The following is a 56,158-nucleotide window of genomic DNA, read 5'->3' on the forward strand; positions in this document are numbered from 1 at the left end:
GGTGAACTGGTCGACGACCGTCTTCGCCAGGACGGCCAGATAACCCATGATGGCACCGGTGATCGTGCCCAGGAGCAGGGCGCGACGACGCAGGCGCTGCCGTGAGGCGAACCAGGCGAGGGCGATCATCACCGCCGCACCGATGGCCAGGGCGATGATCCACCGGTTCAATGGTGGGGTCGTGGTGCCCGGTAGTGGACGTCCCCACACCACCAGCACACCGACGGCAGCGGTGAGGATGCCGGCCCATGCCATCTCCTGACGCGATACGTGGCGACCGTCGAAACGTGCGGCGAGCGGCAGGGTGAACATGAGGGAGAGGACGAGAACAGGTTGGACGACCAGCAATGTTCCGAATCCCAGGGCGATCACCTGGAAGCCATAGGCGGCCAGCGCACATGCCACACCGGCCCACCAGCGGCGACGGGTGATCGCGGCGAGGACCGGGAGACGGTAGGACGTGTCGGGATCACCCGAGGTCTGCTCGGCGACCTGGTGACGGAGGATGGTTCCCCAGGCGACGGTCAGTGCTGACAGCAGGGCGAAGACGACAGCCAGGAGGTTGCTGTGCATCATCGAGACTTCAGAGTAGTCGACCGGAGTCGAATCATCGCTGCTCTTGACCCTCACGTCGCGTGAGGGTCAAGCGTCCGCAGATATGACCACGAACAACAACGAGAACAAGAACACCACCATCACCGTCCTGGACACCGCCCAGTCGTTCCGCGAGCTCGTCACCGCCCCGGTCGCCGACCGGCCGGACCTCGTCCGCCGCATGTGGGAGCCGATGGCCGGCATGTTCCGCTTCTTCCCCGGGGGAGCCCAGGCCGTCGACATCGCCGAGATGGACCGGCACAGCGTGTCCTTCGACTGGAGCGGCGACACCACAGCGTCCTACGTCGACCGCATCCACCACGCGATCGACCTCATGGCGGACGTCTTCGCCGCGGAACTCTACGGTGAGGTCGGCTACACCCACTTCATCGACCCGGTCGCGCTGGAGGACGGGGACGGCACTGGCCCGGGGGCGGACCGAGGAGATCTTCGCCACGGTCACCGATGCCCTCGACACGACCGGAATGCAGAACTTCACCGCCTGGATCCACGGGGACGCCAGCGCCAGACTGTTCGGCGTCGACCCCGTCGGGGTACCGACCGGCGCCGGCTATGCGGTCGGTGCCCGGATCGTCCGGAACTACCTGGCGGCGACGGGGACCACGGCGGCCCAGAACGTGCGAACCCCCGCCGACCGCATCATCGCGGTGGCGATGAGGGACGACGGGGGACGGTAGGACGGTGAGTCTCACCAGGTGTCGAGGGTCCTGTGGAACTACTCGCTGAAGAACTCCTCGATGGCGTCCAGCATCAGCATCGCGCTGTAGAAGTCGATGCGGAAGGTCTCGGCACCGAACTCGAAGACGCGGTCCGTCTCGACGGCGTAGGTGCCCTTCGCGGCCGGCTGGTTCTCCAGCTGGTCGGCGACGGAATTGCCCGGGTCGGCGTTGGTGGCGAAGACGGTCTTGCCGGTCAGGCCCTTGTCCAGGTTCTCTGCGGTGACCTGGACGACGTCGGTGCGTCCGGCGTAGTCACCGTCGGTGCGTGCAACTCCCTCGCCGGGAACGTCGAGGTCCCAGCCCAGCTCGGTGAGGATACGGCCCTGGGCGGATGCCTCGGTCATGAAGTTCACGTTGCCGTCCGCGGTGGGCAGGACGAACTGCACCGGCTGCTCCGGCTCCTCGATGTTGCCGGTGACCTCCTCGGCGCGGTCCTGGAACTCCTGGATCGCGGCCTCGGCCTCGTCCTCGTGACCGGTGATCTCACCGAGCTGGGTGGTCACCTCGGTCCAGTCCTTGTCGGAGTAGTCGATGACGACGGTCGGGGCGACGTCCTGCAGACGCTCGACCAACGGGACGGCAGTGTCCGCACCGAAGGCGGAGACCACGATGAGGTCCGGGTCCTGGCCCACGATCTTCTCGAAGTCCGGCTCCAGCTGGCCGATCTCCTCGACACCGCGCTCATCGGCGATCTCGGCCCACTGCTTGAAGAAGCCCTTGTCGTCGGAGGTCGGGCCGGGGGTCGCCGCGCCGGAGGCGATCACCGGGGCGTCGATGGCCAGCAGGCTGCCGGTCAGGGTGGCGGCGGTGGAGACGATGCGCTCGGGCTGCTCCGGGATCTCGACCTCTTCGGTCTCGTCGGTCGGGTTGCCGTTGGACACGGCGATGGAGTCGACGGTGCGCGGGAAGTCGCCGGAGCTGGAGCTTCCGGAGCCGTTCGACGAGGAGTCGTCGGAGTCGTCGCTGCAGGCGGCGAGGCCGACGGCGAGGCCGGCGGCGGCGATGACGCCGATGACGCGGCGTGCCAGGGTGGGTCGGTGATGCACGGTCTCTCCCTTGAAATGGTTGGGTCGAGGTAATCCTAACCTGATGTAGTGTGCCAATGGAACAGGACTACCCAGGAAAAGCAATGCTAACCTAGCGGCTGCCCCGCGGCAGTGACACCGCCGCATACCGTCATGAAGGGAATCCACTGTGCCACGAATCAGCCGAGACGCCGACGTTTACCCGATCACCATGCGTGAACTGGAGGTTCTGCGTGTCGAGGACGTCAGCCCCGGCATGCGACGGGTCGTCTTCGGCGGGGCGGGGCTGCTACCGCACACCCGCGACGGTGAAGACATCCCCGGTATTGTCTCGGACGGCTTCGACGACGATATGCGGGTCATCTTCCCGCACCCGACCACCGGCGAGCGGCCGTACCCACCGTCATTGGGGGACGGACGCCTCGACTGGAACGCGGAGGTCAACGACCTCTTCCGGACCTACACGGTGCGCTCCTGGTACCCGGAGGCCGGCGAGTTCGGCGAACTGACCGTCGACTTCGCCCGGCACGGCGCCGGCCTGGCCGAGGACTGGTCGGCCACCGCGGCCGCGGGCGACAAGGTGTACGCCGCCGGGCCGAAGAACTGCGCTTCGCTGCCGGTGCACACCGACCGGCTGGTACTGGTCGGCGACGAGACCGCTCTGCCGGCGATGGGTCGCTGTCTGGAGGAGGTCCCGGAAGGTCACCCGGTCACCGCGGTCATCGAGGTCGCCGACCGCGCCGATATTCAGGACGATCTGTCGCAGGTCGCCTGTGCGTCGACCCTGGACCTGCGCTGGGTCGTGCGCGCCGAGGGCGGGGACTTCACCGAGGAGATCCTCACGGTCGATCTGGCGGGGGAGCAGGACACCAAGGGCACCGCGTTCGTGTGGGCGGCCGGGGAGTCCGGCCGGTTGAAGAAGGTGCGCCGGTGGATCAAGGACGCCGGGGTGCCGCGCGAGCATGTGCAGGTCACCGGGTACTGGCGCAAGGCGGCCGTTCCGGCTGGTGCCGCTGATGCTGGGGTGGAGGGTGCTGAGCCCGCGGCAGGGACGGACGGCGCTGGTGCTGGTGTTGGCGCTGGTGCGCCAGCGTCCTCGAGCATGTCGCCGCTGATGGCACTGCACGAGATGTCGGAGATCACCCCGGGCCTGGCGCTGATGACCGCGGCGAACCTCGGCATCTTCGAGGCGGTGGACGACGCAGCCGACGCTGACGCAGCCGGTGCCGCCCCGGTCGCCGCCGTGGCGGAGGCAGTGTCGGTCGCCCCGGAGCTGCTGGTCCGTTTCCTGCGCTACCTGGAGACCATGGACCTGGTCGAGCTGGTTCTCGGCGACGGGTCGGGCAACGGGCCGGCTGACAGCGCCGGTGTCGCCGGGGTTCGGTTGACCATGCTCGGCGGGGAACTGGCCGACCCGGACGGCCTGATTGCCCGGATGGCCGGGCCATCGGCGGTCAAGGTGCTGTCCTGGCTGCACCTGGAGGAGGGGCTGCGCACCGGCCGTCCGGTGACCATCGGTGCCACCGGGCAGGACTGGACGGCGCTGCGGGCGTCCGACCCGAGGATCGTCGAGGACTTGTCCGACGGTGAAGCCACCCGCGCCCAGTGGGTCGCGCCCGCCCTGGCGTCCGGTCTGGAACAGCTCACCGAGATGGTCGGTGAGGTGTCGAGCATCGCGGTGGCCGGTGCCGCCGAGGGTACCGCTGCCGCGGTGTACGCCGATGAACTGCTGCGCCACGACGCGTCCCTGCAGGCTGTCGTCCTGGACCTCGACGGCAACCACGGATCCGACCCGCAGCGACTCCTCAAGGAGATCGGCGAGGGTCGACGGGACCGGTGTGAGGTGCGTGCCTGGACACCCGGTGCCGATGCTGGTGCTGCAGCCGAGACTGCCGGGACTGTCGAGACTGCCGACTCTGTCGATGTTGTCATCCTGATCGACCCCTTCGCGACCGTCACGGCACCTGAGCTCCCTGCCCTGTTCGCCGCCGCCGGACGCACCGGACGGGCGGTGATCGTGGTCAGCCAACTGCTCGCCGAGAGTGGCGACGACGACCACGACTACGAGGAGGACCTCACCCGGCTGTTGACCACCGGTGGGGCCGTGCCGACGAAGCGAGACCTGGCGAGGGCCATCGCCGACGGTGGCCTGCAGGGGGTCGGCAGCCGACCGGTCGGCTGGGGCAGTCACGTGGTCGTCGCCGTGGGGTCCTGACGGCAACCGGCAGCCCCTGACTGCCCCGGTAGTCCCCGGCAACCCCTGACAACCCCCGGGGCGGGTCCAGCACAAGCCCGGTCTACCCTGGGCCGACCCTGCTCAGGTAGTCTGAGAAATCGCGCATGCGAGAGACCGCGAACCCCGGTGCCACCGGGTAAAGGTGGAGCAAGGAGAGCAAGGAACAGTGGCCCTGATCGTCCAGAAGTACGGCGGATCGTCGTTGGAGAGCGCCGAGCGCATCCGACGCGTCGCACAGCGGATCGTGGAGACCAAGAAGCAGGGCAATGACGTGGTCGTCGTCTGCTCCGCAATGGGCGACACCACCGATGAACTGCTCGACCTCGCCAACGAGGTCAACCCGGTGCCCCCGGGACGTGAGATGGACATGCTGCTCACCGCCGGTGAGCGCATCTCCAACGCCCTGGTCGCCATGGCCATCGCCTCCTTCGGTGCCGAGGCCCAGTCCTTCACCGGCTCCCAGGCGGGCGTGATCACCACCGAGCGGCACGGCAACGCCCGTATCGTCGACGTCACCCCGGGCCGGGTCCGCGAGGCACTCGACCAGGGGAAGATCTGCCTGGTCGCCGGCTTCCAGGGCATCAACCGGGAGACGAAGGACGTCACGACCCTCGGCCGTGGCGGCTCCGACACCACCGCGGTCGCGCTGGCAGCCGCCCTCAACGCCGATGTCTGCGAGATCTACTCCGACGTCGACGGCGTCTACACCGCCGACCCGCGCATCGTCCCCAACGCCCAGCGTCTGGACCACATCTCCTTCGACGAGATGCTGGAGATGGCCGCCGTCGGTGCCAAGATCCTGATGCTGCGCTGCGTGGAGTACGCCCGCGCATTCAACGTCCCGCTCCGAGTCCGATCGTCATTCAGCAACGAGCCCGGCACCCTGGTGTCCGGGTCAATGGAGGATATTCCCGTGGAAGAAGCAGTCCTGACCGGTGTCGCCCACGACCGTTCCGAGGCGAAGGTGACCGTCCTGGGCATCCCTGACAAGCCCGGCGAAGCCGCCCGCGTGTTCCGTGCCCTGGCGGACGCCGAGATCAACATCGACATGGTGTTGCAGAACGTCTCCTCGGTGGCCGACAACCTCACCGACATCACCTTCACCTGCCCGCGGGAGGACGGACCCCGTGCCGTCGAACTGCTCAAGGGACTGCAGGGTGGCGAGGAGCACCAGAAGTTCGGCAAGCTGCTCTACGACGACCAGGTCGGCAAGGTGTCCCTGGTCGGCGCCGGCATGAAGTCCCACCCCGGTGTGACCGCAGATTTCTGTGAGGCACTGCGCGACGCCGGCATCAACATCGAGCTGATCTCCACCTCCGAGATCCGTATCTCCGTGCTGCTCCGCGACACCGATCTCGACGCCGCCGTCGCCGCCCTGCACGAGCGTTTCCAGCTCGGCGGCGACGAGGTGGCCACGGTGCACGCCGGCACCGGCCGCTAGTTTCACCACGCACTACACAGGTTCACCAGAAAGGTTCACCGATGACCACTCTCGCCATCGTCGGCGCCACCGGCCAGGTCGGCCGCGTCATGCGCGACATCCTCGAGACCCGTGACCTCCCGCTGGAGAAGGTCCGTTTCTTCGCCTCCGCCCGCTCCGCCGGCTCCGAGATCGAGTTCCGCGGCGGGAAGGTCGTCGTGGAGGACGTCGCCGCGACCCCCACCGAGGAGCTCAAGGGCATCGACATCGCCCTGTTCTCCGCCGGTGGCGCGACCTCGAAGGAGCACGCCCCCCGCTTCGCCGAGGCCGGTGCCACGGTCGTCGACAACTCCAGTGCCTGGCGTAAGGACCCGGAGGTCCCGCTGATCGTCTCCGAGGTGAACCCGGAGGACGCGAAGAACACCCCGAAGGGCATCATCGCCAACCCGAACTGCACCACCATGGCGGCGATGCCGGTGCTCGGTGCGCTGAACGCCGAGGCAGGGCTGAAGCGTCTGCACGTCTCCAGCTACCAGGCGGTCTCCGGTTCCGGCCTGGCCGGGGTCAAGACCCTGGCCGACCAGGTCCGGGCGAACCTCGAGGTGCTGGAGCAGCTGGTCACCGATGGTTCGGCGCTGACCGCCGGGGACCTGGGGCCCTACGTGGAGCCGATCGCCTTCAACGCCCTGCCGTTGGCCGGCAACCTCGTCGACGACGGATCGTTGGAGACCGATGAGGAGCAGAAGCTGCGCAATGAGTCGCGCAAGATTCTGCACCTGCCGGAGCTGCCTGTGGCCGGAACCTGCGTGCGGGTGCCGGTGTTCACCGGTCACACGATGACCATCCACGCCGAGTTCGACTCTGAGATCATCCCGGAGCGTGCCGAGGAGATCCTCGCCGGTGCGCCGGGTGTGCAGGTCACTGCCGTGCCCACGCCGCTCGCTGCGGCTGGCGTGGACGAGTCCCTGGTGGGACGCATCCGCCAGGACCAGTCGATCGAGGACAACCGGGGCCTGGTGCTGGTGGTCTCCGGCGACAACCTGCGTAAGGGTGCTGCACTGAACACCATCCAGATCGCCGAGCTGCTGGCGTAGTTTTCCGACCACCCCCTGGTTCCGCCGCCGCTGTCACTGACAGTGGCGGCGTTCTTCTGTCGCTGCGGTCGGATCATCGCCACCGCCATGTCGTCCCCTCGATCCGTAGGCTGGGGAAAGAACTGGTAATTCAGCGGATCTGAAAGGGCAGGAACATGACCAAGATCATTCTCACCGGGGTTGATTCGAGCCGGACGGCGTTGCTTGCGGCGGAGAAGGCCGCTGACCTCGCGGCGAGCTACGGGGGTGCTCTGCACATCTGCTCGGCCTACAGCAAGGCCAGTGAGGACGCGCTCGAATCGGCCCGGTCCAGCAGTGCGAGCCGAGTCACGTCGGAGTCGCTCGACAAGCTGACCGCAGGTCTGTCGAAGGCGGCACAGGATGTCGCGGAGTCCGTCGCCGATGTGTTGCGTGAGTCATACCCGGAGCTGACCATCGAGGTGAGTGCGGCGGCGGGCAGCCCGGCCGATGTGCTGCTGGCAAAGGCAACGGAGCTGGGCGCGGACGTCATCGTCGTGGGGAACAAGCGTGTCCAGGGGGTGTCCCGGATCCTCGGCAGTGTCGCCCGCAAGGTCGCTGCCGAGGCCACGTGTGACCTCTACATCGCCCACACCACCCAGCGCTGACGGCGAACGACTGACGGCAAACGACCCGGGCCCTCGTGCGGATCCGGGGGTCGAACCCCGCTATGCCTCAGGCAGGTCCGCCCAGTGCTCGCGGACCAGCTCGAGGACCAGGCGGGTGAACTCAGGGGTCAGCCCCGGGGTGCCGGACCGGACCATGGTCAGTCCCAGCTCGGCGGCAGTGTCCGCGGCCTCATTGTCGAGGTCCCACATGACTTCCATGTGATCGGTGAGGAAACCCACCGGGCACAGGACGATCCCGCGGCGGTCGGCATCCGTGCCGGCACGGACACCGCTGGTCTCCTCAAGGTGATCGCAGATGTCCGGTTCCAGCCACGGGATGTGTGGCGGGCCGGAACGGGACTGCCAGACGAGCTCCACAGCGGGATCTTCGCCGTCGGCAGCGGCGAAGGAAGTGCCCGCGCGGATCGCCTCGGCCGCGGCACGCACCTGCCCGGAGTAGCTCTGGCCACTGTCGGCGGCGGAGGCTTCGTCGGCGGACACCGGAATCGAGTGGGCGGTGAACAGCAGGCGGGCGTCGTCCTGCAGCTCGGTGGGTAGCGCTGCGCGGGCCCTGTCCACCAGACGGGAGAATCCGGCGTGGAACAGGTCTCGGCCGTGGAACGGCGGGATCTTCGTCATCGTCGGCGGTGTGATGCCGGCGTCCCGGCAGGACTGCAGTGCCCGCTGGATGTCCTCGCGGTACTGGAGGTCACCGGAGTAACCGCCCCACGCGGAGGTGGCTAGCACGACGACGTCGGTGACCCCGTCGGCGACCATCTGCTTGGTGGTGTCCTCGACATACGGCTCCCAGTTACGGTTGCCGAAGTAGACCGGAAGATCCTCACCGGAGATACCGCGGGCGGCGATCTCCGCGCCGAGGTTGTCGATCATCTCCAGGTTCTGGTCGTTGATCGGGCTCTTGCCCCCGAAGCGGTAGTAGTGCTCGCCGACCTCGGCGAGTCGTTCCCGGGGGATGCCCCGTCCACGGGTCACGTTCTCGAGGAAGGGGACGACGTCGTCCTCTTTCTCGGGCCCACCGAAAGACAGGACGAGCAGTGCTCTACCAGTTGCAGACATGCAGAACAGTCTACCCCCAGCGCATGCTGGAGGACGTGCCGTGCTGGGCATCCGGGGGCCCGGGGGCAACCCCCGGGTCGTCACTTCCGGTGAGTCCTGCAGTCCCCCCGGAACCTCCAGCACTTCCGGGACTCCCGGCGGCCAGCAGGTCGGCGCGGGCACGGGCGACGCGGGAGCGGATCGTCCCGACCCGCACGCCGCAGATGTCCGCGGCCTCTGCGTAGGTGTGGCCCAGGATCTGGGTGAGAATCAAAGCCTCCCGGCGCTCCTGGGCGAGGTTGTCGAGCAAAGTGCGGGCGTCGACGAGCTCGGCCCACGTCTGTCCGCCGGTGGTGTCGGGGGAGACGGTGTCACGGGTGGCGTCCTCCCACTGTTCGGCGGACTTGCGGGGCCGGGCCATGTCATGACGCACGCTGTCGACCCAGGTGTGCCGGGCCAGCGCAAGGATCCAGGTACGGGCCGAGGACCGGGCGGCGAACCGGGGCAGTGCCTTGATGACCCGCAGGTAGGTTTCCTGGGTGAGGTCGTCGGCCCGGTCGGTGTCGGCGAGGTGGGCGAGCAGTCGCCACACGTCCCCGTGGGTGGCCTCGATGAAGTCGGTCAGGGCCTTGCGGTCACCTGATGCCGCGCGCAAGGCGAGGTCGGTGACGTCCGCGTCCCCCGGACGGGAGGCGCCGGCGGAGCGGCCCCGTGACGGCTCGCTGGGCGCCCCGGCCGTGCCGGCAGAACCGGTGGAGCTGGAGGCGTCGCTGGAGGACACGGGGAAAGGAAAGCGCACACCCCCGAATCTAGCACTCTTCCGTGCGGTCAGGATGACTCCTTGGCCCGCTCACCACCGGAGAGCGGCACGGTGTGGTCCCACTGCGTGGCATGCAGCGCCCGCCCCAGGACGTAGGAGCCGGCAGCCTGGACGACCAGCAGTGCAAGAACCGCGACGATGGCCCTGACCAGGTATCCCCAGACGAATCCTTCGGTTGACCAGGAGTTCACCAGGTCAGCCATCACCAGCATGGGAATGCCCATGCCGAGGGCGGGGCCCAGCATGTTCACCTGGCTCAGTGCGTCGGGCGCCAGGTACATGGCGACGGCGGAGACGAGGATGAAGATCGCACCGGTCAGGGCGAGGATGCCGGCGATGATTGCCGGGACCCAGCCGATCTCGGAGAATTCCTGGACCTCCGTATCGGCGGCGAGGAGGGTGAGGGTGGAAGTGTTGGTGACCATGGTTTCTGCTACCTCCTGCCACGGGTGATGATGCGGGCGAATGCCATGGTGCTGATCGCACCTCCGAATCCGGCGAGCATGACGACGTCATAGGTGATCGCGGACCGGACGAACAGGCAGTAGACGAGGAACCCGGCGATGACGGTGAGGAAGATCATGTCGGCCAGGACGGCCCGTCGGGCGTCGTTGCGCGTCGACACCGCACGCCACAGCACGAGCGACATGGCGACCGCGACGATGGCACCGGCCATCCCGGCGAAGATCCAGAGCAGTTGGGTGGGTGTCATTTCTTCCCGTCCTCTGTTGTGGTGTGCGTGGTGTCCGTGCTGGCCGGGGGTTCCTGGGGGGCAGCGTCCTTCGTACTTTCCGCGCCTTTCGCGCCCTTCGCACCCTTCGGGTTCAACGGTGGTACCGCTGTCCCCCCGGCGGATTTGCCGCGGCTCTTGCGGTCGCCACTGAGGTTGAGGTTCGGGTGGGGGAGCCGGGAGCGAACCTCCAGGGCGTTGACCAGGGAGGCGATCGGGGCGGTTCGGCGACCGGACATCGACCGGCTGGACGACGCGTCGGTCGTCGCGGTGGGCGGGGCAGCACCGTCGGCGAGGGCACTGACTCCGCCGTCGGCTTGCGGGGCGACACGGGCCGGGTCGATGCCGGAAGCCTCGTCGTCCTCCTCGTCCTCGTCCTCGAGCGTGAGCGGGGGAGGACTGAGCTCCTCGGCGAGCTTCCGGCGACGCCGCTCCTCCTCCTCCTCCTGGGCCAGACGGCGGCGTTCGTCGGCAGCTTTGCGGGCGTGTTCCCGGGCGATCTTCTCCCGCTGCTCGCGGTTGAGGTCGTCGAGGTCATTCTCGTCCAGGGCGTCCTCCTGCCGCATGATCGCGGCGACAAACGCGGCGGCGTGCGGGGTGGAGTCGACCTTCTCGATGTCGAAGGTGCCATCGGCACTGGCGCGACCACCACGGTTGCCTCGGTAACCACGGGGACCGGGGACGCCGCGCTCGACGAGGTGTTCCACGTCGAACTCGATCTTCTTCTTACGGACGGAGGGCACCAACTTGGCCTCCATCTGTGCGAGCCCGTGCAGCAGTTCCTGCGGGTCGGCACCGTACATGGCGTGGACCGCCACGAAGCGCTGGACACGGGTCAGCCCGTGGGTGCGGAACTCCGAGGTGGCGACGGACGCGGCGTCCATCAGGTTGCGCTTACCGGCGGCAGCGTCCTCGTCCACCTCCTTGGGGCCGGTGACACCCAGGGCGAGGGTGCCCGGGGTGATGGTGATCGAGGTGATGAAGGCGGCGATGTCACGCTCGCGGGTGAGCCGCAGCGGATAGTAGACGATCACCGGGGCGATGTGACGACCGGTGGTGAACGTATCGGAGGCCATGATCAGCGACTCTTTGATGATCTGACCGACCAGCCAGACGCAGTAGACGATGATGTGCCAGATTCGTTTGAGTGCGTATGTGAGCTTCATCTACTGCTCCGCTTCGCTCGTCGAGTGGGCCAGACCGTACTGCTCGGACGGCAGGACGACTCCGATGCCGTCCTCCGGATCACCCAGGACGGCATGGACGTAGGGGGTGGTGTCGGTCAGGGACCTGGCCGCATCATCGGTGATGTCGCTGATCGGGCCGATGAACAGGAACATTCCCAGGCTGAGGACCATCATCGCGGCGCTGGGCAGGGTCGTCGAGCCGCGGACCGCGAGGCTGGGGTCCATGTCCTGTTTGTCCATCGGCTTGCCCCAGAAGCACTTGCGCCAGACGTGCAGCATGCTGAGCAGCGCGCCGATCGAGGCGATGATGATGGCACCGACTCCGACCCACACGGTGGGCCCTGCGTCACGGACCATGGCGAAGATCAGCATGAGCTTGCCCCAGAGTCCGGAGAACGGCGGGAATCCGATCAGCGACAGTGCGCCGGCGGCGAAGACGGTGGAGACCAGGGGGTCGCGTCGCATCAGGCCGGAGAGTCGGCGCAGGCGTCCGGTGCCGTAGGTCTCCTCGATGGCTCCCGAGGCCATGATCAGTGCTGCGGCGGTGATCATGTGGTGCAGCATGTAGAACACCGCGGCCGAGAGCATGAGATCGGAGTTGCCCGACAGGAACGCCAGGCCGACCAGGATGAACGGGATGCCGTTGACCATCTGGTAGGACATCACCCCGCGCATCGTGGTCTCGCCGAGGGCGGCGTAGCCACCGATGAGCATGCCGATGACGGCGAAGACGAGGATGGCCACCGCCCAGCGCTGGTCGCCCTCGAAGATGGTCATGAAGATCCGCAGGATGGCGTAGACGCCGACTTTGGTGTGCAGACCGGAGAACAGGGCCATCACCGAGGGCGAGGTTGCCCCGTAGGCCCGTGGCAGCCAGGTGTGCACCGGCGCGGCACCGGCCTTGACCGCCAGGGCGATCAGCACGACACCGAGTCCCAGCCAGAGCTGCCACTGGGTGCCGTGGATGCCCTCGGCGAAGCCACCGGCCTCGGCGCTGCCGCGGGGGCCGGCTGCCCCGGCGAGCGAGGCGATGTTGGTCGTGCCGACGACACCGTAGACCAGGGCGACTCCGGAGAGCAGGGTCAGGGAGGTCACCAGGTTGACCAGGATGAAGGTGCGGCCGGCTGCCAGTCGTGCCCAGGTGCCGGACATGGCCAGCAGGCCGAAGGAGGGCATCAGCATGACCTCGATGAACACGAAGAGGTTGAACAGGTCGGCGGTGAGGAAGGAACCCCACACGCCGGCGAGCAGCATCAGCGTCATCGCCGGGTAGAACCGGGCCTTGGACTCGCCGACGGTCTCGGCGAACCAGGTGGCGGTCAGCGCGACGATGGAGGTGGTGACGATCATGACGGCGGAGAGCGTGTCCGCGACCAGGGGAATGGAGACACCGCCGACGAAGTCACCGATGTTGTGCGCGACGACCGTGGTCTCGCCACCGCCGCTGACCTGCAGCAGCAGGAGGACACCTGCGACGATGCCGAAGACCGGCACAGCCAGTCCCAGCAGTCGGCGGAGGAAAGCCCATGGCAGCGCGGCGGCGAGGCCGGAGGCCAGCAGTGGGACGACGACGAACAGGGCGAGCAACGCACCGAGGGCGTCGGGGTCGTTGAGGAAGCTCATCAGTAGTCCTCCTCTCGTTCACGTCGGCGCTGGGCCTGGGGCGAATCTTCGTCGATGTGCAGGGCGGAGCGTCCCACGGTGTCGAGGGCGCGGAACTCGCGGCGGGCGCGTTCGACGTCCTCGGCCGAGCGGGTGTCGTCGTCACGGCCCAGGGCGGCCATGGCCAGCATGACGGCCGTGGCGGCCATCGAGATGACGATGGCGGTCAGGACGAATGCCTGGGGGAGCGGGTCGGCGGCGTCCGCCGCCGCAGTGCGGTCGGCCAGTGGGTCACCCCGCCAGGCGCCGATGCCGGTGGCCAGCAGGAGCAGGTTCACCCCGTGGCTCATCAGTGTGGTTCCGATGATCACGCGGACCATTCCGCGTTGCATCACCATGTACACACCTGCTGCGACCAGCAGTGCGATGATAGCCGCGATCATCATCGGTCCTCACCGTCCTTCCCTGAGTTCTGTGCTGCTGTGGTCGAGCTCGTTCCCGGCTTGGCTTCCGGGCCGTCTGCCGGGCCTGTGCCCGAGGAGCCGGTGGTGGCGGCGATGGGTGTCTTCGACGTCGCCTTCTCGACGGGGCTGGCTTTCAGCGGTTTCCCGGGTTCAGCGCCCGGCCGTCCCCGCCCGCCGAGGGTGTTGAGGACGATGACCACGATGCCGATCACTGCCATGTACACGCCGCCGTCGAAGAAGAGCGATGAGCTGAAGTGCTCACTGCCGATGTAGAAGTGGATCGGGGCGAGGAAGCTGCCCTCGGCGAAACCGACGAGGCCGGTCACCACGGCGAGGATGATGCCGCCGCCGACGAGCTGGTAGCCCAGGTTCTTGCCACCGATCGTGCGGGCGGCGGGCTGGACCAGGTACCAGAACACGAGGCCGAGGGCGAGCATCAGGGCGGCGAGGAAGCCACCGCCAGGGGCCTGGTGGCCGCGGTAGAAGGTCACGAGCGAGTACATGATCAACACGGCGAGCATCGGCCAGATGATCTGTCGTCCCAGGATCGAGTTCAGGTGGGTGCTCCGCAGGTACTTGGAGTAGAAGGGTGCGAGCTCCGGGACCTTGTGCACGTCGGGGAACTTGGTGGACCCCTCCTTGCGGAAGAGTTCCGAGGTCGAGCCGGGGCCGTAGCCGGGCACCGGCGACTTCGGCACCGAGCTGACGATCGCGGCGATGACCAGGCCGGCCATGCCGAGCACCGACAGCTCGCCGAGGGTATCCAGTGCGCGGAACTCCACGAGGATCGTCGCCACGATGTTGTTGGCCTCGGAAACCTCCGGGGACTCGGTGATGTACCACTCAGCCAGCTCAGGCCGCGGGTGGCGGCCGACGAGCAGCCAGACACCCACGAAGACGACCAGGCCGACCATGGCGGCGAGGGTGACGGCGAACTTCGTGCGGTTCTCGCCTTCCTTGAGGAACAGGCGGGGCTGGTTCCGGACGACCAGCATGAGGAACACGGTGACGATGAACTCGACCATCAGGTTGGTCAGCGCGACATCCGGGGCACCGAGTGTCAGCATGATCCAGGAGACACCGACACCGGCGACGCCGACGAGGATCACCGAACCCATGCGGGAGCGGGTGGAGATGATCGCCATGGTCACCAGGAACATGATCAGCAGGCCAGGGATGTCGCTGATCTGGTCGATGCCGTGTTCACGCGGGGGGAGCTCGCCGATGAACTGCAGGCCACCGGGCCCGAAGAAGGCGGCGATGGTGAGCACCAGGATCATCGCGAAGATCCACAGCAGGTGCGCGTTGGGGCTCAGGGTGTTGCCCAGTCGGCTGACCAGGCGGCCCCACCGGCTGGCCAGGCGCAGTGTGAATGCGATCAACTCGTTGCCGGTGAAGGGGAAGAGCCGGTGGTCCTCCAACCAGTCGGCCATGGGCTGACGTCGGGTCAGCAGCAGGCAGCCGACGACCACGACGGCGATGGTGATGAACAGTGGCAACCCGAACCCGTGCCACAGGGCCAGGTGGGTGTGCGACTCCCCGGCCCCGGTGGAAGCCACCACGGCGTCGATCGGGCCATCGAAGAATCCGAGGACGGCGACGAACGGCAGGGACACCAGGCCGGGCAGGACCGCGGGCAGCCAGAAGGACACCGGGGCCTCGGTGACCTCGCCACCGTCGAGCCGGGCGTTGTCCTCGGGGGCGGCGGAACCGGTGTCGATGAAGGCGCCAATGATGTACTTCGCCGAGTACATGAAGGTCGCCAGCGAGCCGAAGCTGGCGGCGATGAGGAGGACGACCTCGGCCCCGGTGGCCAGCTGGGAGTCGGTGAACGCCTCGAGCATGCCTTCCTTGGAGACGAAGCCGAGCAGCGGCGGCAGGCCGGCCATGCTGGCCGCGGCGATTGCGGCACCGGCGAAGGTCCACGGCATGCGACGCCAGATCGACCCCAGTTCGCGGATGTCACGGGTGCCGGTCTGGTGGTCGATGACACCGATGATCATGAACAGGGAGGACTTGAACAGTGCGTGGGCGGCGGTGTGGACGATGGCGGCGGCGATGGCCAACGGGGTGCCGATACCGATGGTCGCCACGATCCAGCCCAGCTGGGAGACGGTGGAGTAGGCGGTCAGCCGCTTCAGGTCGGTCTGCTGGAAAGCGAACACTGCGGCCATCACGGCGGTGGACATGCCGACGATGATCAGCAGCAGGTTCCAGACCAGGACGTCGGAGAAGATCCCGCTGAAGCGCAGCAGCAGGTAGATACCGGCCTTGACCACCGCGGCAGCGTGCAGGAAAGCGGAGACCGGGGAGGCGGCGGCCATGGCCTCGGGCAGCCAGACGTGGAACGGCAACTGGGCTGCCTTGGAGAAGCCAGCGATCGCGACGAGGACGGCGACGATGGCAGTCAGTGTGGTGTTCTGCGACCAGACGTCGCTGGCGAGGATCTCGGAGAGATTGGTCGTCCCGGTGTGGACGACGGCGATGCCGAGGGCTACGAGCAGGCTCAACCCGCCGGTGAAGGTGAGGATCAGGGTCCGCACCGCACCGGGTTCACCGGTGTGCCCGGCCCGGGCGATGAGGAAGAACGACGCCAGGGAGACAAGCTCCCAGCCGATGAACAGCAGGGCGACGTCGTCGGAGAGGAAGAGCAGGACGACCGAGAACATGAACGCCGTCATCAGGACGTAGAAGTTCATGATGTGCTCGCCATGGTGCAGGTAGCGCGCGGAGTAGGTGAACACCGCCGTACCGATGACCAGGGCGAGCAGTGTGAAGAACAGGCCCAGCGGGTCCATGCGCAGGGCGAATTCGATGTCGCCGCCGCCGGGGACGATCCCTTCGAGCCAGGTCGCGGAGAATGTCGCGTCCCGCCCGTCGATGATGCTGCCGGCATCGGCGAGGATGTAACCGGCGAGGGCGGCGAACACGGCGGCCAGGATCCAGCCGGTGTTGCGGTCGAAGAGTTTGACCAGTATCGGAGTCAGCAGAAGCGCGACCGCCAGCACAACGGGAATCACGATCAGGGTCACGGGATCACCAACACCTCACTTTTTTTTTGGGAATGGTCCTCGGAGAGGGGATGGTGAACGTGATTCATGCACCGACGACCTCATACAACGTGCTCCACTTTAACAGGAGAGGCGGACACGATGACGTGCCGGGTTGGCGCCCTTTGCTGGGGCCCTAGTGATGCACGTGACGATGCCCTGCGGGGGTGTGCCAGATCTTCGGGATGCCGTCGAACCGAGTCAGTGCAGGCTAAGTTTATGCTCATGACTGTTTCACCCGTGTCCCCTGAATCCTCTGTCGCCTCTAATGCTCCGCCCGAGAGTCCCCGCCGTCCCCGCAGTCCCCGCCGTGCAGCTCTCCTGGTTGTCGGCGTGATGGGCGTCGTTCCCCTGGCCACAACCATGGTGGTCACCGTGCCCACTGCCGCAGCGTCCCCCGTCGTCCCGGACAATCTCCCGGTGTTCCCGGACGTCACCCAGGACCCGGAGATCACCGTCACCACTGCCGACGGTACCCCGGTCACCGCGGACACCGTGGTGCACCGCGGCGACGTCCTGTACGTCCACGGCACCGGTTTCTCGCCGGAGGCCAACCGCGGCGGCTTCCCCATGCCGGTGCCGCCTGGCGTGCCGAACGGGGTGTTCGTGCTGTACGGGGCCTTCCCGGACGGCTGGCGGGCCAGCGAGGGTGCACCGGAGGAGGCCCGTACTCACCCGCATGACCGGATGGCCTGGGTGATGCCGGATGCCTCGCTCAACGCCGTCCCTGACGTCCCGATCGACATGCGGCGCACCATCGCCCGTGAGGCACAGACGATGAACCAGGACGGTTCCTTCACCGCGGAACTGGTCGTCGACCCGCCGGAGGAGACCGCCGGTGACAACTTCGGTGTCTACGTCTACGCAGGTGGCGGCTCCGTCAACGCCGCCGAGGAGATCTACGTTCCGCTGGCATTCTCCGAGGAGTCGGGGCCGAACACCCCGCCCCCGTCGGCCCCGGACCTGTCCGTCGATGCCTCGGTGGTTGCCGCGGCTGCTGATGCCGCCGGCGGAAAGCTCAACGCGAAGGACGGCGCCCTGGACCTCGACGGCGACACGGTGAGTTTCACCCGTGACACCGACGCCGAGGATGCGGCGGGCGACGGTACCGTGCGCTACCGCGGTGCGGTCCACGTCACCGCCCGCTTCTCTCTGGTGGATGTGGCGGTGAAGGTCCCCCGGATCGAGCGCCGGGGCGACCGGAACGTCCTGACTGCGTCGGTGTCCACCCCCTACAATGCGGCGACGGACACCATGCGTCGGGTGGAGATCGGGCAGTTGCCGGACGGTGTCGTCGTGGCTGACGGCACGGTGGCGCCGGGGTGGTACCCGGTCACCGCAGGGATCGACGGAGCTCCGGATGCGGTGTCGGACGCAACCTCGGTCACCGTGGGGCACATCCGGCTGGGCTGATCGGCGGCGTCCTCGTCACTGTCACTCCCGCTCCCGGGTGGTTTTCCGTGTCCAGAACCACCCGGGAGCGGGAGTGACAGTGACAGCGACACCCCAACACCCCACGCTGCCCCCATTAACCCCACCGGTCGTTGAACACGAGAAAACCCTCCGGCCTGCTGGTGCAGGCCGGAGGGTTCCTCTGGCTGTCGGGGTAGCGGGATTTGAACCCACGACCTCTTCGTCCCGAACGAAGCGCGCTGCCAAGCTGCGCCATACCCCGGTCTGGAACGGCACGGTTTCCCTTACGGGTTGCTCCGTGTCGCAACAGATAAGGACTATAGACGGCCACTGGTGTCGCTGGCAAAACGCCTGCGCAACAAGGCCTCTAGTCGGCCGGGCACTCCACGATGTGCAGCAGCGTCGCCGACGGGCGGCAGAAGGTGCGGAAGGGGACGTACTTCGAGGTGCCCAGGCCGTTCGTCACGTGCAACCACATACGCTCCGACCAGCGGGACAGGCCGAACACGCGTGCCCGGTCGATACCGCAGTTCGTCACGATGGCCTTCCCGCCGGGCAGGCAGAGCTGCCCGCCGTGGGTGTGGCCGGACATCATCAGCTGGTACCCGTCGGCGGCGAACTCGTCGAGGACGCGGGGCTCAGGGGAGTGGGACAGGCCCAGCGCCAGGTCGGCGTCGGGGTTCGGTGGCCCGCCGAGGCTGTCGTAGTCGTCGCGGTCGAGGTGCGGGTCTTCCACACCTCCGACAGCCAGACGGAACTTCCCGACGGTGAAGTCCACCCGCCGGTGTGTGGCGTCCTCCCAGCCGTGTTCGATGAACGCCGCACGCATCCCCTTCCACGGCAGCTCGACATCGCTGGGTTCGTTGCGCTTGCCGAGCAGGTAGTTGAAGGGATTGACCGGGTGCGGTGCGTAGTAGTCGTTGCTGCCGAAGATGAAGACGCCGGGGCGGCGCAGCAACGGTCCCAACGCCTTGAGCACCGAGGGCACGGCCTGCTCCTCACCGAGGTTGTCACCGGTGTTGACCACCAGGTCGGGGTTCAGTGCGGCGAGGGAGGCCACCCATGCCTGCTTGGTCTTCTGGTGGGCCAGCATGTGCAGGTCGGAGACGTGCAGGATGGTGAACCCCTCCCGGTCCCGGTCGGACAGGGTGCCGGGCTCCAGGACCGGGACGGTCACTTCGTGCAGTCGGAAGGCGCGGGTTTCCGCGAACGCGGCCGCGGCGATGCCCAGGCCGACCGCACCGACCGCACCGACGGCGTTGGCGATGGTGCGCATCAGGCCGGTGGCTCGGCCGGTTCGGGTGGACGGGGCTGCGTTGTCAGTGGATGCGCGAGTATTCACCGTCGCCAGTGTACTGGCGTGGCAGCGACGGCCTCGTCGTCCTCGCCGTCCTCGCCGTCCTAGTTGAACTCGTCGAGGGTCATGTCCCAGCCCTCGCTGTTCCAGTTGCCCTGATTGCTCGAGTCACTGGAGCTGCCGGAGTTGTTCGAGCTACTGGAATTGTTCGAATCGCCCGAGCCGCCCCCGGTGGCCTGGCGGTACCGCGCCGGGTTCCCCCGGTCGTAGTCGCGGTTGTAGCGGGGCAGACCCGGGCCGCCGTAGTCCCCGACGATGCTGTCCATGGTGTTGAAGAAAGCGCGGGCCGGCTCATTGCCGCCGAACAGGTTGCCGTCGCCGCACTGGCGCAGCGGGGAGCTGCACAGCGGGGAGGTCTGGGAGCCGTCATTGAAGGCGTAGGTCGCGCCGGCCAATCCCGGGGTGAAGCCGAGGAAGGCGGCCGAGAGGCTGGCCTCGGTGGTTCCGGTCTTCGCCGCGACCGGTCCACGCCAGCCGGCGGAGCGGGCGGCTGCGGCGGCGGTGCCGTCGGCGACGTCACCACCCATACCGTTGGCCAGGGCGTCGGCGACCCCGCGGTCGATGGCCTGTTCACAGTCCGGGGTGTCCAGGGCGACATCCTCCCCGGCGCTGTCGGTCACCGACAGCACCGGCGAGGGCTCGCACCAGCGGCCGCTGTCGGCCAGGGTGGCGGAGACATTCGCCAGTTCGACCGGGTTGACCTGCAGCGGGCCCAGGACGAAGGAGCCGAGGTTGGCATCGGTGATGAAGTCGGCGATCGAGGTTTCCCCGTCGTGGCTGCCCTCGGCGGCATAGGACCGCAGGCCCATCTTCACGGCGATCTCCGTCATCCGTTCCGTGCCCAGCTGTTCGGCCATTCGGACGAAGGGGGTGTTGGGACTGGTGGCCAGGGCCTCGCGCAGGGTCATCTGGCCCTTGAACTCGCCAGCGTTCTCCACGCAGTACCGGTCGGGCGGGCATCCTGGCGCTCCACCGCTGCCCATTCCGGAGACGTCGAGCCGACGCGGGACGTCCAGCATGGTGTCCAGGCCCATGCCCTTCTCCATGGCAGCTGCGGCGGCGAAGATCTTGAACACACTGCCCGCACCGTTGCCCTCGGGGGAGTGGGTCAGTGGCAGGACGGTCTGGCCCGCCTCGGCGTCGAGCCCGTAGCGGCGGGAGGACGCCATCGCCACGACCTCGTGTCCGTCATCGGTGGGGGCGATGTAGTTGCTGGTGAGCGAGACGCCCGGGGCGGCGGGGTCGGCTTCGTTGCGCACTGCGGTGGCCGCGGCGTCCTGCGCCACCGGATCCAGTGCGGTGCGCACGGTGTAGCCACCGCGGGCGAGTTCCTCGGTGTCCAGGTCGTGGTCGGCGAGGTAGGACAGGACGTAGTCGCAGTAGAAACCGGCGTTGCCCGCGCCGATGCACCCGTTGGGTGCGGAGTTCGGGGAGTCGCCGACACCGAGGGGCTCCTCGCCCAGCCGGGCGCGCTCCTCCGGGCCGAGGTCACCGGTGTCGACCATCGCGTCCAGCACGGTGTCACGACGGTCGAGCACCCCGTCCGGATTGCTGTACGGGTTGAGCAGCGAGGTCGACTGCACCATACCGGCGAGCATGGCGGACTGGGGGACGGTGAGTTCGGCGGCGGAGGTTCCGAAGTAGGTCCGGGCGGCGGCCTCGATGCCGTAGGCGCCGTTACCGAAGGGGACGAGGTTGAGGTAGCGGGTGAGGATCTCGTCCTTGGAGTAGGTCTCCTCCAGGTTGATGGCCATCTTCATCTCACGCAGTTTGCGGGCGACGGAGGTCTCGGTCGCTGCGGCGCGCTCGTCGTCGTCGGCGGCGTCGATGAGCAGCAGGTAGTTCTTGATGTACTGCTGGTCGAGTGTGGAGGCGCCCTGCTCCACCCCACCACTGGAGAGGTTGGCGGCCATGGCGCGCAGGGTGCCGCGGACGTCGACACCGTCGTGCTCGTAGAAACGACGGTCCTCGATCGCCACGATGGCCTGCTTCATGGGCTCGGCGATCTCGTCGGATTCCACGAGGTAACGGCGTTGGTCGTACAGCCGGGCCAGGACGCCGCCGTCGCGGTCGGTGATGGTGGTGACCTGTGGCAGCGACTGGTTCTCGTCAATGTCGGCCAGGTCGTCGTCGATGGTTTCGGAGCCGGCGGTGACGGCCACGCCGACGCCGCCGACCAGCGGGACGATGGCGACAGCCGTCAGCGCGCCGATGACGATGACGGCGAGCATGAGGTAGGCCGCGTTCTTGAGATAGCTCACACCACAACAGTATCCGATGGGGTGGTGTTCGACGGGGTGGTAGGAGGGTCGTGCCGTGGCCGGGTGATGTGAGCGTCTGGTGGGGAGCCCTACGGGGAACGGGGGTGATGTTCGGGGGTGGTATGTTCGGGAGGGGGACAAAGGCGGGTGATTTTGGCGACTGAATGTTATTGGACGCCAATGGCGGGGGCGGTGCGCGTCGGGGCTCAGTTGCTTCAGGGCAAGGAAGCACTTGTGAATCACTTGTTTATAACTGTGTAATGACCTGCAATTACAGCCATCTTGCTGCGCGGATTCGGGTAAGTGGTGTAGTGGGCGGCGGGGGGAGTGGTGGTCTATCTGGCCGGGTGCCGCACGGAGGGAGGGCGGGGGGGGAGTGTCGCATCTAGGTGATGTGGCCCACACTTCCGCGAAATGTGTGCGATTCGACACTTCTAAATCTGTGTGAATACACTTAGCCGCAGTTTCCGGTGATCGCTTCTGAGAGTTATCGCCACAGGCGCCGTGGTTCAATCCCCGGCACCCCTCGATAGTGAAAAGGACATCATGACCGCATCTCTCCGAACCCCAGTGGATATGACCGAGGTTTCGGCGTCCCGTGCCGCAGCGACCCGCACCGCAGGCCGCACGACGGGCCGCGGCGAGGCTGCCAACGACGTCCGTAGCGGCAGCCAGGGAGTAATCCACCGCACCGCCGCCCAGATCACCACCCGCGAGTCCTTCAACAACCGTGGTGAGTGGATCACCCAGGCGCACTGCCGCGATGTCGACCCCGAGGAGCTCTTCGTCAAGGGGGCAGCCCAGCGCAAGGCCGTGGCGATCTGCCGTCACTGCCCGGTCGTCCTGCAGTGCCGCGCCGATGCCCTGGACAACCGCGTCGAATTCGGGGTGTGGGGCGGGATGACCGAGCGTCAGCGCCGTGCCCTGCTCCGCCAGCACCCGGAGATCGACAGCTGGGCCGACTTCTTTGCCGGTCAGCTTGAGGCTTCCCAGTCCGCCTAGTCCCCATTAGCAGGACAAGCAGGACCAGCAGGACAAGCAGCAGAAACGCCTCCGACGCCAGTGGGGTCGGAGGCGTTTCCCTATACTCGGTCCCATGACTCAATGGGAATACGCCACCGTGCCACTTCTGACCCACGCCACCAAGCAGATCCTCGACGGCTGGGGTGAGGACGGGTGGGAACTCGTCTCCGTTCTCCCCGGCCCCACCGGTGAGCAGCACGTCGCCTACCTGAAGCGGGAGAAGTAACGCATGACCAGCACCAGCGTGACCGCACGTCTCGCCGAACTCGGCCTCGAGCTGCCGGCCGTCGCCGCCCCCGTGGCGGCCTACGTCCCGGCCGTGCAGGCCGGCGAATTCGTCTACACCTCCGGACAGCTGCCCTTCGTCGACGGGGCGCTCCCGGCCACCGGCTCGGTGGACGAGGTCACCGCCGAGGACGCCAAGGGCTACGCCCGCACCGCCGCCCTCAACGCCCTGGCCGCCATCGACGCCCTGGTCGGCCTCGACTCAGTGGTCCAGATCGTCAAGGTCGTCGGCTTCGTCGCCTCCGCCCCGGGCTTCGGCGGACAGCCCGGTGTCATCAACGGTGCCTCCGAACTGCTGGGAGAAGTCTTCGGTGACGCAGGTGCCCATGCCCGCAGCGCCGTCGGCGTCGCCGAGTTGCCACTGGGCAGCCCGGTCGAGGTCGAACTGATCGTCCGGGTGAAGTAGTAGTCCCCGAACTGCGGCCCCGGCCCCGTGGTGGTGACATCTCACCCCCGAAGGGGATCGGGGCCGCCGACGTCGAGGTGTCGCTCCGCCGTTTCGACAGTAGGATTGGCGGCATGGAGCATCCCGCGTACAGCCAGTTGCGTCCCGTCGCCCCGTCCACCGGCGTAGTGCTGTGTGACAACCCCAGTTACCAGGCCCTCGAAGGCACGAACTCCTGGATCGTCCGCGCCCCGGGTGACTCGTGCAGTGTCATCATCGACCCCGGCCCGCAGGACGAGGGGCACCTCAACGTCCTGCATGCCAAGGCCACCGCGGGAGGGGCGGAGGTCGTCGCGATCCTGCTGACACACCACCACCCCGACCATGCCGACGGCGCTGCCCGGCTACGGCAGCTCACCGGTGCGCCGGTCCGTGGCTTCGACAAGCGCTACAGCATGGGCGCCGATCCCCTGGTCGACGGTGAGATCATCTCCTTCGACGGTCTCACCCCCGCCATCGAGGTCGTGCACACCCCGGGGCACACCGATGATTCGGTGTGTTTCTTCATCCACACCGACGGTGGTACCACCGACGCCGATGTCGAGGGCATCGCCACCGGTGACACCATCGCCGGCCGGCACACCACGATGATCTCCGAGACCACCGGTGACCTGGGACAGTACCTTGAGACGCTGCGGGGCCTCTCCGAGCGTGGGCAGGGTATCCGTCTGCTCCCCGGTCACGGACCGGACCGTGAGAACACCGCCGACCTGGCGAATAAGTACCTGGAGCGCCGCGAGCACCGGTTGCGGCAAGTCACCGAGGCGCTCGGGGTGCTCGGTGACGACGCCACGGTGGGCCAGATCGTCGACGAGATCTACACCGACGTCGACCCGGTGCTGCGCGACGCCGCGAAACAGTCGACCCGGGTGGCACTACGCCACCTGGGCAAGCTGTAGCGGATACAGTTCGGCCCCGGCGGCAGGTTGCCGTCCGGGGCCGAAGTGCGTCAGTCGTTAGTTGTCGTTGTCCGTGCTGACCTCGCGACGACGGTGACCGTCGCTGGGGGTCGCGGGGGACAGGGCGATCGCTACGTTGGCGATGACCGAAGCCACCAGGGCGGTGATGGCCAGCGGGACGGGATCCATGTCGCCACCGAGGCCGACCAATGGGGCGACGATGCCGGCCAGGCCGAACTGCAGGAAGCCGAGGACGGCGGAAGCGGAACCGGAGGCCTGGGGGACGGCGTCCAGGGCCAGGGCGGTGGTGTTACCCATGACCAGGCCGAGGGATCCGACCATGATGAGCAGCGGGAGTATCAGACTCAGCGCCGGGGCGTCCACCAGGCAGAGGAGGCCGTAGAGGGCGGCGCCGAGCAGGTTGATGCCCAGGCCGGTGCGGGCCAGCGAACGAACCGGAACCGGGCGGTCAACTTCGCCGACAGGATGCTGACGACCATGAGGGCCAGGGCGTTGACGGCGAAGGCGATACCGTACTGGACCGTGCTCAGACCCATGTACTTCTGGTACAGGAACGGCAAGGCGGAGATGTAGGCCATCATCGTGGCGACCGAACCGATGATCAGCGGGACGCGGCGTCCCGCCTTGTCGGACCAGGGGCCGAAGAAGAGCTGGCCGACGGCGGTGCCGATGAGGAAGGCGGTCAGCGACAGCTGTGCCCCGGAGGCGGTTGTGGACAGGTCGTCGGCGATCTGCGGCATGGCCGGCAGGTACAGGTCCGTGACGAAGGGAGCCACGGCGGCCAGCAGGCCGAGGGTGAGCAGCAGTGCCATCGGGATGGCGGGGGAGGTAGTGGCGCTGGTGGGGGTAGTGGTCCCGGTGGTCTGGTCCGGGGTGCTCTGGTGAGCCTCGGTCATGCAGTGGCCTCTTTCTGTGCGAAGTTAGCTATGCTAGAATAGCAAGAATGGATCGAGTCAATCAGCTGGCCATGCTCGCCGACACCGTCGTCCGTCTCGCCCGCCGGATACAGGTCATTGACATGCCCGATGACGTTGAATTCCTCAGCAACCTGGAGACCATCGTGATGAACCGCATTGACGATGCCCCGGGGATCACGCCGAAACGGCTCGCCGAGGAGCTGAACCTCAAGAGCAGCAACACCAGTGCCGCTCTTCGTCAGCTCGAGGCGAAAGGCCTGGTGGACCGTCGTCCTGATCCCACCGATGGCCGCGGTGCCTGTATCTTCCCCACGGCTTTCGCGGAGCAGAACCTGAACCGGGTTCGTAAGGTCCTCGGCTCCAGGTTGGACGAGGTGTTGGCTCGTCCTGACGCTGGCGCTGCCCCCGTGACCGGCGCCGACCTCGCCGTGACACTCGATGTCCTGCGCGTCCTCAACGACGGGATGGAGTTGCCGCCAGAATCACCAGCACCAGGCCGATGAGCGCGAGCCCGACCCAGCCCACCGGGGAGAGACGCTGCCCGACAACCGCCACCGCCAACAGGGCGGCGACCGCGGGCTCCAGCAGCGTCACCGTGGTTGCGGTACTCGGTGACAGCCGGGTCAGGCCGATGCCGAAAAGGACGTAACCCAGGAACATCGGGACCAGCGCGATGTACATCGCGACGCCGACGTTCTGTGCCGAGTCCAGGATCGGCGCCCCGGTGAACAGCAGCACCGGCATCAGTATCGCGCCACCGATCCCGAAGACCGAGCCCATCGCAGCGGCTCGTCCGGTGCCCGCCATCATCAGGCGGAACGCCGCCCATGAGTACACGGCGTAGGACGCGCCGGCCAGCAGTCCCAAGGCCACGCCGCCGACCATCTCCGGGGTGCTGGCTACGGTTTCGCCGCCGGCACCGCCCGTTTCCCCGCTCGGCAGGCAGATCAGGACCGCACCGGTGATCCCGGTGAACGCTGCGGTACTCCACCATGGCCCGAGGCGTCCTTCTCCGGTGGAGCGCTCGATCACGCCGGCGGCCAGCGGTGCCGAGGCCAGCGAGACCACCGTTCCGACGGCGACGCCAGCGACATGCATGGAACTGTAGAACGCCAGGGGATAGGTGAAGACCGCGACTCCGCCGAGGACGACGAGTCTCCATTTGTTCCGCAGCAGCTGACGCTGCTCGCGGAGGGCGGGCACGGCGATAGCGGCCTGCAGTAGGCCACCGATGCCCAGGGAGAATGCGCCGATTGCCAGTGGGCCGACGCCTTCGGCGAATGTGGCGGCGGTGCCGGTGGTTCCCCACAGCACCGCGGTGACGACGACGGCGAGCAGGGCGGGGATGCGCGACGGTACGGTGCTGTCCGTGGTCATGGCCGGGTGTCCGGCGGGGTGTTCGGCAGAGCGTCCAGCAGGGCGCCGATGATGTCGCGGGCCTCGTGCAGTCGCGCTGGGCTGCCTTCCAGGCCGGCGCGGGTGACGGCGCCCTCGAGCAGGAAGGAGATCTGGACGGCGGTTGCTGCGGCGGTGTCGGGGTGTCCGATGCTCAGAGCGCTGGCCAGCAGATCCTCCACCTGCTCCTTGTGACGTCGGACGGTGGCCCGTGACTCCGAGTCCGGCGGGAACTCCGCGGCGGTGTTCAGCAGGCCGCATCCGCGGAAGTGGTCGCCGTCGGCGGTGGCATGGTCGATGTAGGCGTCGACCACGGCGATCACGCCGACGCGGGTGTCGCCAGGGGTGGGGAGGTTCTCGGGGGAGGACGCGTCGGTGTCGGGAGAGGTTCCGCCTGAGTCGACCCGCTGGCGGTAGAGGTCGATCCACTGGTCGTGGCGGGCCTGGATGTAGGCGGTGACCAGGTCGTCCTTCGAGGCGAAGTTGTTGTAGAGGCTCTTGCGGGCCACTCCGGCGTGCTCGATGACCGTGTCGATGCCGGTGGCGGTGATGCCACGCTTGTAGAAGAGTTCTGCGGCGGCGGCGAGGATCCGCGCACGCGCGGGACGTGGTCGTGTCGTCGGCATGAGGGGCGCTCCGGGTAGGTCGGCGTCAAAATGAAAGTAGCCAGATCAGTCTACCTACTTTCGTGGGGAGAACGCGAATGCACGGGTTGCGAGACAGAGGTGTAGTTTCGCGTACCCATTTCGGTCATCCCACGTGTAGTGGAGTGACAGATATGGGTACACCTAGCCGCATCCCGGGCATAGGGAAAACCCCACCTGCACCGCCAGTAGCGGTGCAGGTGGGGTTGGGATGCGAAGAGTACTACCGCGCGCGCTTGGCCAGACGCTCGGTGTCGGAGATCAGCACCGACTTGCCCTCCAGTCGGATCCAGCCGCGGTGGGCGAACTCGGCCAGCGCCTTGTTCACCGTCTCGCGGGAGGCGCCGACCAGCTGGGCGATCTCTTCCTGGGTCAGGTCGTGGTGCACCCGCAGTGCGCCGCCCTCCTGGACGCCGAAACGGTTCGCCAGCTGCAGCAGCGCCTTGGCCACGCGGCCGGGCACGTCGGTGAAGATCAGGTCGGCCAGGGCGTTGTTCGTCCGACGCAGGCGACGGGCCAGCACCCGCAGCAGCTGCTCGGAGATCTCCGGGTGGTCCGAGATCCAGTCGTGCAGCATCTGGGAGTCCATGACGGCCGCGGTGACCTCGGTGACACACACCGCGGCGGAGGTACGCGGACCCGGGTCGAAGATGGACAGCTCACCGAACATGTCGGACGGCCCCATGATGGTCAGCAGGTTCTCGCGACCGTCCGGGGCATGACGGGCGAGCTTGACCTTGCCGTCGATGATGATGAACAGCCGGTCACCGGGCTCCCCCTCGTCGAAGATGGTTGTCCCGCGGGGAAAGGTCACCGACTCAAGCTGCTCAATGAGCGCGTTGACAGCCGTGGACTCGACTCCCTGGAAAATTCCGGCGCGAGACAGGATCTCAGGTACTTCGCCCATAACTCGTCTGACTCCTGGTCTAGGTTTAACTTGGTGCACGACGCCGGTGTGCCCGGTCGAATGTGCCTGCCACGGTGACAGGTTCGTCACAATGGCATTGTGTGAAGGGTCACTGCACACATTACAGCGTGCGGTCGACGGAGAGGTGGAGTTTGGGGAGTTCCCGCGCGTTGCCTCCCGTTTCGGGCGGCTAGACTGATGCCATCATGGTTGACTCCCGCCCCAGCGTTTCCAGTGTCTCCGGTGCCGCCAGTGCCGCCAGTGTCTCCGGTGCCTCCAGCTTCACTGACGCACACCGCACGCACGGCACGCACAGCACACCGCATGCACCGGCCACCCCGCTGGCGCGCACCCGTCGCGCCCGTCGGATCAACCGGCTGCTCGCCGACGAGTACCCAGACGCCCACTGCGAGCTCGACTTCACGACCCCCCTGGAGCTGGTCGTTGCCACGGTGCTGTCGGCACAGTGCACCGACAAGCGGGTCAACAAGGTGACCCCCGCGTTGTTCGCCGAGTTTCCGGACGCAGCGTGCTACGCCGGTGCCGACCGCGAGCACCTCGAGGAACTCATCCGTCCGACGGGCTTCTTCCGGAACAAGGCGGCGAACCTCATCGGTCTGAGTGCCGCCCTGTGTGACCTGCACGGCGGGGAGGTTCCGGGCACGATGGCGGAGCTGGTGGCGCTGCCGGGGGTGGGGCGCAAGACCGCCAATGTGGTGCTCGGCAATGCATTCGGGGTTCCGGGATTCCCGGTGGACACCCATGTCGGACGCCTCGTCCGACGACTGGGGCTGACCACCGAGACCGATGCAGTCGTCGTGGAACGTGAGATCACCACAATGGTGGAGAAGAAGGAGTGGACGATGTTCTCTCACCGGCTGATCTTCCACGGCCGCCAGGTCTGCAGCTCACGCGCCCCGAAATGCAACGTGTGCGTGTTGGCGACACTGTGCCCGTCGCGCGCCGCGAGTGAGCAGGAGAGGGTCAAGTGACGCAGGACGCCACCGGAAACAGCACCGGTAACGAGACCCGGACCCGCAATATCCTTCTGGCCATCGCCCTGGTGGTCGGCCTGGGGATCGCCCTGGTGCCGTTGGGACTCTCGGTGCTCGGCGGGGACCCGCCGGAACCGGAGACACCCCCGGCGGCGTCGGGGACGTCGGGGGCGTCAGCCACCGGCGAGGAGATCCCGGACGCCACGACGACCCCCGACCCGGTCGGGACGTCCTACACCGTGGGCGAGGGGCAGCGCATCGACTGCCCCACCCCCGACGGCGACGCGGCGGGGCTGTCGGCCGACGCCGAACTCGCCGACGTCACCCTGCCCTGCCTGACCGACGGTGGGACACCGTCGACGATGTCTGTGGCGGAGTTGATCGCCGGACGCCCCACCCTGATCAATGTGTGGGCCTGGTGGTGCGGCCCCTGCCGGCAGGAGCTGCCGGTGTTGCAGGAGGTCGCCGAGAAGCACCCGGAGTGGAACATCGTGGGGGTGCACGTCAACGAGCGTGGCCAGGCCGGTGTCGACCTCCTTTCCGAGCTGGACGTCCGCTTCGCCAGCTTCCAGGACTCCTCCGGTGACCTGGTGGCGGCGGCGAATCTGCCCGCGGTGGTGCCGCTGTCGCTGATCATGCGGCCGGACGGGACCCGGGCCGAATTGCACCCAGGGGAGTTGACCTCGGTCGATGAGGTCGAAGAACTGATGACAAGTAGTATGGGTGCCGCATGAACTCTGCACCTGACCTCCCGGAGTACTCGCTCGACGACTGGCTCGCCGCCGGATCTGTCCAGCCTGTGCTCCCGGACGACCTTCCCGACTGGCTGGAGCCCCTGGTGACCGCCGCGCGGTCCGGGGTGGAGACCGGCATCCTCGGCGATGCCGGACGTGACGTCCCGGAGTCCGGTCCCGGCGGTGAGCAGCCCCGCTACTCCGCTGTGCTGATCCTGATCGGCCACGGCGACGGTGACGGTGGCGGGGACCCTACGGTCCTGCTGACCCACCGGAACCCCAGGATGCGCACCCATTCCGGGCAGATCGCCTTTCCCGGGGGACGCCGCGAGTCCGTCGATGCGTCCCCGATCCACACCGCGGTTCGTGAGGCGGTCGAGGAGACGGCCTGTGATCCGGGGTCGATCGTGCCGGTCGCGCTGCTGCAGCCGCTCTACATCGACCGGACGAATCACGCGGTCATCCCGGTTCTCGCCTGGTGGCGCACCCCGGGGCCGGTGCATCCGGCCACCGAAGAGTCCGACTGGGTGCGTCCGGTGCCGGTCGCTGATCTGGTGGCCCCCAAGGTGCGCAGCCGGATCGGTTTCCTGGACTGGCATGGACCGGCGTTCTCCATCGACGGATACCTGTTGTGGGGGTTCACCGGTGGGGTGGTCGACGCAGTACTGAACCTGGCCGGCTGGGAGCAGCCCTGGGAGGAGCCCTGGCAGGATGGTCAGCCGGTCGATGTCGTCGACCTGTTCGCCGCCCTGGAGACCTCCCGTAACGGTGAGAACCTCGTCCCGGCCCTGCTGGGCGACGAGGTCGGCGGGGAACTGCAACAGAGCCCCGATCAGGATAGTGTCACTGCCAGCACTACAACGAGAGACACAACAAGGTCAGCCAAGGAGGTGGACGGGTGAGCGGTTCGACGATCCTGGACATCGTCATCGTCGTTATCGCACTGTTCGCCCTCGTCTCCGGTTGGCGTCAGGGTGGGGCCTCCGCGGCCCTGTCGATGATTGGTGTGTTGGTCGGCGGAATCGTCGGCCTGCGCGTTCTGCCGTCGATCATGAACCACGTCGACGGTGAGAACGTCCGTTTCGTCGTCGCCTTACTGGTCGTCGCCGGTGCCGTTGTCGTCGGCTACACGATCGGTTCGATGATCGGTAACAGGCTGCGCGACACGATCCGCACCCGTGCTGTGATGCGGGCGGACTCCGCGGTGGGGGCGGTGGTGCAGGTCGTAACCACCTTGCTGGTCGTTTGGCTGGTGATTGTGCCGGTCGCCGGTAACAACTCCGGAGACCTGGGCAAGGCGGTACGCGGGTCGTCGATCCTGTCCGGGGTCAGCACCATCGCCCCGGGCTGGCTGGAGTCCCTGCCGTCGCAGACGGCGTCCTTCTTCGGTGACTCCGGTTTCCCGGTCATCACCGACCCCTTCACCGACATTCCGGACACCGAGGTGGACCTCCCGGACTCCGAGCTGGCACGTACCGCCGCGGTCCAGCAGGCCCGACCGTCGGTGGTCCGGGTCGTCGGCGAGGCCGAACAGTGCAACCGCATCCTGCAGGGCACCGGCTTCGCCGTCAGCGAGGATCTGGTGATGACCAACGCCCACGTCGTCGCCGGTACCGGCAGTGTGATGCTGGAGACCACCGAAGGGGATGCACCGGCCCAGGTCGTGTACTACAACCCGGAGGAGGACATCGCCCTGGTCCGCATCACCGACGGCACGACGCTGCCGATCCTGGAGTGGGCATCTCTGCCGGGACAGCACAACCAGGACGCCATCGTGCTGGGCTTCCCGCTCGGCGGGGACTTCCAGGCCACTCCGGCGCGGGTACGCGAGCAGTTCGTGGTCTCCGGTCCGGACATCTACGCCGACACCCGCGTCGACCGTGAGGCCTACACCCTGCGCGGCACCGTGGTGCAGGGCAACTCCGGTGGCCCGCTGATCGACACCAACGGGGAGGTCCTGGGACTGATCTTCGGAGCTGCGGTGGGTGACTCGGAGACCGGGTACGCCCTGACGAAGGACGGGGTGTTGTCCAACGTCGGTGACCTGGACGACCACCAGGCTCCGGTAGACACCCAGAAGTGCGTGGTCAGCTGAGCGTCCGGCGGATCAACGCGGCGACGGCCGGAGGATCCTCGATATGGGGGAAGTGGCCGACGCCGTAGAGCAGTTCGGTGCCGGAGCCGTCACCGCCGCGCGCAGCGGAACGACGGGCGATCTTCGGAGTGTACGCCGGGTCCATCGACCCGTCGACGCAGAGTGCGGGGGCGTCGGTGTGCTTCGGGATGGTGCGGTTGAAGTCGCCGCCCTCCGGGCGCAGACGACTGCGCAGTGTCCACCGGCGGTATTCGCAGGACAGGTGCGGGACCTTGTCGATCTGCATGCCCTCGCGGCGGAGATCCTGGTGTTTGCGGCAGGTCTCGGTGTCGCGGAAGCCCGGGGCGACCTGCTGCCGGAAGGAGTCGGCGACGATGGCCGAGTTGTCCTTGCGCAGTGCACGTTCCGGCAGGCGGGGCAGCTGGGCGAACAGGGAGGCGCGGATGCGAGACCACTGGGACACCGGGTGGGTGAGGATGTTGCGGGCCAGCGCCAGGGGATGGGCAGAGGCCAGCGTGATGATCCCGGAGACCCGCTGGGGTTCATGGGCGGCCATGGTCCAGGCCACCAGTCCACCTTCACCGTGACCGACGACCAGGGCATCGGTGTGGCCCAGGGCGCGGATGGCGCCGCACATGTCGGAGGCGGCGGTGGTCAGGTCGTAGCCACGGGGTGTCTTGTCGGAACGTCCGTAGCCGCGCAGGTCCACGGCGGCGAGTCGGACGGGGATGTCGGCAGCGGCACGGAATTCGGACATGATCTCGTCCCAGTCGAAGTGCCCGCCGGCGAAACCGTGGATCAGCAGGACCAGGGGCGCGTCAGCGGGCCCCTGGACCTGTACGTGCAGACGAATGCCCCGGGTGTGCACGTACCTGTGCTCCGGGGCGGTCGGGGAGGTCACTGTGTCTGGACCTACGTGAACATCCCGCTGTCCTGCTCGGCCGTCTTGTTGCCTGGCACGACAGACTTGAGTTCACCGACCGAGTCGATGGTTGCCTGGGGTTTCTCCACGCCCTTGATGAACTTCACACCGACCAGGGCCAGGATGGCCACGAGGACGAACATGATCAGGAAGACCACGAGGAAGGCGACCCAGCGCGGCATCCAGTTGTCGAGCAGCTCAGCGAGGAAGAAGAAGAAGAAGAATGAGCTGTAGGCCAGCACGACCGCGGCAGCGCCGAACATGCCGATGGCCAATCCCGCCTTCTTCGCGGAGGAGGAGATCTCGGTCTTGGCCAGCTCGACCTCGGAGCGGATCAGGGTGGAGGCCTGGGTGGTGGCGTCCTTCACCAGGTCGCCGATGCTGCCGCCGCGACCAGCCGCCTGGGCATCCACGTCCGACAGGGGGATCGAATTGACCTGCGGACTGAAGCTGTCCTTGTCGGTGAACATCCCTTTGGTGTTCTTGTCGCTCACTACGCACTCTCCTGGTGAATGGTCATTCGGGGGTAAATCGGGGTTGTCTCCAGACCATTGTGCCAGAGGTGTCCCCACCTGGTGGGACTTTACCCGTCTTCGCGCCCTCTGAGCCATACGAGCAGGCCCGCGGCGAGGGTTCCGACGAGTGCGGCGGTTCCTGCTCCGCGGGCGATGGCGCCGGTGTTCTCGGGGAGACTGAACAGTGGTTCGGTGCGTCCGAACTTCACGATCGGCCAGGCCTGGGCGGTCGCCTCGCGGCGCAGGGCACGGTCCGGATTCACCGCGGTGGTGTTGCCGACGGTGGTGAGTAGCGGAAGGTCGGTGGAGGAGTCGGAGTAGGCGAAGCTGGCGGAGAGGTCGTAGCCTTCGGCGTCCGCCAGTCGTCGCAGTCCCTCGACTTTTGCCGGGCCCTTGCAGAAGAAGGGGACGTCGCCGGTGAAGTAGCCCTCGTCGTCGACGTCGAGTTCGGTGGCGATGAGGTGGTCGGCGCCGAGTTCGTCGGCGATGGGCTGGACGAGGACGCGTGCGGAGGCGGTGATGATCGCGATCCGGTGGCCGGCGGCGCGGTGGCGGTCGATGAGGTCGCGGGCCTCGGCGTAGATGAAAGGGACGATGACCTCGTGCAGGGCCTCGTGGGCGACGGTGGCCAGGTCGGCCTCGCGGCGTCCCCGGACCATGCCGACCAGGGTGTCCCGGGTGGCGTTGAGGGATTGATCGTCGTGGCCGCTGATCATGTAGTTGCCCAGCATGATCAACATGCGCAGCATCTCGCTGGTGGTGATCAGGCCGCGTTCGGCCAGCGGCTTGCGGTAGGCCATTGATGCGGACGTGTCGATGATCGTCTTGTCGAGGTCGAAGATGGCCAGGACGCAGGACGGATCGACGCCGGGCTCGGTGCGGATCTCGAGCGCGGGAATGTCTTCGCCGGTATCGGTCACATTCTCACCATACGTTTCAATGGTCCCATGTGTTACGGGACGAGGAGGTGGTTTCGGGCGACGTCACCACGTTATCCACAATACCGGCGAAACCATGACGGAAGTTATCCACACAGGATGGCCCTGGCGGGGGCGATCCTTCCCAGCGCACCCCACCTGCTGCCATGCTGTGCGCCATGAGGGGACTGAACAGACTTCCACGACCGCACCTGCCGGCACGGGCTCGGGTGCCGGGGCGCCGTACATCCACACCACGACCGGTGGAACTCGTCATCGAGGATCCGGGCCTGGCGGACGAGGTCGGCCTCGCCGTCGCCGTCACCGGCCGACGGCTGCTGGTGGCAGGGGTGACGGAGGGGACCGGGGGCGACCGGTCTGACCGGCTGCCACCGGAGCGGATCGTGGTGACCGACAGCGCTGGTGGTGACGGGAGTGACGGCAGCGACAGCGGGGCCGGCGCGGGGCCGGCCGACGGGGTCTACGAGATCAGGGTGTCCGCACACCAGCGTCAGGACGCCCTGCAGATCCCGGAACAGTCGGCGGAGCTGGCGGCGATGATCGGTTGTGCGGATCCGGTCGACATCTCGGTGCACGGCATCGTCGGCGGCGCCGGGGCCAGTGTCTTCGCCGCGGCGCTGGCGGGAACGGTCGCGGAGATGACCGACGGGGAGGCCGTCCTGGTCGATGCCGACCGCGATGCCTGGTCGGGACACCACCACCTGCTGCTCGGGCTGGAAGGCCGCGAACACGGCGGTCGACCGGAGAGCGGCGACAGCGGCGACAGTGGTGACAGTGGTGAGAAGCGAGACACTCCGCAACGGTGGCGGGCCGCGCAGGTGTGGGCCGATGATGTGGCGGTGGTGGACAGCCCTGCCGGGGCAGCAGGAACCGGGGGGTGTCCGTTGCGTGACGGTGTCGTCGGTGGCCTCGGGCTGTCCATCGTCCGCGACCATGGCAGGGTATCTTCCTCGCCACCGGCACTGACACCGGCCTCGGCACAGGGTGCCGGGGCGCAGGCAGCGGGTACGTGGCACGGACGATACCGCCGCCACCGTGTCATCGTCGTCCCGCAGACCGTCCCCGGGGTTCTGGCGGCCCGTCGGGAATGCGCCGCCGACCCGGAGACATGGGTGGTGCTGCGGGAACTGCCCCGGTCGGGACTGACCTGGAACCAGACGTTGAGCCTGCTGGGCCGCCAACCGGACGTCACCTGGCAGGACGACCCTTTCCTCACGGTGGACATCGACCGCGGGGACTTCCGGACCACCGGGCAGGCAGCAGGTACGGCAGGCGGGGCGGCGCGCGCACTGTGGGAGGTGATGGTGCGATGACCAGGTGGTGCCGCGCGAGGGCACAGGGGAACAACCAGCGCGACGGCACCGGCTCGGTGTCGGTCATCGACCGGGTCCGCAATGAACTCGTCGACCGCCTGGTGGTGGATCCGACCGATCAGGACATCACCTCGGTGATCGAGCACCTGGACCTCGGCGGCGTCGAGGACGTGCGGAACCTGAGCCGTGAGTTCTCCGGTCTCGGCGAACTGGCCGTGCCACTGTGTGACCCGGAGGTCACCGATGTGCTGCTCAACGGGCCCGGCGCGGTCTGGGTCGACCGCGGGCGAGGTGTGGAACCCACCGATGTTCGGGTCGACGATGCTGAGGCGTGCCGGGACATTGCCGTGCGCCTGGCGGCGTCCTGCGGGGTACGGCTCGACGACGCCCACCCGTTCGCCGACGGCATCATCACCGACCTGCCGGCCGGGGTCTCGGCGGTGGGGGTGCGGGTCCATGCGGTGCTCGATCCGCCGTCGGGACTGGGACCGTGCATCAGTCTGCGGGCGTTGTCCCCGGCCCACCGTGACCTGCAGGTGCTGCAGGACGCCGGGATGTACCCGGCCGAGGTCGCGCACCTGTTGCGAGAGTTGGTTGCCGAGAAACAGTCGTTCCTGGTCAGTGGTGGTACCGGTACCGGCAAGACCACATTGCTCTCGGCGTTGCTTGCCGAGATCCCTCACGATCAGCGGATCCTGCAGGTCGAGGACACCCCGGAATTGTTCCCGGGCCATCCCCATGCAGTCAGCCTGAGGACCCGGGAACCCGGTCCGGACGGCACCGGAGGGATCGACATGCGTGTACTGGTGCGACAGAGTCTGCGGATGCGACCGGACCGGATCATCGTCGGGGAGGTCAGGGGTGCGGAGATCGCCGAGCTGCTGCTGGCGTTCAACACCGGACACGGCGGCAGCGCCGGGACCGTCCACGCGAACAGTCTTGCCGCAGTCCCGGGGCGTCTCGAGGCGCTGGGGGCGTTGGCCGGGATGCCGGCGGAGACGGTGGCCCGGCAGGTCGGCGACGGTGTGGACACTGTTGTGCACCTGGACCGGGTGGCCGGGCGTCGGTTCGTCCGGGAGGTCGGACGCCTGGTCTGCTCCGAGGGAACCCTCCGGGTGGAACGGCAGTGGTCATGTTGACGCCGGTGGCGCTGACCGGGGCGGCAGCGATGGTCACGGTCACCGGTCGACGGGTGGCGCTGGCTGCGATGGAATTGTCGCACCGGGGTGTGCGGACCAGGGCACTGCGGGAGTTCACCGATGCGCTGTCTGTCGAACTGACCGTGGGAGCGCGTCCGGTGCAGGCTGCCGAACATGCTGTGGCCGCAGTGGCACAGACCCCGGAGGCCCGGCGTCGCGCTGGGGCAGGACTGGTGGAACAGTTGCGTCGGGAGGTCGGACGGGCCCGCCTGGGTGGGGACGTCGGTGTCAGCGGGGCCGGTGCCAGCGGGGCCGGCGACAGCACTGGCGACGGCACCGGTGAGGAGGTGTATCAGGTACTCCGCTTGTGGTCGGTCGCGCAACGTCATGGCCTGGCCCTGGGACAGGTCATGCGTCGTCGGGTCGACGGTATCGAGGCCCAGCTGACCCACCTGGGGCACACGTCCAGTGCCCTGGCCGGCGCGCGGCTCACCGAGATCATCCTGCTCCTGCTGCCGGTGGGGGCGATGGGGATCGGCCAGTCGATGGGTGTGGCACCGGTGGGGTTCCTGGTGGGCAATGTCCTGGGCGTGCTGGTGCTGCTCGCCGGGATCCTGCTGGCCTGTGCCGGGGTGTTGTGGGTGGAGTCGTTGACGGTGACGGTCCTCGGCGGGGTCGGCGGTCGCGCCGGGCCACCGGAGTTGGCCGCCGCCGGAGTCCTCGACGTCTTCGCCGCGGCACTGGCCGCCGGGTTACCGGTGGTCGGGGCGTGGCGGGTCGCCGTGGACGCCACAGCACCAGGGGACGGTGGGGACTGTGACGATCGGGACAGTGGCAGTGGGAGCAGCGGGGGATTGGTACGCACGTCCCTGGAGCAGGTCGCGGCACTGCTGGAGCTCGGCTCCGGCGCGCAGGCGTGGCATCCACTGCTCGACGACGAGTGTTTCGGACCGGTCGCCCGGCGTGCCGCCATCCAGGCCCGCAACGGTGCCCGGATGTCCGAGGAGATCCTCGGACTCGCCGACCGGCTGCGGCGCACCGCCGGTGACCGGTCGAGGGCGGGGGCCGAGCGGGTGCTCGTGGCCGTCGCCGCCCCACTGACACTGTGCTTCCTCCCGGCGTTCGTGCTGGTTGGGCTGGTGCCACTGGTGGTGGGGTTCGCCGGGGTATGACCGGCACCGCACGACAGAGAGAGTCAGACAGAGATCAGCACTACACCCGTGGAGAGTCCACGAGGAAAAGGAGTAATGACCATGAATGACACGACAGTGAAGGACAAGACCGTGAATGAGACGACCGTGAACGAGACGACCGCACATGAGACGATCGCAGCAGAACCGGACGCACAGTCCCGTGCCGCCGAGCAGGAGCAGGCCGCGGAGCAGGAGCGGGCCGCGGAGGTGGCGGATTCCGGGGTGATAGACACCGTCCTGCATGATGACCGGGGGATGTCGACCATCGAATACGCCCTGGGATGCGTGGCCGCAGCCGCCCTGGGAGCGTTGCTGTACATGGTCGTCACCTCGGACGCGGTGGAGTCGGCGTTGACCGCCATCTTCCAGCGCGCACTGGACGAGTAAGCCGGTGTTCCTCCCACCGGCAGGTGACGACCGGGGTTACGTCACGGTCGAAGCAGCCGTGGTGTTCACCGCGATCACCGCGGTCATCGGGGTGGTCATCACCGGGGTCATGACCCTGGCGACCTACCTGTCGGCGGTGGGGATGGCCCGCGACGCCGCCCGGGCGGCCGCCCTGGGTGACGGGGCGTCCGCCCGCACGATTGTCGCCGCCGCGGACCCGGACGCGCAGGTCACGGTGTCGGGGGCGGTCTCACAGACGGCTACGGCACAGCCAGCGGTGACAGCGCAGGACGGAGACAGCCTCGACCTGCTCACCGTCACCGTGGTGGTGCCGGGGAGACTGTTCGACATCTCGGCGACGGCGGTGATCGTCAATGAACCCGACTGAGAACGGAGTTGGTCATCCGCGCCGGGTGCTCGGCGACGACGGCTCGGTGACGATCATCGGTGCCGCAGTGGTCCTGGGGATCATCGCCTGCTGTCTGCTGATCGTGCAGGCAACGATCGAGGTGGTCAGCCATCACCGTGCCGTCGCCGCAGCCGATCTGGTCGCGGTGTCTGCGGCAACCGTCCTGCTGACCGCCGGGGAAACCCGGGCCTGTTCGGTAGCGGCACAGGTCGCCACCGGAAATGGGGCGGAACTGATGTCCTGTCGCACCATCGATGGGACGACGACCAGCCACGGAACCCCCGGTGTCACCGGCATCGCCGTCGACGTCCGGGTGGCATCACGCGATGCCACGGCGTCGGCCGGGCCGGTGGGCCAGTGAGTTCCCGGCGGTGGACCAGGTCAGGCGAAGATACGCCGCAGGAACGGTTCCGAGTCAGCGGTCGACGCCCACACCGTCCCGGAGTGGTCCTGCGGGTACCAGTGCACCTCGACCTGCTCATTGGATCCGGTGAACTGGTTGATCCACACCTCGGAATGCATCGCCAGGCCGATCGGGCTCGGTACATCGATGTCGGTGTACCCGTGGCCCAGGAACACCGGCCGGTCGTAACCGTCGGTCGGGGTGGCCATGTAGTCGCGCAATGCCCGTTCCAGGCCCGGCACACTTGCCAGCGGACGGCTGAAGGCAGTGGCGATATTGGTCGCATTCAACGCCTGGCGTAGTTCACGCAGGCAGGAGGTCTCCGCCGCATCGGCGATCCGCCGGCCTTCGTCGGTCAGTGCCGAGTCCACGTCGATCTCCGGGTGTGCATCACGGAATCCCGCGATGGAGTAGGCCAGATAGGCGTTGATGCTGCCACCCAACGGCACCGGCGGGAACGACGGACCAGAGACCAACGCCAACTCCTCGATATAGGCCGGGGCGCCGGTGGCGACCGCACCACGGTAATTCAGGCCCGCATCAGCGCTGCGTCCGGCCGCATCATGGGCGACATGCAGGGCAGCTCCACCGCCCTGGGACTGGCCGACGACCGCCCACCTCGTCGACAGCTTTCCGGCGGTGGAGTCCAGGGACTGGGCGGCGACCACCGCGTCGACCACGCTGGTGGCGGTGGCCTGTCCGTTGAAGTAACTCATCAACCCCGGGGTGCCGGGACCGGTGTAGTCCGGGGCGACGACGGCGTACCCCTGGGACAACCAGTGGTTGAGGTGTCGGCATCGTTACGGTGGCCCGCCGAGGGCGTGCAGTCGTCGCCGATACCGACGGTGCCGTGGGCCCAGGCGATCACCGGCCACCCCTGCTCCGGTGCCTCACCGTCGGGCAGGTACACCGCCGATGTCGCCCCGGCGATCTCGCCGTGCTGGTCGACGGTGGAGTACAGGAACCGCTGGTTCAGCGCGGCGTCCGGCATGTGCATCGGGGTGTCCAGTGGCACTTCCTTCACAGCGGTACCCGCGGTGTCCGGTAGTTCCAGGTCACCGGTCAGTGCGGAAGCTCCCCTCACGTCGAGCCCCGACCAGTTCGGCTCGGTCAGTTCGCCACCGGATCCTGCATCGGTGAACCCGGGATGAGTGGCTGTGCCGGTGCGAACTGCGCCGCGGCGACCGGAGCGGTCACCGCAGCGGTGACGGCGACGAGGGCGGTCGCACATACCGTGCGCGCGGTGCGTCCTGCATGTGCAGGACGCTCGGCACGCTCGGCACGCTCGGTGCGTCCGGTACGCCGGGTGCGGGCAGGTCGATTCGGGGAGAGGAAGATTGGCACAGTGACTCCAGGAAACGTCAGTAGAACTCAGCACATGCCGGGACAAGGTGACGCTAACTTTAGCCTGGGGATGTCGCTACCGGAACAGTGATTCGAGGAACGGGGTGGAATCCTTCATCGACGCCACCATGGCCCCGCTGTGGTCGGCGTCGTACCAGCGCACATTCACCTGCGCATTCGCCGATGCGTCACCCGTGAACTGCTTCAGCCACATCTCCGAGTTCAACACCAGCCCGACCGGGGTGGGGACGTCCATGTCACGCAGGCCGTGGGCGAGGAAGACCGGACGGTCGTATCCACTGGTCGGGGTGGCCATGTAGTCGCGCAGTGCCGGCTCAAGTCCCGGGACATCTCGCAGGGGACGGGCGAAGGCGTTGGCCATGTTCACCCCGTCCAACGCCCCCTCGAGTGCCCCGTAGCAGGCGGTCTCGGCCATGTCGGCGATGCGGCGACCCTCGGCGGTCAACACGGAATCCACGTCGATCTCCGGGTGGGCCTCGCGGAACCCGGCGATGATGTAGGCGGAGTACACGTTCAGACCCGCTGGCAGCACCACCGGCGGGAAGGACGGCGAACCGGCCAGCACCAGCTCCTCGATATAGGCCGGAGCGCCGGTGGCGACCGCCCCGCGGTAGTCCAGTCCGGCCTCCCGGCTGCGGGCGGTGGCTTCATGGGCGACGTGCAGGGCGGCCCCGCCTCCCTGGGACTGGCCGATGACCGCCCACTGCGTCGACAGGTCCGTCCCCACCGAGTCCAGCTTGTTCGCCGCGGCGACGGAGTCGATGACGTTCGCGGCGGTCACTGACCCATTGAGGTAGCTCATCAGTCCTGGCGTTCCGAGACCGGTGTAGTCCGAGGCGACGACCGCGTAGCCCTGATCGAGCCAGTGGTTGAGGTATCCGGTGTCGCGGGGGCTGCGGTTCTGCGCCGACGGGGTGCACTCGTCGCCGAGCCCGACGGTGCCGTGCGCCCAGGCCAGCACCGGCCACCCGCCCGCTGGTGCATCCCCGGTGGGCAGGAAGACCGCGGCGGTGGACGCCACGACATCCCCGTGCTGGTCGTGGGTGGAATAGGCGAAACGGTGCTGTTCCCCGGCGCTGGCCAGGCCGAGACCGGGGTTCAACGGGACGTCGCCGGCGGGCACGCCCACCTCGTCCGACAGTGGAATGCCGCCGGTCACATCGAGCCCTGACCAGTCCGGGGTGACACGGTTCGGGCCCGGATCGCTGACCGGTGAGCCGGCGTCCAGTGGGGCGGCCCCGGCCGAGGGGACGGTGACGGACGCCGTCACCGTCCCTGTGACAATTCCCGTGGCCACCATCGCTGCAGTGCACAGGACTGCGGCGCTGGCCCGAGAACGGGGTCGGCGGACGGTGCGGGACGGCAGGGTGCGGGGCACGGAGGACTCCTCGTGAACGTGGTGTGATTTTCCCCACGATACGTCCAGTTACTGCGATGCAGCGTCCGCCAATGCGCGCAGCAACACCGCGGCACCATGCTTGAACAGCGGATCATTGCCGTTGCCGCACTTCGGAGACTGCACGCACGACGGGCAGCCCGACTCACACCCGCAGTCCCCCACCACATCGGCGGTCATGGACATCCACGCGGCGAACCGGTCGAAACCGGCCTCGGCGAACCCGGCGCCACCGGCGTAACCGTCGTAGACGTACACCGTGGGTAGTCCGGTGTCGGCGTGCAGCACCGTGGACACCCCGCCGATGTCCCACCGGTCGCAGGTGGCCAGCAGCGGCAGCAGCCCGATCGCCGCATGCTCGGCGGCGTGCAGCGTGCCGGGCCACAACGGTTCCTCGATACCCAGGTCGAGCAGGACGTCCGGCTGGACGGTGTAGGCCACCGCCCTTGTGTGCAGCCGCTGGGCAGGCACGTCCAAGGGCACGGTCTCCAGCACCTCACCGTCGGACAGTCGACGCTGGTAGCCGGTGACCTGGTGGGAGACCTCGACGGAGACATCGGCCAGCCACACCCCCGAATCCGAACCCGAATCCGAACCCGAAACCGATCCCGAATCCTCCTCCGGGGTACCGCCGATCTGCCGGGTACGGTGCACCTGCTCCACCCTGATGTCGGTGGTTTCCTGCGGGCGGGTCGTCCACTCCGGTGTCTCGGGGTGCACCACGGCCACCGAGTCCGCCAGCGACAACTCATCGACGACGAAACTCTCGCCCTGGTGGACGTACACCGCCCCGTCGTGCACGTCGCCGACCGCGCGGGCGGCGTCGACGGTGCCGAGCACCCGGCCGGATTCACCGTCGACGATGACGACCTCCTCACCGGCCCCGCCGCGGATGTTGAGCCGGCCGTGGACCTGCCCGGCGATCTCCAGGTCACAGAACAGGCCCCGTGGCCGGCGACGCAGCGAACCGTCCGTGAGAAGCCCCTCGATCACCCGGTGGACCTGGCCGGGGTCGGAGTCGCTGAACCGGCTGATGTCCGCACTGGTCAGTGGTGCTTCCGCGGCGGCGCACAGCAGGTGGCCCGCCAGGATGTAGGGGTTGGACGGGTTGAACACGCTCGCCTCCACCGGGGTGTCCAGCAGCGCCTCGGGGTGGTGGACCAGGTAGGTGTCCAGTGGGTTGTCGGCGGCGACCATGACCACCAGGCAGCCCTGACCGCGGCGTCCGGCACGTCCTGCCTGTTGCCGGAAACTGGCGACCGTGCCGGGGAAACCACAGGTCACCACCGCATCCAGGCCGCCGACGTCGATGCCCAGCTCCAGTGCGCTGGTGGCGGCCAGGCCCAGCAGGTCGCCATTGTCCAGGCGCTGTTCCAGTTCCCGGCGGGCCTCCGGGGTGTAGCCCGCGCGGTAGGACGCGATGCGTGCGGCGTCGTAGGGACGTCCGGCCGCCGCGAGGTCCTCGGCGCAGGCCAGGGCGGTGATCTCGGCACCGCGGCGGGAGCGTACGAAGGTCAGTGTGCGGGCTCCCTCACCGATCAGCCTGGCCATGATCCCGGCGGCCTCGGTGGTCGCGGCCCGGCGTACCGGCGCGCCGTGCTCTCCGACCCGGCCCTCGATGAAGCCGGGTTCCCACAGTGCGACGGTGCGCTCGCCCTGAGGGGAACCATCGGCGGTCACCGCGGTGACGGCGCGTCCGGTGAGTCGGGCGGCGTGCCGGGCAGGGTCGGCGGTGGTGGCGCTGGCGAGGATCACGGTGGGACGGGCCCCGGCCTGCTCGGCCAAGCGCAGCAGGCGACGCAGTATCAGGGAGACATGTGCGCCGAACACGCCCCGGTAGACGTGGCATTCGTCGACGACGATGAACTGCAGGGTGCGCAGCAGGCGCGACCAGCGGGTGGCCTGTCCGAGGATCGAGGCGTGCACCATGTCCGGGTTGGAGACGATGATGCGCGCCTCGTCGCGGATCGTGCGGCGGGCCTCCGGTGGGGTGTCGCCGTCATAGGAGGCGACCATGACGTGGCGCAGAGCGGGCACCGCCGAGCACAGCCGTGCCAGGGTGCCGAGCTGGTCCTGGGCCAGCGCCTTGGTGGGCGAGAGGTAGAGGCAGGACGCGGTGGCCGGGGTTGCGGCGGGGGTAGTGCGGCCGACGGTGGGGGCGACGGGTCGGCCGGTGGGTCGGCTGGTGGTCGGGTTGCGCTCGGCGGCGAGGTAGGAGAGGACCGGGAGCTGGTATCCGAGGGACTTCCCGGAGGCTGTGCCGGTGGACACCACCACGTCACGACCGGCCCAGGCGTGCTCGGCGGTGGCTACCTGGTGGCTCCAGGGTGTGGCGACCCCGGCGTCGACGAGGTGGTCGCGCAGGTCCGGGTTGACCCAGTCTGGCCAGGTCACCGGCTGTGCGTGACGGGCGGGCTCGGTGCGGGAGTGGGTCAGTGGGGAGGGATCGTCCGCCGGTGTCGGTGTCAGTGCCGTCGGCGGGGGATCTGCTGTTGCAGCCGATTCCGGTACGGCCGGGACAAGGATGTCCAGTAGTTCGGCACCATAGGAATCACTCATGGTGAACAGTGTAGAAACACCCTGGTCCGCGCGTCGGCCCAGGGGCCGAACTGAGTGTTTGCGGAGAATGCGGTGATTCATATGGTGTTTGACAGCCGAACGTGGAACACTGGTGGCTGGTCACAGTTTCTGTGCGTCGCTTTGCTCGCTGCTTTTTACGGTTTCACCCGCAGACAGTAGGTAAAACGTTCGCGGGAGTTGTTTGCATGCGAACGGACCAACCATCCGGGTGGTTCGAGCATCGGCCCGGTGTTCCTGCGAAGAGTTGGCAGGGCACCGATCACCGAGAAAGTAAGTAAGGAAAGAACATGGCACAGGGAACCGTCAAGTGGTTCAACGCCGAAAAGGGCTACGGCTTCATCGCTCCGAACGATGGCGGCGACGACGTCTTCGTCCACTACTCCGAGATCCAGGGCAACGGCTTCCGTACCCTCGAGGAGAACCAGCAGGTCGAGTTCGAGATCGGCGAGGGCGCCAAGGGCCCGCAGGCTCAGCAGGTCACCGCTCTCTAAGACTTCTGGCGCCGTCCCCGTAAAAAGGGACGGGATCAGATGGTGGTTCCGTTTTTCGGCGGAACCTTGACGCGCCGCCGTCACCGGATAATCTCCGGTGGCGGCGGTGTTTCGTCATGTCCGGGGGCTGCATCCGGGAGCTATGAAGATCGCGGCGTTTCGGTGGGCAGTGCGTCATTGAAGTGTGCACAGCGTCATCGCAGAATGTCGTCCTGGGCCTTGTGGGCGACATTCTTCGATGACGCTGAGCACGGTGCGATGACGTGGAGGTGAGGGGGTCCTGTCCTGCCCGGGCGTTACGCCTTACCTGGGCGTCCCGTCCTACCGGAGCGCCTCGCTGACCCGTTCGCGTAGTGCGATGACAGCGTCGGGGTCCTTCAGGTCCTCGGCGACGACCCGAATCACCTGGCCTCCGTTGCGTTCTAGTGCCGCCAGCACCTTTGAATCATGGTCGCGCTGCGAACGATGGAGATGGTGGATACCGTCGTAGAACAGGTGCACGCCGTATTCTTCCCAGCCCAGGTCAGACACCGTGAGTAGGGAACCGTCCTCCTTGAATACCGGGATCTGGCTGCGCAGGCCAGAGGCAAGATCACTGACCACCAACCGGAGCATCGTCTCTGGTGGAGACTCCGCCCCGACATCCGTTGATCCCAGTACCTTGGCCCTGAGCAGAGCATCGGCGCCTCCTGGGACGCGCAGTGCATCGGGATTGCCCGGCCGGGTCTTTCCGAGGGCCTGGTGGAAACTGTCGGAGACCTGGACACACTTGATGAACTCCGGGGACAGTTCGGGGCGGAGAGAGGTGAGGTCTGGAGCGGTCCATTGTCGACCGTCGGAGCTTGTCGTCTCCATGATGTGCCGGAGCATGTGGGACAACGTGGTCCCTGGGCTCGCCACCCGAAGCCCGTCGAAGTCGCCGCTCAAGGTCTCCGCGGAAAAGAGATGGGTGGGGTGGTGCCGGGTGGGGCGTACCAGGACATGGTCGGGTGCCCTGGTGGGGGATGAACCTGGAGAGGAAAGGAACTCAAGCAGTTCCTCCTCGACGAAGTACGTCATTCCGTAGGCTGATGCCCCACCGAAGCCGGTAGCGATGCGGTCTGGGTGCCGAATCAGGTGGGCGAGGGTGAGCATGGCCGCGGGAATGCGTCGGCGCCTGGTGTGACCGGTATCCGTGGTCTCCGGAAGAAGACTGTCGTTGTTGAGGTAGATGCCGTATTCGATGCGGGTGTAGTTGGCCCGGATCGACGCGCGGGTGGTCCCCATGCTGATGAGATCAGCCCTTGCCAGGGGCCGCCGGCCGGCCAGCGGAGACCGTCGCTTGCTGTGTCGCCAGGAGATCCGGTTGCGGTACCAGTCGGACGGTGTGCACTCCGGGGTGTGTCCTGGGAGTGCTGATTTCAGACTTGATCTGCTGTTTTGATCGGTTGTCGCCGGAGTCGCCGGAGTCGCCGATGTCGCGGATGTCGCCGATGAATGTGTGCTGCCATGTGAGGATGTGTCATGAGAGTCCACCCCGGCCTCGCCCCCTTGAGTCCATGCGATCATTCAACTACATATCCGCCGGGTTGGGTAGTGAGTGCTGGGAAGTCATCGGAGAGTGTCCAGCGTCATCGAAGAATGTCGTTCAGGAGGGTCGGATCGACATTCTTGGATGACGCTGAGCACGGTGCGATGACACGGAGGTGGTGGAACCGTGGACGACGGCGCTGAAGTGCGGTCGGGCGCCTTAGTGGTCCTCGCGGTGGGAGACGACGGCGTCCATGCTCTGCACGGTCCAGTCGAACAGGGCGTGTATCGGGGAAAGTGCTGATCGGCCCAGGTTGGTGAGGTCGTAGACCACGCGCGGGGGGATCTCGGGGAAGGCGGTCCGTGCCACCAGGCCGTCGGCGGTCAGTGCAGACAGGCGTTGGGACAAGACCCGGTCCGAGATGCCGTCGACGGCGGCCTGCAGGTCGCGGTTGCGCAGAGTGCCATTCTCAAGGGCGAGGATGATCAGCATGTTCCACCGGTCGCCGACTTCGGTGAAGAGGCTGCGGCTCGGGCACTCGCGCGCGGCGGGGTTCCATGCTGGGATCGTCATAGGGGTCACGCTACCACCAGGCCGTAGCTAGAAAAAGTCATTCAGGAAGTCGCTTTACAAAGGGAAGTGACGTGGTTACGGTGGGTTCCGAACGATACATCAGCAACGAAGTACCAGGAGGAACAGCATGAGCGCAATCACCATCTACGGTGCCACCGGAATGGTCGGCCACGACATCGCCCAGCAGGCCGCCGACCGCGGACACCAGGTCACCGGGGTCTCCCGCAGCACCGAGCCGTCCAACACCGTCGACGGCGTCACCTACGTCACCGGCGAGGTTGCCGACGCTGCCGACGTCGTCGCCAAAGCACAGGACGCCGACATCGTGGTGATCTCCGTCCCCGGCCCGCGCGACGGCAGCTCCGTCCAGCCGATCATCGACGCCCACGCCGCCCTGGTCCCGGCACTCGCCGAGTCACCGGTGGCAGCGAACACCCGTTTCTTCATTGTGGGCGGCGCAGGTGCGACCCTCACCGAGGACGGGACGATGCTGCTCGACACCCCCGGGTTCCCGGAGGCGTACAAGCCTGAGGCACAGTCCTTCGCTGAAATCCTCGACCTCTACAAGACATCGCCCGAGAACCTTGACTGGGTCATGCTGGCACCCGCCCCGGAGATCGGCCCGGGGCCAGCGGCAGCGTCCTACGACCTCGGCGGCGACCACCCCGCTGGTGCTGCCGTGACCGCCGGAACCTTCGCCGTTGCGACCCTGGATGAGCTGGAGACCCCGGCCCACCGTCGTCAGCGTTTCACCGTCGCCGACGCCTGAGGTCGCGGGCAACTGGAGCACCACGGGACGGCCGAGTAGGCGGCTGTCGGGAGGGGCATCGGGGAGGACGTCGGATATGACGTCAGGAAGGGCGTCCCGCCCTGCCGGAAGGCGGGCCCCGACTCCCCCAGGGGGCAGGGTTTGCCGACTCTTGTCCGCAGTGACGTGTATGGTCTCACCTCGAACCCCTCTGTGCGTCGTGATCACGGTGCCGGACACCGCAGATCCCGGCCCTGGACAGAGTGGAGGCCGGGAGACACCGGCGAGGATTGAGAAGGTGGGAGAAATCTCTATGGCAGCGCAGGACACCGCGACCGGTGGCAAGAAACTCGTGATCGTCGAGTCGGCCACAAAGGCGAAGAAAATCCAGCGCTTCCTGGGCGACAACTACCTCGTCGACGCCTCTGTCGGGCACATCCGCGACCTCCCCCGCGGTGCCGCCGACGTCCCCGCCAAGTACAAGAAGGAGCCCTGGGCCCGTCTCGGGGTCAACGTCGACGACGACTTCGAGCCGCTGTACGTGGTGAACCCGGACAAGAAGAAGAAGGTCACCGAGCTCAAAGCCAAGCTCAAGCAGTCCGATGTCGTCTACCTCGCGACAGACCCCGACCGTGAGGGCGAGGCCATCGCCTGGCACCTGCTGGAGGTCCTGAAGCCCAAGGTGCCGGTGCGCCGCATGGTCTTCCACGAGATCACCGAGGCTGCCATCAAGGAGGCCGCGGAGAACACCCGCGAGCTCGACCACGACCTGGTCGACGCCCAGGAGACCCGCCGTGTCCTCGACCGTCTCTACGGCTACGAGGTCTCCCCGGTGCTGTGGAAGAAGGTCATGCCGCGACTGTCGGCCGGACGCGTCCAGTCCGTGGCCACCCGCGTGATCGTCGAGCGTGAGCGCGAGCGCATGGCGTTCGTCTCCGCCGAGTACTGGGACCTCACCGCCACCCTCGACGCCAGCGGTGCCGCCTCGGCTGCGGCCGGGCAGGACGCTTCGGCCAACCCGATGTCCTTCCAGGCGAGCCTCGCCGCCGTCGACGGTAGGCGCGTGGCCCAGGGCCGTGACTTCGGCGACGACGGTGTGCTGAAGACCGGCAAGGCCCAGGAGAATGTCACCGTCATCGACAAGTCCACCGCCGAAGCCCTGGCCGAGGGGCTGGCCGGGGCGTCGATGAACGTCACCGCGGTGGAGGAGAAGCCGTACACCCGGCGCCCCTACCCGCCGTTCATGACCTCCACGCTGCAGCAGGAGGCCGGCCGCAAGTTGCACTACTCCTCGGACCGCACGATGCGTATCGCGCAGCGGCTCTACGAGAACGGCCACATCACCTATATGCGTACCGACTCCACGAGCCTGTCGAAGGCCGGCATCGACGCCGCCCGGCAGCAGGCCAAGGAGCTCTACGGGCCGTCCTACGTGCACGATGCGCCGCGTCAGTACACCCGCAAGGTGAAGAACAGCCAGGAGGCGCACGAGGCGATCCGTCCGGCCGGCGAGACCTTCGCCACCCCCGGCAAGCTCGCCGGACAGCTCGACGCCGAGGAGTTCAAGCTCTACGAGCTGATCTGGCAGCGCACCGTCGCCTCGCAGATGTCCGACGCCCGAGGTACCTCGATGAAGGTCACCGTCTCCGGCACGGCGAAGACCGGCAATGACGTGGACTTCCAGGCCACCGGACGCACCATCACCTTCCCTGGTTTCCTCAAGGCCTACGTGGAGACCACGCAGACCGCCGACGGTCGCAATGTCGCCGACAACGCCGAGAAGGCGCTGCCGGTGCTGACCGAGGGCGACGTTTTGACCACGGAGAAGGTCACCGCCGACGGTCACTCCACCAACCCGCCCGCCCGCTTCACCGAAGCCTCCCTGGTCAAGACGATGGAGGAGCTCGGCATCGGTCGTCCGTCGACCTATGCCTCGATCATCAACACCATCAAGGCACGCGGGTACGTCGTCGCCCGCGGTTCCGCCCTGGTGCCCAGCTGGGTCGCCTTCGCGGTGGTGGGTCTGCTGGAGCAGAGCTTCAGTTCGCTGGTGGACTACGAGTTCACCTCCTCGATGGAGGACGAGCTCGACGAGATCGCCCGCGGTGACCAGGACCGTTCGCAGTGGCTGCGGGGGTTCTACTTCGGTGACGAGAAGGCGTCCGACAACACCGCCGACACCGTCGCCCGGCTGGGCGGCCTGAAGCACCTGGTCGGCGACAACCTGGAGCAGATCGACGCCCGCAAGGTGAACTCCCTGCACCTGTTCGACGACGCCGACGGCATCCCCGTCATCGTCCGGGTGGGACGCTACGGCCCCTACCTGGAGCGCACCAAGCCGGTGCCCGCCGGTTCCCCCGAGGGCACCGAGCCGGAGGTGCAGCGTGCGAACCTGCCGGAGTCGATGACCCCGGACGAGTTGAGCCTCGAGGTCGCCGAGAAGCTCTTCGCCACCCCGCAGGGTGGTCGTGAGGTCGGGGTGAACCCGGCCAACGGCCGGATGATCATGGCTCGTGAGGGACGCTACGGGCCGTACGTCACCGAGAAGGTGAAGGACGATGAGGAGGCTCGCGTCACCGCGGAGGCGGAGAAGACCGTCGAGGCCGAGCGTGACGCCGATGACGCCGCCCGTGCCGAGGAGGGCAAGAAGCCGCTGAGCCGGGAGACCAAGACCGCTGAGAACCGCAAGGCCAAGCGGATCAAGGAGATCCTGGATGAGACCCTCAAGCCGAAGACGGCGTCACTGTTCGCCTCGATGGACCCGGCGACGGTGACCCTGGATGAGGCACTGAAGCTGATGAGCCTGCCGCGCGAGGTCGGTGTGGATCCGTCCGACGGTGAGATGATCACCGCCCAGAACGGCCGGTACGGCGCGTACCTGAAGAAGGGCAATGACTCCCGCTCGCTGGCGAATGAGGAGCAGATCTTCACCGTCACCCTGGACGAGGCACGGCGGATCTACGCTGAGCCGAAGCGTCGGGGCCGCGCTGCCGCTAAACCGCCGCTGAAGCAGCTGGGTGACAATGACGTCTCCGGCAAGCCGATGACGGTGAAGGAGGGTCGCTTCGGTGCCTATGTCACCGACGGGACGACGAATGCCTCGCTGCGCCGTGGTGACTCCCCGGAGACCATGACCGATGCCCGGGGCAATGAGCTGCTCAGTGAGCGTCGTGCCAAGGAGGCCGCCGACGGTGGCTCGCCGGCCAAGAAGTCGGCGAAGTCGGCGCGGAAGTCGCCGGCGAAGAAGGCCGCCAAGAAGACGACGAAGAAGTCCACGAAGACGGCTAAGAAGTCAACGGCGAAGAAGACCACGGCGAAGAAGACCACGAAGAAGGCCTGATACCCCGCTGCAGGTCCCGTGGCGCCCTCCCGGTGCGGCCGTGGCACCCGTCAGCGCTCTCACTCCCGCTCCCGGGTGGTTTGACCCCTTCAAACCACCCGGGAGCGGGAGTGAGGTGTCAGAAGGTGGCTGTGACCGCGCTTGCCTGGTGACTACCCGCGCCTACCCGCGCTCCCGGCCCCGCGCTACTACCCGCGCTCAGCCAGCGTCGGACGGATCGGCCGGGCCAGCTGCGTCATCGACTTACGACCCCGCAGCTCCACCGACTTCATCACGGTCCACCGCGAATGCTCGGCTTCATTGGCCTGGCGCAGCGTCGCCGCATTCGTCAGCACCTGGCCGGGCGTGTCCTTTGCCAGGTCGGTCAGCCGGGCCGCGGAGTTCACCGCATCGCCGATCACCGTGTACTCGAAACGGTCCTGTGCGCCGATGTGCCCGGCCACGACCTCACCGACGGCGACACCGATACCGGCCGGCAGCTCATGCTCCTGCAGTTCCAGGTTCAACTCCCGGGCGGCGGTCAGGGCATGCCCGGCGATGTCGTCCAGCGGGATTGGTGCGCCGAACACGGCCAGGGCGGCATCGCCCTCGAACTTGTTGATCATGCCCCGGTTGCGGTGCACCACCTCGACGACCTTGTCGAAGAAGCTGTTCAGTGCACTGACCACGTGCTGCGGTTCCCGGGAAACGGCAAACCCGGTGGAGCCGATGACATCGACGAAGAGCACGCCGACGAACCGGTTCTCACCACCGAGCTCCGGCCGCTCCTCGATCGCGCGGCGGGCGACCTCGTCGCCGACGTAGCGTCCGAAAAGCTCCCGGACCTGCTCGCGTTCCCGCAGCCCGGCCATCATCTCGTTGAAGCCGGCCTGCAGCACACCGATCTCGGTGGCGTCATAGATGCGCACCTGGGCCCGGGAATCTCCGCGGCGCACCCGGTTCATGGCGTACTGGAGCTCCCGGATCGGGTCCACCACCGTCATCGTGGTCATCCGGGTTCCGGAGAACCCGGTGAACAGGGCGGTCAGGCTGAGCGCCAGGACACCGGGCAGGATCTTCCGGGCGTCCCCGGGGAAGAATGAGGTGGCCTGTGCCAGCACCATCAGGACCACGCCGATCACCGGTACCGCCGAGGTCAGGATCCACACCATGGTGATCTGCAGCGACAGTGGTGAGATGCGCTCCTGCGGTGCTGGGCTGCGGTCCAGGGCGCGTGCGGCGACGGGGCGGACCAGCCGCTCGGCGACCATGAAGGTCATCAGCACCACCATCGCGCCGCCGAGCACGGCGGTCACCGCGACGGTCAACGCCCATGCCGTGGAGACCTGTAGGGCGACGACAGTGAAGATCACCACGCCGATCGCCCACAACACTGCCCCCAACGTCGCCTGCATGGCGGGGATCCGCAGCACCAGGCTGCGGATGGCGACCGGGTCAGAGGCGGTCGGGTTGCGTTGCCATCGCAGCACCGGGGCGAAGAAGTACAAGGTCATCGAGATGCCGGCGACGAGCGCGATGACGAAGTAGAGGCCGTAGAGGGTGGCGGTCGTGGTGGTGACCGACACCAGTTCCTGCGCCCCGCCCAGAGGGACGAGGAAGCGTAGGAATGTGGCCAGGGCCAATGCGCCGGCGACGTTCACGATCAGCACGGACAGGGCGTACAGCGGCCACGTGGTGCCCCACGCCCACTTGATGTACTGACCCAGTTTCTTCATGTCCTACAGAGTAACCGAGGCCACGGACACGGTGCGGCCGGACTACACTCGTCGGGTGTGACTACCGCAGCGGACAGTACCGACACCGACGCCGCCGACGCCATGGACGTCTTCGGCGCGAGCGTCCTCAGCCCGCATGTGACCGTGCCGCTGCGTGCGGCGGTGGCGGCGGCCCGCAGCCGGGTGGCCGGGGGGCGTTTCGCCGAGCCCTCGGCGACCGCCGACGGGGGACAGGACGCCGCGATGACCCACTCGTGGTTGTTCACCGGGCCGCCCGGGTCAGGACGCAGCGTCGCGGCCAGAGCTTTCGCCACCGCCCTGGTCTGCGACAACCCCGATATCGTGGGCTGTGGTCGGTGCGATCAGTGCCGCTCGGCGGCGGCGGGGAGCCACCCGGACATCACCTGGGTGCACACCGACGGGGTGGTGATCCAGGTGGCGGAGGCCCGCGAGGTCATCCGGACTGCCGCGGCGATGCCGACGGTCGCCCCGTGGCGCATCGTGGTCTTCGAGGACGCCGACAGGTTCAATGACTCCAGTGCCAACGCCCTGCTCAAGAGTATCGAGGAGCCGCCGGAGCGCACCGTGTTCATCCTGTGCGCCCCCAGTACCGACCCGCAGGACATCGCGGTGACCCTGCGGTCGCGGTGCCGGCACCTGTACGTCCCCACCCCTTCGAAGCAGGAGGTGGAGGCGGTGCTGCTCGCCGATGAGAAGCTGGGCCTGTCACCGGAGCAGGCGAACTGGGCGGCGGACGTCTCCGGCGGGCACATCGGCCGGGCCCGGCACCTGGCTTCGCAGGACGCTGCCCGGCAGAAGCGGGCGACCGCGCTAAGGCTGCCGGGACTGGTGTACGAGGGCGCCGGGGCCTACCAGTTCATCACCGAGCTGGTGAAGACGGCGACGGAGGAGGCCGCGGCCTCGGTCGCCGACCGCGATGCCAGGGAGGTCGCCGAACTGGAGAGCGCCCTGGGCGTGGGCGCCAAGGGGCGCGGGGTGGCCAAGGCGCAGGTCGGATCGGTCGGGCAGATCAAGGAGCTGGAGAAGGAGCAGAAGAACCGTCGGACCCGGTTGCTGCGGGATGCACTGGACCTGGCGTTGATCGACATCGCGGGGTTGTACCGCGATGCGATGATGCTCGCCGCCGGCGCGGTGGACGACTCCGGAGCGCCGGTAGGGGGGTATCTTCACCCGGACCAGTTGAAGGTCTCCGGTGAGCTGGCCCGACGCAACCGCCCGGATTCCCTGGTGCGCTGCATCGACGCGGTGTCGGAGTGCCGCACGACCCTCGGCTTCAACGTGAAGCCGGAGGTGGCGCTGACGGCGATGGTGGGCAGGTTGAAGGAGTGCTGCGGGCAGGTCTGAGCCGGTCCTGAGCCGGTCCAGCGTCAGTTCTGAGTCGGTGTCGGTGTGGTGTTCGTGCGGTTTTGTTCAGGCGTGTGTGGGTCGGCTAGGATATGCGCCTGTGCCGCTTTAGCTCAGTCGGTAGAGCGTTTCACTCGTAATGAAAAGGTCGCGAGTTCGATTCTCGCAAGCGGCTCTGTGAAGAAGACCCCCGGAACGACGTCAGTCGCCGGGGGTCTTTTCGTGTCCGAGGCGCCTGCTACAACTTGTTCATGCACGCGCGACCGCGCGAATGTGACACAGCAGAGACGGCAGGAAGGAGCACGCCACATGGTCATGGGGCCCACTCACGCGATGTCCGGGGCAGCCGCCGGGGCGGTGGTCGCTGTGGCCACCGCGGAGCTGACCGGGCAGCCGGTCACAGCGTCGGCGGCGGGCGTACTCATCGGTGTGACTGCCGGCGCGGCGATCCTGCCGGACCTGGACCACCCGTCCGGTACAGCTGCCCGGGTGCTGGGTCCGGTCAGCAGGTTGCTGGCGGTGTTCGTCAACCGGGCCTCGGCGATGATCGCCGAGCTCACCGGCGCGAAAGGACGCACCGTCGGCGGCCACCGCACCACCACGCACACCCTGCTGTTCGCCGTCCTCCTTGCCGCAGCGACGTGGGTGGCGGTGAGCCTGGGCGCACAGAATCTCACCCTGGTCATTTTCGCCACGCTGGTGCTGCTGGCGTTGCATTCCTTGGCCAGGCCGTGGGCCCGGACCTGGGGAGCTGTGGGGTCGGTGGTGGTTGCTGCCGGGCTGACGCTGCTGATTGCCCGCGATATGCCGGACATGCTGTCGGCTCCGGTGATGGCGACAGCCGTGGGGGTCGGGTGCGTGACCCATTGTGTGGGGGACGCGGTGACCCGCAGCGGGGTGCCCCTGTTCGCTCCACTGGTCCCGGTCGGTGGGGACCGCTGGGGGTCGGTGCACCTGTTGCCCGGCCCGATGCGGATCCGGGCCTCGGGGCCCGGCGACAGCCTGGTCATGGTGGCATGTGTTGCGGCACTGGTGTTCGTGCTGGTCCAGGGTTGGAACCAGGGTCTGATCGTGGCTTGACGAGTACGCTGGACACCAGTTTCTTTCAGCATGATCCCGACTGATCCCCATAAGTTCACTGACACCGCAGGAGGTTCACCATGGCGTTGCCGAGCGCGCCTGCCGACCGTTTCCGTGAGGTCGCCGCAGGCTTCACCGCCCAGACCGAGGATGTTGACTGGGACGCCCAGACACCGTGCGACGAATGGCGGGCCCGGGACCTGATCGGGCACCTGCTCAGCTGGTTCGGGCCGGCCCTGGAGGATGTCGGGGTCGATGTCGAACTCAGCGTAGACCGGGCACAGGATCCGGGCGCAGCATGGGTGGAGTTCGTTGCCCTGGTGCAGCAGACCCTGGATGACCCGCAGAAGGCCGAGGCGCTTGTGACCCGCGGGCCGATCCCGGGACAGTCGCTGGAGCGGAATGCCACCGGGTTCTTCATCCCCGACGTATTCATGCACACCTGGGACCTCGCCCGGTCCCAGGGGCGGGACGTGGAGTTGGACGAGGACTTCGCGGAGAAGAACCTGGGTGGGCTTCGGTCACTGGGGGAGCAGTTGCAGGCGCGTGGGCAGTTCGGCGCCCCTGTCGAGGCCCCTGTCGATGCGAGTTCCACGATCCGCCTGATGGCGTACGTGGGACGTGACCCGGGCTTCGGGTTGGCCTAGACACCCCGCACCCCGCAGCGACGCCCCGTATCACCCCGCGAGAGTGGCTGCGCAGGAGAAAACCCCGCCGGGCCGACAAGGGCCCACGCGGGGT

General features: G+C 67.6%; 56 protein-coding genes and 2 tRNA genes. 28 read left to right on the forward strand and 30 right to left on the reverse strand.

Going from position 1 to position 56,158, the window contains the following annotated elements:
- Together ACTXPP_RS04265 and ACTXPP_RS04270 are read right to left on the reverse strand one after the other, a co-directional pair.
- Window positions 1–573: DMT family transporter (locus tag ACTXPP_RS04265; RefSeq protein WP_443341070.1), on the reverse strand; the 573-nt coding region annotated here is incomplete at its 3' end.
- Between the two features lie 34 nt (window positions 574–607).
- On the reverse strand, window positions 608–1,051 hold the full coding sequence (locus ACTXPP_RS04270) for a hypothetical protein (RefSeq protein WP_443341072.1): 444 nt from the start codon (window positions 1,049–1,051) through the stop codon (window positions 608–610).
- Between the two features lie 28 nt (window positions 1,052–1,079).
- Here ACTXPP_RS04270 and ACTXPP_RS04275 point away from each other — a divergent pair, with 28 nt between their 5' ends.
- A complete protein-coding gene (locus ACTXPP_RS04275; RefSeq protein WP_443341075.1) occupies window positions 1,080–1,292 on the forward strand; it encodes a DUF2268 domain-containing putative Zn-dependent protease in 213 nt (70 codons plus the stop codon).
- Between the two features lie 38 nt (window positions 1,293–1,330).
- Here the strand turns inward: ACTXPP_RS04275 and fepB are convergent, their stop codons facing one another.
- On the reverse strand, window positions 1,331–2,380 hold the full coding sequence (fepB, locus tag ACTXPP_RS04280) for a Fe2+-enterobactin ABC transporter substrate-binding protein (RefSeq protein WP_443341078.1): 1,050 nt from the start codon (window positions 2,378–2,380) through the stop codon (window positions 1,331–1,333).
- Between the two features lie 148 nt (window positions 2,381–2,528).
- Between fepB and ACTXPP_RS04285 the strand changes: the two genes are divergently transcribed.
- The 4 genes from ACTXPP_RS04285 to ACTXPP_RS04300 all read left to right on the forward strand — a co-directional run bounded on the left by ACTXPP_RS04285 (window position 2,529) and on the right by ACTXPP_RS04300 (window position 7,735).
- A complete protein-coding gene (locus tag ACTXPP_RS04285) occupies window positions 2,529–4,574 on the forward strand; it encodes a siderophore-interacting protein (RefSeq protein WP_301524949.1) in 2,046 nt (681 codons plus the stop codon).
- Between the two features lie 187 nt (window positions 4,575–4,761).
- Window positions 4,762–6,036 carry an aspartate kinase gene (locus ACTXPP_RS04290; RefSeq protein WP_301496062.1) on the forward strand — a complete coding sequence of 425 codons (1,275 nt, stop codon included), beginning with the start codon at window positions 4,762–4,764 and terminating at the stop codon, window positions 6,034–6,036.
- A gap of 41 nt (window positions 6,037–6,077) precedes the next feature.
- A complete protein-coding gene (locus ACTXPP_RS04295; RefSeq protein WP_443341081.1) occupies window positions 6,078–7,109 on the forward strand; it encodes an aspartate-semialdehyde dehydrogenase in 1,032 nt (343 codons plus the stop codon).
- A gap of 155 nt (window positions 7,110–7,264) precedes the next feature.
- Window positions 7,265–7,735, forward strand: a complete 471-nt coding sequence (locus ACTXPP_RS04300; protein WP_301496066.1) for a universal stress protein — start codon at window positions 7,265–7,267, stop codon at window positions 7,733–7,735.
- Window positions 7,736–7,795: 60 nt separating this feature from the next.
- On the opposite strand, the gene ACTXPP_RS04305 is transcribed toward ACTXPP_RS04300, so the two are convergent.
- The 8 genes from ACTXPP_RS04305 to ACTXPP_RS04340 are packed head-to-tail and all read right to left on the reverse strand — an operon-like array spanning window position 7,796 to window position 16,626.
- Window positions 7,796–8,812, reverse strand: coding sequence for a ferrochelatase (locus ACTXPP_RS04305; RefSeq protein WP_301496068.1), 1,017 nt, complete (start codon window positions 8,810–8,812; stop codon window positions 7,796–7,798).
- A 10-nt stretch (window positions 8,813–8,822) separates the two neighbouring features.
- Complete coding sequence (locus ACTXPP_RS04310; RefSeq protein ID WP_443341082.1) at window positions 8,823–9,590, reverse strand: RNA polymerase sigma factor; 768 nt, start codon at window positions 9,588–9,590, stop codon at window positions 8,823–8,825.
- 29 nt (window positions 9,591–9,619) lie between these two features.
- Entirely contained in the window at window positions 9,620–10,036 is a 417-nt protein-coding gene (locus ACTXPP_RS04315; RefSeq protein ID WP_301496072.1) for a Na+/H+ antiporter subunit G, read from the reverse strand.
- A gap of 8 nt (window positions 10,037–10,044) precedes the next feature.
- Entirely contained in the window at window positions 10,045–10,323 is a 279-nt protein-coding gene (locus ACTXPP_RS04320; RefSeq protein WP_301496073.1) for a cation:proton antiporter, read from the reverse strand.
- Complete coding sequence (locus tag ACTXPP_RS04325) at window positions 10,320–11,507, reverse strand: Na+/H+ antiporter subunit E (protein WP_301525317.1); 1,188 nt, start codon at window positions 11,505–11,507, stop codon at window positions 10,320–10,322. Before ACTXPP_RS04325 ends, ACTXPP_RS04320 begins: the two co-directional genes overlap by 4 nt.
- Complete coding sequence (locus ACTXPP_RS04330) at window positions 11,508–13,151, reverse strand: monovalent cation/H+ antiporter subunit D family protein (RefSeq protein WP_301496078.1); 1,644 nt, start codon at window positions 13,149–13,151, stop codon at window positions 11,508–11,510.
- Entirely contained in the window at window positions 13,151–13,576 is a 426-nt protein-coding gene (locus ACTXPP_RS04335) for a cation:proton antiporter subunit C (RefSeq protein WP_301496080.1), read from the reverse strand. Before ACTXPP_RS04335 ends, ACTXPP_RS04330 begins: the two co-directional genes overlap by 1 nt.
- Window positions 13,573–16,626, reverse strand: a complete 3,054-nt coding sequence (locus ACTXPP_RS04340; protein WP_443341085.1) for a DUF4040 family protein — start codon at window positions 16,624–16,626, stop codon at window positions 13,573–13,575. Before ACTXPP_RS04340 ends, ACTXPP_RS04335 begins: the two co-directional genes overlap by 4 nt.
- 243 nt (window positions 16,627–16,869) lie before the next feature.
- Here ACTXPP_RS04340 and ACTXPP_RS04345 point away from each other — a divergent pair, with 243 nt between their 5' ends.
- A complete protein-coding gene (locus tag ACTXPP_RS04345) occupies window positions 16,870–18,057 on the forward strand; it encodes an HtaA domain-containing protein (protein ID WP_443341087.1) in 1,188 nt (395 codons plus the stop codon).
- 188 nt (window positions 18,058–18,245) lie between these two features.
- On the opposite strand, the gene ACTXPP_RS04350 is transcribed toward ACTXPP_RS04345, so the two are convergent.
- The 3 genes from ACTXPP_RS04350 to ACTXPP_RS04360 form a co-directional block, all read right to left on the reverse strand.
- Window positions 18,246–18,319: transfer RNA gene (locus tag ACTXPP_RS04350), tRNA-Pro, on the reverse strand.
- A 105-nt stretch (window positions 18,320–18,424) separates the two neighbouring features.
- Window positions 18,425–19,333: a metallophosphoesterase gene (locus ACTXPP_RS04355; RefSeq protein ID WP_443341179.1), complete on the reverse strand. Its 909-nt coding sequence runs from the start codon at window positions 19,331–19,333 to the stop codon at window positions 18,425–18,427.
- Between the two features lie 125 nt (window positions 19,334–19,458).
- A complete protein-coding gene (locus ACTXPP_RS04360; protein ID WP_443341089.1) occupies window positions 19,459–21,675 on the reverse strand; it encodes a transglycosylase domain-containing protein in 2,217 nt (738 codons plus the stop codon).
- Window positions 21,676–22,221: 546 nt separating this feature from the next.
- Here ACTXPP_RS04360 and ACTXPP_RS04365 point away from each other — a divergent pair.
- The 4 genes from ACTXPP_RS04365 to ACTXPP_RS04380 all read left to right on the forward strand — a co-directional run bounded on the left by ACTXPP_RS04365 (window position 22,222) and on the right by ACTXPP_RS04380 (window position 24,327).
- Complete coding sequence (locus ACTXPP_RS04365; RefSeq protein WP_443341091.1) at window positions 22,222–22,677, forward strand: WhiB family transcriptional regulator; 456 nt, start codon at window positions 22,222–22,224, stop codon at window positions 22,675–22,677.
- 94 nt (window positions 22,678–22,771) lie between these two features.
- Entirely contained in the window at window positions 22,772–22,924 is a 153-nt protein-coding gene (gene sp36, locus ACTXPP_RS04370) for a Sp36 family protein (protein ID WP_301494693.1), read from the forward strand.
- Between the two features lie 3 nt (window positions 22,925–22,927).
- Window positions 22,928–23,389 carry a RidA family protein gene (locus ACTXPP_RS04375; protein WP_301494695.1) on the forward strand — a complete coding sequence of 154 codons (462 nt, stop codon included), beginning with the start codon at window positions 22,928–22,930 and terminating at the stop codon, window positions 23,387–23,389.
- A gap of 113 nt (window positions 23,390–23,502) precedes the next feature.
- The gene (locus tag ACTXPP_RS04380; RefSeq protein ID WP_443341094.1) at window positions 23,503–24,327 is read left to right on the forward strand and encodes an MBL fold metallo-hydrolase; all 825 of its coding nucleotides are present in this window, start codon (window positions 23,503–23,505) and stop codon (window positions 24,325–24,327) included.
- Between the two features lie 57 nt (window positions 24,328–24,384).
- Here the strand turns inward: ACTXPP_RS04380 and ACTXPP_RS04385 are convergent, their stop codons facing one another.
- Both ACTXPP_RS04385 and ACTXPP_RS04390 read right to left on the reverse strand, forming a co-directional pair.
- On the reverse strand, window positions 24,385–24,669 hold the full coding sequence (locus ACTXPP_RS04385) for a hypothetical protein (protein ID WP_443341096.1): 285 nt from the start codon (window positions 24,667–24,669) through the stop codon (window positions 24,385–24,387).
- Window positions 24,670–24,692: 23 nt separating this feature from the next.
- Complete coding sequence (locus ACTXPP_RS04390) at window positions 24,693–25,244, reverse strand: MFS transporter (protein ID WP_443341098.1); 552 nt, start codon at window positions 25,242–25,244, stop codon at window positions 24,693–24,695.
- A 47-nt stretch (window positions 25,245–25,291) separates the two neighbouring features.
- On the opposite strand from ACTXPP_RS04390, the gene ACTXPP_RS04395 reads away from it, so the two are divergent.
- Window positions 25,292–25,768, forward strand: coding sequence for a MarR family winged helix-turn-helix transcriptional regulator (locus ACTXPP_RS04395; RefSeq protein ID WP_301494703.1), 477 nt, complete (start codon window positions 25,292–25,294; stop codon window positions 25,766–25,768).
- Here the strand turns inward: ACTXPP_RS04395 and ACTXPP_RS04400 are convergent.
- From ACTXPP_RS04400 to glxR, 3 genes are all read right to left on the reverse strand, one after another.
- Window positions 25,719–26,642, reverse strand: coding sequence for a DMT family transporter (locus tag ACTXPP_RS04400; protein ID WP_301494704.1), 924 nt, complete (start codon window positions 26,640–26,642; stop codon window positions 25,719–25,721). The genes ACTXPP_RS04395 and ACTXPP_RS04400 overlap by 50 nt on opposite strands.
- A complete protein-coding gene (locus ACTXPP_RS04405; protein WP_301494706.1) occupies window positions 26,639–27,286 on the reverse strand; it encodes a TetR/AcrR family transcriptional regulator in 648 nt (215 codons plus the stop codon). Before ACTXPP_RS04405 ends, ACTXPP_RS04400 begins: the two co-directional genes overlap by 4 nt.
- A gap of 241 nt (window positions 27,287–27,527) precedes the next feature.
- The gene (glxR, locus tag ACTXPP_RS04410) at window positions 27,528–28,211 is read right to left on the reverse strand and encodes a CRP-like cAMP-activated global transcriptional regulator GlxR (protein WP_301494708.1); all 684 of its coding nucleotides are present in this window, start codon (window positions 28,209–28,211) and stop codon (window positions 27,528–27,530) included.
- A gap of 206 nt (window positions 28,212–28,417) precedes the next feature.
- Between glxR and nth the strand changes: the two genes are divergently transcribed.
- Genes nth through ACTXPP_RS04430 form a run of 4 tightly spaced genes read left to right on the forward strand, consistent with a single transcriptional unit; the run spans window position 28,418 to window position 32,035 of the window.
- Window positions 28,418–29,203 (forward strand): endonuclease III, encoded by a 786-nt coding sequence (gene nth / locus ACTXPP_RS04415; RefSeq protein ID WP_301494710.1) that lies wholly within the window; start codon window positions 28,418–28,420, stop codon window positions 29,201–29,203.
- Window positions 29,200–29,940, forward strand: a complete 741-nt coding sequence (locus ACTXPP_RS04420; protein WP_443341101.1) for a TlpA family protein disulfide reductase — start codon at window positions 29,200–29,202, stop codon at window positions 29,938–29,940. Before nth ends, ACTXPP_RS04420 begins: the two co-directional genes overlap by 4 nt.
- Entirely contained in the window at window positions 29,937–30,842 is a 906-nt protein-coding gene (locus tag ACTXPP_RS04425; RefSeq protein ID WP_443341103.1) for an NUDIX hydrolase, read from the forward strand. Before ACTXPP_RS04420 ends, ACTXPP_RS04425 begins: the two co-directional genes overlap by 4 nt.
- A complete protein-coding gene (locus tag ACTXPP_RS04430) occupies window positions 30,839–32,035 on the forward strand; it encodes a MarP family serine protease (protein WP_443341105.1) in 1,197 nt (398 codons plus the stop codon). The genes ACTXPP_RS04425 and ACTXPP_RS04430 overlap by 4 nt, the downstream gene beginning before the upstream one ends.
- Here ACTXPP_RS04430 and ACTXPP_RS04435 read toward each other — a convergent pair.
- From ACTXPP_RS04435 to ACTXPP_RS04445, 3 genes are all read right to left on the reverse strand, one after another.
- Window positions 32,028–32,936 carry an alpha/beta fold hydrolase gene (locus ACTXPP_RS04435; protein ID WP_301494717.1) on the reverse strand — a complete coding sequence of 303 codons (909 nt, stop codon included), beginning with the start codon at window positions 32,934–32,936 and terminating at the stop codon, window positions 32,028–32,030. The genes ACTXPP_RS04430 and ACTXPP_RS04435 overlap by 8 nt on opposite strands.
- Window positions 32,937–32,947: 11 nt before the next feature.
- Window positions 32,948–33,451: a phage holin family protein gene (locus ACTXPP_RS04440; protein ID WP_301494718.1), complete on the reverse strand. Its 504-nt coding sequence runs from the start codon at window positions 33,449–33,451 to the stop codon at window positions 32,948–32,950.
- Between the two features lie 89 nt (window positions 33,452–33,540).
- Complete coding sequence (locus ACTXPP_RS04445) at window positions 33,541–34,371, reverse strand: HAD family hydrolase (RefSeq protein ID WP_443341180.1); 831 nt, start codon at window positions 34,369–34,371, stop codon at window positions 33,541–33,543.
- A 281-nt stretch (window positions 34,372–34,652) separates the two neighbouring features.
- Between ACTXPP_RS04445 and ACTXPP_RS04450 the strand changes: the two genes are divergently transcribed.
- The 6 genes from ACTXPP_RS04450 to ACTXPP_RS04475 all read left to right on the forward strand — a co-directional run bounded on the left by ACTXPP_RS04450 (window position 34,653) and on the right by ACTXPP_RS04475 (window position 39,212).
- Window positions 34,653–35,723, forward strand: coding sequence for a CpaE-like family protein (locus tag ACTXPP_RS04450; protein ID WP_301494723.1), 1,071 nt, complete (start codon window positions 34,653–34,655; stop codon window positions 35,721–35,723).
- Entirely contained in the window at window positions 35,720–36,862 is a 1,143-nt protein-coding gene (locus ACTXPP_RS04455; RefSeq protein WP_301520701.1) for a TadA family conjugal transfer-associated ATPase, read from the forward strand. The genes ACTXPP_RS04450 and ACTXPP_RS04455 overlap by 4 nt, the downstream gene beginning before the upstream one ends.
- Window positions 36,856–38,034: a type II secretion system F family protein gene (locus ACTXPP_RS04460; protein ID WP_301520702.1), complete on the forward strand. Its 1,179-nt coding sequence runs from the start codon at window positions 36,856–36,858 to the stop codon at window positions 38,032–38,034. Before ACTXPP_RS04455 ends, ACTXPP_RS04460 begins: the two co-directional genes overlap by 7 nt.
- An 81-nt stretch (window positions 38,035–38,115) precedes the next feature.
- Complete coding sequence (locus ACTXPP_RS04465; protein ID WP_443341110.1) at window positions 38,116–38,442, forward strand: DUF4244 domain-containing protein; 327 nt, start codon at window positions 38,116–38,118, stop codon at window positions 38,440–38,442.
- A gap of 4 nt (window positions 38,443–38,446) precedes the next feature.
- A complete protein-coding gene (locus ACTXPP_RS04470) occupies window positions 38,447–38,830 on the forward strand; it encodes a hypothetical protein (RefSeq protein ID WP_301494728.1) in 384 nt (127 codons plus the stop codon).
- Window positions 38,817–39,212, forward strand: a complete 396-nt coding sequence (locus ACTXPP_RS04475) for an Rv3654c family TadE-like protein (RefSeq protein WP_301494730.1) — start codon at window positions 38,817–38,819, stop codon at window positions 39,210–39,212. Before ACTXPP_RS04470 ends, ACTXPP_RS04475 begins: the two co-directional genes overlap by 14 nt.
- Window positions 39,213–39,232: 20 nt before the next feature.
- Here ACTXPP_RS04475 and ACTXPP_RS04480 read toward each other — a convergent pair whose 3' ends face one another.
- The 5 genes from ACTXPP_RS04480 to sftH form a co-directional block, all read right to left on the reverse strand.
- Window positions 39,233–40,030 carry a lipase family protein gene (locus tag ACTXPP_RS04480; RefSeq protein ID WP_443341113.1) on the reverse strand — a complete coding sequence of 266 codons (798 nt, stop codon included), beginning with the start codon at window positions 40,028–40,030 and terminating at the stop codon, window positions 39,233–39,235.
- A complete protein-coding gene (locus ACTXPP_RS04485) occupies window positions 39,970–40,338 on the reverse strand; it encodes a hypothetical protein (protein ID WP_443341114.1) in 369 nt (122 codons plus the stop codon). The genes ACTXPP_RS04480 and ACTXPP_RS04485 overlap by 61 nt, the downstream gene beginning before the upstream one ends.
- Window positions 40,339–40,364: 26 nt before the next feature.
- Entirely contained in the window at window positions 40,365–40,598 is a 234-nt protein-coding gene (locus ACTXPP_RS04490) for a hypothetical protein (RefSeq protein WP_301494736.1), read from the reverse strand.
- 76 nt (window positions 40,599–40,674) lie between these two features.
- On the reverse strand, window positions 40,675–41,919 hold the full coding sequence (locus tag ACTXPP_RS04495; protein ID WP_301494738.1) for an alpha/beta hydrolase: 1,245 nt from the start codon (window positions 41,917–41,919) through the stop codon (window positions 40,675–40,677).
- 126 nt (window positions 41,920–42,045) lie between these two features.
- A complete protein-coding gene (sftH, locus tag ACTXPP_RS04500; protein WP_301525356.1) occupies window positions 42,046–44,574 on the reverse strand; it encodes a DEAD/DEAH box helicase in 2,529 nt (842 codons plus the stop codon).
- Between the two features lie 308 nt (window positions 44,575–44,882).
- Here sftH and ACTXPP_RS04505 point away from each other — a divergent pair, with 308 nt between their 5' ends.
- Window positions 44,883–45,086, forward strand: coding sequence for a cold-shock protein (locus tag ACTXPP_RS04505; protein ID WP_301498700.1), 204 nt, complete (start codon window positions 44,883–44,885; stop codon window positions 45,084–45,086).
- A gap of 321 nt (window positions 45,087–45,407) precedes the next feature.
- Here the strand turns inward: ACTXPP_RS04505 and ACTXPP_RS04510 are convergent, their stop codons facing one another.
- Both ACTXPP_RS04510 and ACTXPP_RS04515 read right to left on the reverse strand, forming a co-directional pair.
- Window positions 45,408–46,352: a putative endonuclease domain-containing protein gene (locus ACTXPP_RS04510; RefSeq protein ID WP_301498699.1), complete on the reverse strand. Its 945-nt coding sequence runs from the start codon at window positions 46,350–46,352 to the stop codon at window positions 45,408–45,410.
- A 463-nt stretch (window positions 46,353–46,815) separates the two neighbouring features.
- Entirely contained in the window at window positions 46,816–47,169 is a 354-nt protein-coding gene (locus ACTXPP_RS04515; RefSeq protein WP_301498697.1) for a winged helix-turn-helix transcriptional regulator, read from the reverse strand.
- A gap of 127 nt (window positions 47,170–47,296) precedes the next feature.
- Between ACTXPP_RS04515 and ACTXPP_RS04520 the strand changes: the two genes are divergently transcribed.
- Together ACTXPP_RS04520 and topA are read left to right on the forward strand one after the other, a co-directional pair.
- Window positions 47,297–47,938 carry an NAD(P)-dependent oxidoreductase gene (locus tag ACTXPP_RS04520; protein ID WP_301525009.1) on the forward strand — a complete coding sequence of 214 codons (642 nt, stop codon included), beginning with the start codon at window positions 47,297–47,299 and terminating at the stop codon, window positions 47,936–47,938.
- 292 nt (window positions 47,939–48,230) lie between these two features.
- Window positions 48,231–51,257 (forward strand): type I DNA topoisomerase, encoded by a 3,027-nt coding sequence (gene topA, locus ACTXPP_RS04525; protein ID WP_301495009.1) that lies wholly within the window; start codon window positions 48,231–48,233, stop codon window positions 51,255–51,257.
- Window positions 51,258–51,445: 188 nt separating this feature from the next.
- Here topA and ACTXPP_RS04530 read toward each other — a convergent pair whose 3' ends face one another.
- On the reverse strand, window positions 51,446–52,972 hold the full coding sequence (locus ACTXPP_RS04530) for an adenylate/guanylate cyclase domain-containing protein (RefSeq protein WP_443341118.1): 1,527 nt from the start codon (window positions 52,970–52,972) through the stop codon (window positions 51,446–51,448).
- A gap of 102 nt (window positions 52,973–53,074) precedes the next feature.
- On the opposite strand from ACTXPP_RS04530, the gene ACTXPP_RS04535 reads away from it, so the two are divergent.
- From ACTXPP_RS04535 to ACTXPP_RS04550, 4 genes are all read left to right on the forward strand, one after another.
- On the forward strand, window positions 53,075–54,337 hold the full coding sequence (locus ACTXPP_RS04535; protein WP_443341184.1) for a DNA polymerase III subunit delta': 1,263 nt from the start codon (window positions 53,075–53,077) through the stop codon (window positions 54,335–54,337).
- Between the two features lie 102 nt (window positions 54,338–54,439).
- Window positions 54,440–54,512 (forward strand) — tRNA-Thr (locus ACTXPP_RS04540).
- A 134-nt stretch (window positions 54,513–54,646) separates the two neighbouring features.
- Window positions 54,647–55,417 (forward strand): metal-dependent hydrolase, encoded by a 771-nt coding sequence (locus tag ACTXPP_RS04545; RefSeq protein ID WP_443341120.1) that lies wholly within the window; start codon window positions 54,647–54,649, stop codon window positions 55,415–55,417.
- 80 nt (window positions 55,418–55,497) lie between these two features.
- A complete protein-coding gene (locus ACTXPP_RS04550; RefSeq protein ID WP_301520203.1) occupies window positions 55,498–56,064 on the forward strand; it encodes a TIGR03086 family metal-binding protein in 567 nt (188 codons plus the stop codon).
- Window positions 56,065–56,158: the final 94 nt, after the last annotated feature.

Source organism: Candidatus Corynebacterium faecigallinarum (assembly GCF_052264515.1).
Classification (GTDB): Bacteria; Actinomycetota; Actinomycetes; order Mycobacteriales; family Mycobacteriaceae; genus Corynebacterium; species Corynebacterium faecigallinarum.

Bases quoted from the DNA above. Each gene is read 5' to 3' on its own strand.
- ACTXPP_RS04275 (WP_443341075.1), top strand. From the start codon at position 1,080: ATGCAGAACTTCACCGCCTGGATCCACGGGGACGCCAGCGCCAGACTG.
- ACTXPP_RS04295 (WP_443341081.1), top strand. From the start codon at position 6,078: ATGACCACTCTCGCCATCGTCGGCGCCACCGGCCAGGTCGGCCGCGTC.
- ACTXPP_RS04300 (WP_301496066.1), top strand. From the start codon at position 7,265: ATGACCAAGATCATTCTCACCGGGGTTGATTCGAGCCGGACGGCGTTG.
- ACTXPP_RS04305 (WP_301496068.1), bottom strand. From the start codon at position 8,812: ATGTCTGCAACTGGTAGAGCACTGCTCGTCCTGTCTTTCGGTGGGCCC.
- ACTXPP_RS04315 (WP_301496072.1), bottom strand. From the start codon at position 10,036: ATGGTCACCAACACTTCCACCCTCACCCTCCTCGCCGCCGATACGGAG.
- ACTXPP_RS04320 (WP_301496073.1), bottom strand. From the start codon at position 10,323: ATGACACCCACCCAACTGCTCTGGATCTTCGCCGGGATGGCCGGTGCC.
- ACTXPP_RS04325 (WP_301525317.1), bottom strand. From the start codon at position 11,507: ATGAAGCTCACATACGCACTCAAACGAATCTGGCACATCATCGTCTAC.
- ACTXPP_RS04330 (WP_301496078.1), bottom strand. From the start codon at position 13,151: ATGAGCTTCCTCAACGACCCCGACGCCCTCGGTGCGTTGCTCGCCCTG.
- ACTXPP_RS04335 (WP_301496080.1), bottom strand. From the start codon at position 13,576: ATGATGATCGCGGCTATCATCGCACTGCTGGTCGCAGCAGGTGTGTAC.
- ACTXPP_RS04345 (WP_443341087.1), top strand. From the start codon at position 16,870: ATGACTGTTTCACCCGTGTCCCCTGAATCCTCTGTCGCCTCTAATGCT.
- ACTXPP_RS04355 (WP_443341179.1), bottom strand. From the start codon at position 19,333: ATGCGCACCATCGCCAACGCCGTCGGTGCGGTCGGTGCGGTCGGCCTG.
- ACTXPP_RS04365 (WP_443341091.1), top strand. From the start codon at position 22,222: ATGACCGCATCTCTCCGAACCCCAGTGGATATGACCGAGGTTTCGGCG.
- sp36 (WP_301494693.1), top strand. From the start codon at position 22,772: ATGACTCAATGGGAATACGCCACCGTGCCACTTCTGACCCACGCCACC.
- ACTXPP_RS04375 (WP_301494695.1), top strand. From the start codon at position 22,928: ATGACCAGCACCAGCGTGACCGCACGTCTCGCCGAACTCGGCCTCGAG.
- ACTXPP_RS04380 (WP_443341094.1), top strand. From the start codon at position 23,503: ATGGAGCATCCCGCGTACAGCCAGTTGCGTCCCGTCGCCCCGTCCACC.
- ACTXPP_RS04385 (WP_443341096.1), bottom strand. From the start codon at position 24,669: ATGGTCGGATCCCTCGGCCTGGTCATGGGTAACACCACCGCCCTGGCC.
- ACTXPP_RS04390 (WP_443341098.1), bottom strand. From the start codon at position 25,244: ATGACCGAGGCTCACCAGAGCACCCCGGACCAGACCACCGGGACCACT.
- ACTXPP_RS04395 (WP_301494703.1), top strand. From the start codon at position 25,292: ATGGATCGAGTCAATCAGCTGGCCATGCTCGCCGACACCGTCGTCCGT.
- ACTXPP_RS04400 (WP_301494704.1), bottom strand. From the start codon at position 26,642: ATGACCACGGACAGCACCGTACCGTCGCGCATCCCCGCCCTGCTCGCC.
- ACTXPP_RS04405 (WP_301494706.1), bottom strand. From the start codon at position 27,286: ATGCCGACGACACGACCACGTCCCGCGCGTGCGCGGATCCTCGCCGCC.
- glxR (WP_301494708.1), bottom strand. From the start codon at position 28,211: ATGGGCGAAGTACCTGAGATCCTGTCTCGCGCCGGAATTTTCCAGGGA.
- nth (WP_301494710.1), top strand. From the start codon at position 28,418: ATGGTTGACTCCCGCCCCAGCGTTTCCAGTGTCTCCGGTGCCGCCAGT.
- ACTXPP_RS04425 (WP_443341103.1), top strand. From the start codon at position 29,937: ATGAACTCTGCACCTGACCTCCCGGAGTACTCGCTCGACGACTGGCTC.
- ACTXPP_RS04455 (WP_301520701.1), top strand. From the start codon at position 35,720: ATGACCAGGTGGTGCCGCGCGAGGGCACAGGGGAACAACCAGCGCGAC.
- ACTXPP_RS04460 (WP_301520702.1), top strand. From the start codon at position 36,856: ATGTTGACGCCGGTGGCGCTGACCGGGGCGGCAGCGATGGTCACGGTC.
- ACTXPP_RS04465 (WP_443341110.1), top strand. From the start codon at position 38,116: ATGAATGACACGACAGTGAAGGACAAGACCGTGAATGAGACGACCGTG.
- ACTXPP_RS04475 (WP_301494730.1), top strand. From the start codon at position 38,817: ATGAACCCGACTGAGAACGGAGTTGGTCATCCGCGCCGGGTGCTCGGC.
- ACTXPP_RS04495 (WP_301494738.1), bottom strand. From the start codon at position 41,919: ATGGTGGCCACGGGAATTGTCACAGGGACGGTGACGGCGTCCGTCACC.
- sftH (WP_301525356.1), bottom strand. From the start codon at position 44,574: ATGAGTGATTCCTATGGTGCCGAACTACTGGACATCCTTGTCCCGGCC.
- ACTXPP_RS04505 (WP_301498700.1), top strand. From the start codon at position 44,883: ATGGCACAGGGAACCGTCAAGTGGTTCAACGCCGAAAAGGGCTACGGC.
- ACTXPP_RS04510 (WP_301498699.1), bottom strand. From the start codon at position 46,352: ATGGGGACCACCCGCGCGTCGATCCGGGCCAACTACACCCGCATCGAA.
- ACTXPP_RS04515 (WP_301498697.1), bottom strand. From the start codon at position 47,169: ATGACGATCCCAGCATGGAACCCCGCCGCGCGCGAGTGCCCGAGCCGC.
- ACTXPP_RS04520 (WP_301525009.1), top strand. From the start codon at position 47,297: ATGAGCGCAATCACCATCTACGGTGCCACCGGAATGGTCGGCCACGAC.
- topA (WP_301495009.1), top strand. From the start codon at position 48,231: ATGGCAGCGCAGGACACCGCGACCGGTGGCAAGAAACTCGTGATCGTC.
- ACTXPP_RS04530 (WP_443341118.1), bottom strand. From the start codon at position 52,972: ATGAAGAAACTGGGTCAGTACATCAAGTGGGCGTGGGGCACCACGTGG.
- ACTXPP_RS04535 (WP_443341184.1), top strand. From the start codon at position 53,075: ATGGACGTCTTCGGCGCGAGCGTCCTCAGCCCGCATGTGACCGTGCCG.
- ACTXPP_RS04545 (WP_443341120.1), top strand. From the start codon at position 54,647: ATGGTCATGGGGCCCACTCACGCGATGTCCGGGGCAGCCGCCGGGGCG.
- ACTXPP_RS04550 (WP_301520203.1), top strand. From the start codon at position 55,498: ATGGCGTTGCCGAGCGCGCCTGCCGACCGTTTCCGTGAGGTCGCCGCA.